Source organism: Trichocoleus sp. DQ-A1 (assembly GCF_039961955.1).
Classification (GTDB): Bacteria; Cyanobacteriota; Cyanobacteriia; order Cyanobacteriales; family FACHB-T130; genus FACHB-T130.
The window spans coordinates 115,343-170,996 of record NZ_JAMPKE010000012.1; the positions used below are offsets into that span (position 1 = coordinate 115,343).

The window sequence follows — 55,654 nt, forward strand, 5'->3', positions numbered from 1 at the left end:
TCTAGGACAAATGCTAAGGCTTGGTTGCTATTCCCTGCCGCGACAATAGAGTCGGGGATGCGCCACATTTGGACAAATTTTTGATTGAAACTGGCTATTTTTCCGGTTTTGTCAACTACGAGAATCCCATCAGCTGTTGATTCGAGCGTCGCCTTGAGCAGGGACAGGGATTTTTCCAGTTCCTCTTCTGCCCACTTGCGCTCGGCAATCTCGCCCTCCAATTGCGCGATCGCATTGTTTAATTCTGCTGTACGCTCAAGGACTCGTTTTTCTAAGTCTGCGTTGAGCTGTTTGAGAGCGTTTTCTGCTTGCTTGCGATCGCTAATATCGCGGGAGATGGTAGAAAGAAAGTCAACGCTTCCATCCAGCTTCTTGTGGGCAATAATCAGCTGCAAAACTGGAATCTCCCGTTTGTCGCGGGTCAAAAGTGCAGTTTCGCCACACCAGACGCCATCGCGAATCGCACTAGGAATTCCCTCCTCCAAGATGATTTGACCCGCCCATTTCGGGTGGCAACTGGCAACGCTGAGGTTTGAGATATCCTCTTCGAGAGGAATTCCGACCAAGCGACGACCTGCCTGGTTAATGAAAAATGCGCGTCCTCGATTGTCCGCACTGCCTACGAAATCACTCGTTGCTTCCAAAATCCCGGCAAGGCGTGTTACTGCTTCCTCTGCTTGCTTGCGTTCTTGAGTAAGAGAGATGGCGGCTGCCGCTGCACGCAGCAGGTTGATTTCCAAAGGTTCCCAAGCACGCGCTTCTATGCAGTTGTCAAAGCCGATAAACCCGAAGAATTCGCCCTTAACCATGATGGGCAAAATTAGGATGGAAAGAATTCCCTGAGGTTCTAAGATAAAACGCTCTGATTCGGGTAATTCAGCGACAATTCCGGCAACAATGTCACCTTTTTCTAGCAAATATGCCCAGCGGGGGAAGAAGTCGTCATAAGAAAGGTTTTGCAGCGCCGGATTGTCGATTTCTGGGCGAACGCCCTCGGCACACCACTCCGCACGCTGACTCATCAGCAAGTTGCCTATTTGCGAACGATGGTTCTCGAATACATAAACGCGACTTGCGCCTGCTGCTTGTCCGAGTTGTACCAATATTTCCGTGTAGCAATTCGTGCCGCCATCAAAAGTCAGCAACCGGCGCTCAACTTCAACTAATGCTGATAAGTAGCGTTCGCGCTGCGCGAGTCTTTCCTCTGCTTGCTTGCGCTTGGTGATATCGCTGAAGGTGCAGATTACTTGTTCAAGGCCACCATCCGCTGCCAACTGAGGTTCGGCATTAACTAATAGCCAGATGCGATCGCCCACACTGGAACGATAAACGCCCATCACGACATTCCGCACGGCTTGACGAGTTGCGATCGCTTGCGACACCGGATGGGTTTCTCCGGGGAACGGTGTACCATCTTCATGAATGACATTCCAATTCAGATCGAAGGAAGTTTTCCCCAGCAGTTGGCTGTCAGTGATACCGAGAAGGTCGATAGCCGCTTGATTACTCAGCAGGATTTCTGCGTTGGCTCCTTGCAGTAAAACGCCGACGTGAAGCTCCTGTATCAGCGTCCGAAACCGCTCCTCGCTTTCGCGCAGTGCTTCCTCTACCCGCTGACGCTCGACAATCTCGCCCTGAAATTGCCCAATTGCACGCTTTAACTCAGTTGTGCGCTCCTCAACTCTAATTTCTAGTTCTTCTTTCGCTTGTTTGATCGCCAACTCCGCTCGCTGCCGTTCCGTGATATCTTGGGCTACACAAACGATTCCCTGAATTCTATCCGATACGCTTGCGATCGCTGCACAGGAAAACAGCACCGAGATTCTTCTCCCGTCTTTGGACAGGTAAATTTTTTCCGCATCTCGGACAACCCTTTTTTGAGTTAAATCATCCAACTCCGACGCTGTGAAAGGAAATTTTTCATCGGCGAAAATAACTCCTATCGGTTGCCCAATTAACTCCTCTTTGTGATACCCCAAAAGTTCGCAGGTTGCTTTATTAACTGACTGAATCATGGTATCGGGCGTTACCACGATCAGAGATTCCACCATGCTTTCACAAACATTGATTACATCCGCTGTTTTCTGCCGCAAATCCTCAGCCATTTTATTGAAAGCATCAGCTAAGGCGCTCAGCTCATCTTTGGTGGAAGCGTCTATTTTTGTCTCTAGCTTGCCCTTGCCTATCTCTACCGCAGCCGCTTTGAGTTTGTTTAGCCGACTCAATATAGACCGCGAGATAGAAAGACCAAGAAATATAGCGATTAAGAGGGTAGATAAACCGACGCCAAATATCATTCTGTCGGTCAAGAGCAGAGTTTCATGAATCTTCTTTCTTTCCGTTTCCAACTCTTGCGATTGAGCCTGAATTTTTTGGTTAATAGTTCCTATAAATTGTTTGCTGGTTTTTTCCAGTTCGTTTTCTTTTGCCAGTAACTCTGGAGTTACCCTTCCCTGCTTTTTTAAGCCGATTACCTCATTGGATAATTTTAAAAGTCTCTCACCTGAAGTTTGGATTTCTTCTGACAATACTTGCTCAGATGTGAAAAAATAGTTCACTAATTCTTTATAAGCATTCAGAGCCTTGCGATAATTTTCCTGGCTAGTCTCCAAATTTTGATATTTTTGCGTCGATACAATATCTTTTGCAGATGGATTTTTTTCTACTTTTTGGAATTCTAATTGTTTAGTAGACAAAACTACTGTATCCGAAGCATATTGCAACCGCTCTAACTCATAGTGAAAAGGAATTGTTCTATTAATAACTTCGTTGTACTTTTTTTCAAGATTATTCGTTCCTTTAATTCCGACATATCCAACCACTTCAACAAGTAGAGCAACGGCTAAGTAACCTGTCATCAATTTGTGGCTGATTTTCATGTAAATGGGTTCCTGATGCTAAACCGTCTTGCTACTTGAAATAGTGTTTCAATAATAAATGCTTAGTAACAATTACCTATTCGTGAATGCTGGAATAGGCAAGGTAATGCCAGTTTAGAGAAGTCATCTCTCTGGCATAGAACTGGAAAACCTTAAAAAGACTTCCAAAAATATATGATTTTTTTATAAAAGATTAATAAAAAAGATACTAAAGTTAAATTTTAGACATAAAACTTTTATGGAAAGCCAGAAACCTAGAGGAGCATTCATCGTTTGTAGAGACGCGGGATATGGAGTCTCTACAAAACCAACGTCAAGAAGGAGATAGAGAAACTTAATATCCAATCGCTGCGGCGTCGCCTAGAGGAAGGCCAAAAGCAAAAAGCGATCGGCCCCTTAAGCTTCGCTAATACATCCCTTCAACAATAAGAGGACAACGCTTAAGAAATTGCCATAGGTTTTGACCGATTTGACCTCTCTGGAACAGTTGCAGTAGAGCCTCTCTGGCTTTGACGCATCGGGATTTCAATCCAAAACTCTGCTCCCTGTCCCGCTTCGGAAATGCAGCGAAGCATTCCTGAATGCTTCTCTACTACAATTTGATAGCTAATTGATAGCCCCAGCCCCGTTCCTTGCCCAACTGGCTTGGTCGTAAAAAACGGATCGAATAGCCGTTTTCTTACCTCTTCCGTCATGCCTAGTCCATTATCAACAATTCGAACAGCAACACGGTCGGGGTGCAAAACTTGAGTGCTAATCCGAATCGTTGGGGATGGTTCAAGATCACTTGTCGATTGTTCATTGTTATGAGCAATAAACGATAAGCCATCAAAGGCTTCTAGGGCATCAATAGCATTGCTAATAATATTCATAAATACCTGATTCATCTGACCCGCATAACACTCAACTAAAGGCAAATTTCCGTATTCTTTAACCACCTCAATAGCGGGATGCTCCGGCTTAGCTTTTAATCGATTTTGCAAGATTAAAAGAGTGCTATCTAATCCCTCGTGAATATCAACTGGCTTCATGTCTGCCTCGTCAAGGCGAGAGAAATTCCGCAAAGAAAGAACAATTTGACGGATACGTTCAGTGCCAATTTTCATCGAAGATAGAATTTTGTCTAAATCTGCAATAATAAAGTCAAGTTCGACAGTTTCTGCCTGCTCTTCGATCTCGGTAATTGGGTTAGGATAGTGTTTTTGGTAAAGCTGCACCAGTCTCAACAAATCTTGTGTATATTCACCCACATACACAAGGTTGCCGTGGATAAAATTAACGGGGTTATTAATTTCATGAGCTACCCCAGCAACCATTTGACCAAGGCTAGACATCTTTTCGGTTTGAATGAGCTGAGCTTGGGTTTGTTGCAAGTTTTGCAAAACTTGCTGAAGTTCTGTTTCTGCCTGCTTGCGTTCGGAAATTTCAATTTCTAAGTTTTGGTTTAACTCAATCAATTCGGCAGTCCGTTCAATTATTTTTTGCTCTAAAAAATAGTAAGATTCTGCAAGTTTTTTTGCCATTTGGTTGAACTCGCAAGACAATTTTTCAATTTCATCTCCAGTTTGAATATTTAGGCGATAATCTAAATTACCTGCACCAATTTTTGTCGCTCCTAACTGGAGTTTTTTTATAGATAAAATGACTGGGATTAATATTAATATCATCTGCCCAGTGAGAATTATAAGAATTAAACCTGTAGTGGCATATCTAATAATATGGGTGGTCTCTTTAAATTTATTTGATTCTTGCCTTGCTAGAGCATACTGTTGCTGAATATTACTAACTAGCGAGTTTAAAGAGAAATCAATATCTTCTTTGAAAGAATTGATGGTTCTGAAATCCTGCTGAGTCTGTTTAAGAGTAGAAGGTGTATCGCGAAGCTCTGTTGCTAAGCGGACGAGAAAACTATGGCGACGGCGAACAACTGTCAGTTCTGAATTTTCTGGCATCAGACTTTCTAAGTCATCCAAGGTAAGGATAAAGTCAGACATCGCCTTGTGATATTTTGCCATATCTGAGGGATCGCGGTTGAGGATGAGATAGTTCCTCAGTGCTGCGATCTGGTCTCTTAAAGAAACTTTTAGATTTAAGACTATGCGGTCAGCTTGAGCGGCTCTTTCTCGGCTCGTTTCGGTAGATTTTTCTACTTGCTTAAGCCAGTCTTCACTGCCAACTGTAAGGCATAAAATTAGCCCTACTACGGCAATAGAAGAGCCAATAAACTTAGTTAATATTTTCATTGCATTCGGCTTTATTTCAACTTAAGGCGCTCTTGGAGCTTTCTAATCGGTGTATAGTCTCGATCTTCTACCAGAGTATATCCAGCCGACTCAGAACCACTGGGATCTAGCAGTCCCTCTGGAGAGTTGACAAATGCTTTCTTGAGGTCGATTACCAGTTGAGATGGAAGCTTACTAGAGACGACAATGGGCGAAAGAGGAATTGGGTCAGATTCCCAAATAATTTTGTATTTTAAAGGGTCGATATTTCCCTCTTTCTGTTGCTGAAGATACGAGCGTTTATCATCCGCGATCGCATCCACCTTTCCTGCTAGTAAATCCGCTTTCACCTTGTCGTGACTACCCGCATACTTGACTGTAGCAAAGTCGCGTTCGGGGTTAATACCAATGTCTTGAAAGTGAGCTAAAGGCACTAAGTAACCCGAAGCTGAGGATTTACTGACGAAGGCAAATCTCTTACCTTTTAAATCTTTAATAGTTTTGATACCGCTGGCATTATTAACAACGATCGCGCTTGTATACCAAGGTCGTCCAGTTGTTCTTTCAATGGGCGCAACAATTGGCTTAAGTTGGGGATCTCGAAGATGTGCCTTCACATACGACAGGGGGCCTAGAAAAGCCATTTCTACTTTTCCTGTTACCAGTAAATCTATCGATGTGTCGTAGTCTTTTGTAATCTGAAATTTAACAGGTTTTCCTAATGTCTTGCTTAGATAGTCCGCTAGTGGCTGAAGTTGCTTTTCCTGTTCTGCTGAAACCTGCCACGGAATCACCGCCATATTTATGGTTTTTAGTTCGTCTCCTGTATTCCTAGAACTATCGCTCAGTGGCTGAGAGCTGGGGCTTATTGGCGTTGTGGTATTTTCACTTGGCTGAGTACAGGCTACACAACTGTACGTAACGGACAAGGCTAGGATGAAGCAAGTCACTGCTCGTTTGTAAGAGCGATTTCGTGTCCAAGATAGATGTTTTTGCATTCTGTTTAAGGCTATGTTTACCTTTTAACTTTTTACCGTATCTGGAGAATAATACCGCTTTCCAAAATTATGAAAATAACACTTCAAGAAATGTTATTTTTTCACATCTTAAGTTAAGTGGTAATATGAGAGATTACCACTTAAATTTTGAGTCTGCTAATTTAGATTCATGCTTTCACTCAATCCTCATTCTCAGGAGGATTGGAGAAAATAAACACTGTGTTTTTACGGGTTTTTAAGATTTTCTTTCTCAAACCCAAAATCTAGTTTTAAGCGATCGCTCATCTATCCACCCACAGATGCTCCTTAAGGGGGGATTAACTTAGTAACAGGGAAAATTACTCCAAAGTCTGGCGATCCAAGGGATTGAGAGGTTCTCCCAGGATTACAGCATTAACCAAAAAGGATTGCCTTAGAAAATCCTTCTGTCGTTTGAAATCGCGGAAAATGTGTCAATTCCCTTGCCTTGGACTTTGTGTGACTGGAATCTCTACAACGAACTCGGTTCCCTCTCCCACTACTGATACACAACTGATCGACCCTCCATGTTTTTCTGTGACAATCTGATAGCTGATTGCTAATCCTAGCCCGGTGCCCTGACCGATTGGCTTGGTCGTGAAAAATGGGTCAAAAAGTCGCGCCTTGACATTCTCACGGATGCCGGGGCCGTTATCTGCAATTCGCACAACAATTTTGTTCGCGTTCAAAACCTCAGTGCAAATCTGGATGGTCGGTAATTGAGAATTAGGAATGGGGAACTCGCTATTAGAACTTGTTTCTCCAGAATCCATGAGCTTTTGACGATTAGAGGGCAACCCTTCTAAAGCATCTATGGCATTGCTCAAGATATTCATAAATACTTGATTCAGTTGTCCTGCATAACACTCTACTTCTGGCAGCGTGCCATATTTCTTAATAACTGTAATTCCTGGAGAATCTGGTTTAGCTTTCAGCCGATTCTGCAAGATTAAGAGGGTGCTATCAATACCCTCGTGAATATCAACCGGCTTCATTTCTGCTTCATCCAGGCGGGAGAAGGTTCGCAAAGAGAGGACAATCTGGCGGATGCGGTCAGCGCCTAACTTCATTGAAGCGACCATTTTGGGCAGGTCTTCAAGAACAAACTCAATGTCTAAAGCCTCAACTTCTTCTTGAATCTCTGGCGCGGGATTGGGATAGTACCGTTGGTAGACTTTCATTAGATTGAGCAAGTCTTGTGTATATTGCTCGGTGTGGATGAGATTGCCGTAGATAAAGTTAACGGGATTATTAATTTCATGCGCCACTCCAGCGACCAGTTGACCCAAACTGGACATTTTTTCAGTCTGAATCAGTTGAGATTGGGTCTTTTTGAGTTCGTGCAAAGTTTGTTGCAACTGCTGGGCTTTTTCTCGTTCCTTCGCTTCCGACTGGCGCAAGGCATCAAGAGCTTGCTTGCGATCGCTAATATCATTGTTAATTTCTAGTCTGGCGGACACCTGACCAAATTCATCTAATTGCAGCGTCCATCGGCTGGCTACCGTGATTTGAGTGCCATCACGCTTAGTGTGAATTAATTCGCCTTCCCAATTCCCTTCACGCAGGGATATCTCTAGAACTTCCTCTTTTGGTAGAGGAAAGACAGTTTGCAAGAAGGTGTGGATGTACTGACCGAGTGTTTCTGCTTTTGTCCAACCATATAGTCGTTCAGCGCCCTGATTCCAATAGCTAATCTTGTCATTCAAATCCCGAATGATAATCGCGTCACTGGCTAAGTCAAGCATCTCCATGTTCTGCCGCAAGGCTTTCTCCGCCTGCTTGCGTTCGGTAACGTCTTCTATGGTGCTGAGGATACCGATTACTTTGCCCATCGCATCGTGAATGGGAACTTTGTTGATGTCTACCCAGAGTTCTTCATTGTTTGGCTGAATCAAGCGTTCGATAATATGCAGTTCCGGGGTATCCGTTGCCATCACGCGACGGTCGTCTTTGCGGTATTTTTCTGCTATTTCTTGCGACCACAAGTCATAATCCGTCTTGCCAATAATGTTTTCTGGATTGCTAATCCCAGTGATTTGACATGAAACCTTATTACAGCCTAAATAGACAGAGTTTCTATCCTTCCAGAAGATATATTGGGGAATATTATCTAAAATCAGTTGCAGCAGTTCTGCGCCTTTGCGAATGTCCTCAGCCGCTTTGCGATCGGTGATATCATTGCCAAATTGAATCACATCAACCAATTTGCCTCGCTCGTCAAACCGCTTCAGAACATTCCAATTGATAATCCGTTTTTCTCGATTCTGGATGGTCAAAACTGTTTCATAGTCGCGGACACCTCCATGCTTCAGGGTGGATAACAACTGCTCGATGCCTCTGTATTCGTCGTCAGCATAAAAGATTTCCCACCAGTTGCGTCCAATTAATTCTTCTGCGCAGTAGCCTGTTACCTGCTCAACAGCAGGATTGACAAATGTAATCACCCCATCAAGCTTTAGCCCAACGACCAGTGCTGGTGTAGTCTGAACAATAAATGATGTATAGTCGCGTTCTTTCTGAAGTTCATTTTCTGTCCGATAGCGATCGCTCATCTCCCCATAAATAAGCCTGTAAACCCATAAAGCAATAATAAAATTTAGGAATACACCGCTTAAAAATGTAATTAGAGAGTCACGAGCCTGGTCTTTCGCTTGTTGGTACCGCTCCTTCAACAAATGCTTTTGGTCATTTTCCAAATCATTGACAAGCAGGCGGATGTTATCCATCACTACCTTGCCTTCATTCGTCTTAACTAATTGTTGCGCGGCTTCAAATCCCTTGTTTTTTCGTAATTCGATTGACCGTTTCAATTCAGAAAATTTACTTGCAGTCAGAGATTCCAGAGTGCCGAGCTTCTGCTGTTGATTGAGGTTATTTCCCGCTAATCCCTTGAGAAACTCAACTTGTTGATTAACCTTAGCTGTTGCTGTGTAGTAGGGTTGTAAATAAGCCTCGTCTCCAGTGATTATGTAGCCACGCTGCCCAGTTTCTGCGTCCTTGATTCCGGAAAATACATCATCAAGCTGATTAATGAAGGTAAAGGTATCGTCTACTGAGTTATTCGCTTGCACAAGTTGCGTGATACTCCGGTACGAAATCCCACCAATGCTAACCAGTAGGACAGTTGCCACTCCCAGACCTCCCGCAACCTTGTAGAAGAATTTCCGATGCAAGTGCTTCGTTGAGCTGCCCTCAGTGGGTGCATACACTAGATCAGCTTCATTTTTAGGCAGAATCGCTTTCATCATGGCGTGTTTCAGTGAACTAAGGTTGAGGGTGAACGATAACCAGTAGCAGCTTCCAGACTTAGAAAGCGAAGCTTGATTGCATTTTTCGGATAGCGATGAAAAGCCTATAGTGTTCTCTTGATGAGGATTTTACTTGGGCAAGGGCATCGAGAAAAGATTTTGTAAATCTGATTCCATCCTTGTCTTAAAGGTATATTTGCCTAATAAAGTTCATTCTTTAGACAGATGTTTTCTCTTGATTTTATTTGTAAACGCAAGTTGAACAATATCGGCAGAATGAGGCAAATGTTAAGCCTTTTTGCGAGATAGAGTCCAAAAAACTTTTAGAGCCGCGTCATCAAACTCGGCTGCAACCTAATTTCGACTCAAAAAACGTCTAGATGGAAATCTCCGTTTCAGGGTTTTACACATCTTAAACGGGTCTAGAGCGCGATCGCCTTCTTGGTAGGCGGCGATGCAGCGACTCGCACCTGTTTTCTTTGCAAGCGATCGCACTTTACCAAGCCGATGGTGCCCTCCTGACTCAATTAACTAGCTTAGGAATTTACTAAAATTCTTAATGATTTGGAGAATTTAACTAAATGTAAATTCCTAACAGCAAAACTGCCAAAAATCGAAAAGATACTTCATATCGTTTCTAAAAACAATTCGATAAGCTGAAAGAAGACAGAAAGTTGAGGAAATTATATGACCGCTTTTTCTAGCGCTGGATTAAAGCAACCAGCATGGCAAACAACCGTCACCTTTACGTTGGCTTTCTGGCTTAGCGGAAGCTTGCTTTTGGACTGGGTAATTATGCCCAGTTTGTTTGCAACCGGGATGATGACTCAACCTGGATTTGCAACAGCAGGTTATTCAATTTTCTGGATTTTTAATCGGATTGAATTATTATGTGCAGCCTTAGTGTTAACGGGGCTGTTGGTTCTTCACCGCACTCAGGCTGCTTCTAAGCTGGGAGGGCGCAAAGTAATTTTCTTATCCCTGTTCTTGCTGACAATTGCCATTATTGATACATATTTTTTAACCCCACAAATGAGCGCGCTGGGGCTACAGCTCAATCTTTTTGAACCCGTTGCTGAGATTCCTGCCGGGATGAATCAAATGCACGGGGGCTACTGGACATTAGAAGCGTTGAAGTTGATTGCTAGCGGTACGCTGTTAGGTTTGTGCTATCGCGATCGCGCTTAAACGCCAGTATTTCAATTAAAGCCCATCTCATCCGTCAGACTGAAGTCTGCGGCTAGACAAAAAATTAGCCCTGCCTGCGCGGGCTAATTTTTTAGCGTTGAACTGGCAAATCGAGACGGGGTTTAAAGGTTTCGATTTGCCGCAGCTTTTCGTAGAGTTCCCGTTCTTGGGAAGTGACCGTTTTGGGAACCACAACCTGAATTTCAACTAACTGATCGCCGCGATCTCCTCTACCTGTCGGGTAGCCTTTTCCGGCAAGGCGCAGGCGCTTCCCGTGCCCGACACCGCTAGGAAGCGTCATTTTCACCAAACCATCCAGGGTAGGGACTTCCACGGCTCCCCCCAAGACTGCCTCGCTGGGAGTGACTGGCAATTGGCAGAAAATATCCGAGCCTTCTACTTGAAAGAAGGCGTGGGGCGATACGGTAATTTTGAGGTACAAGTCGCCACCTTCAATGCCCTGACCCTTCAGCCGGATGCGTTGCTCGTTGACCATTCCGGGTGGCATATCCACTTCCAGCGATCGCCCATCTTCCAGCCGAATCCGCTCTCGTCCTCCCTGATAAGCTTTTTCGAGGGGCATCGTCAGTCTGGCTTCAACATCGCGCCGACTAGGGCGCGAATTCACGGTGTAGGATGTTTTCGTGTTACCAGGACGGAAGGTATCGGCTGAGGCAACTCGGTTGTTGGAACTGGGTGCCTGAGTAGCTACACGGGTTTCCCGACGTCCTAGCAGAGTATCGACAAAGCTGTTAAAGTCCGGGTAATCGTCATATTTTAATTCTTGCGTGCCGTTGCGACCGTTGGAGCGAGTCCCCCAGGCTTTAGTCCCCTTCGTCCCTTTAGCGCCCTTGAAACCGCTCCGGTTCCAGAAACGGCTGAACTGATCGTATTGCGATCGCTTTCCTGGATCAGAAAGAACTTCGTAAGCCTCACCGATATCCTTGAACTTTTCTTCTGCTGTCTTGTCGCCAGGATTTAGGTCGGGGTGATACTGCCGAGCTAGCCGCCGATAAACTTTCTTTATTTCGTCGCCGGAGGCATCACGAGCAACGCCCAGCATCTGGTAGTAGTCCCGAAAATTTTGCATAGTTAATTAACAATTAGCTGTTACCGATTAGCTGTTACCGATTAGCTGATTGAGCGTTGGATATTCACAGTTTTAGCAGACAAATCCTCTACTATTTGTGCCAGACCGCTTCAATAGCTAACAGCTAATCGCTAACAGCTATAGCTAATTTACAGCCAATCATCATCATCATCCCAATCATCCTCAGGTTGAACAATTCTCGAAGTCCGGCGGGGAGCCGCGTCACTATCCCGACTATACCGCTGACCGCCTGTAGAGCCGCTATTGCGACGGTCATCGTCATAGCGATCGCGCGAACGGCTACTCTCCGAGCGATCTTGATAGCGGCTACCCTCCGAGCGATCTTGATAGCGGTTACTTTCATAACGATCTTGATAGCGGCTACTCTCATAGCGGTCTTGTGTCGAGTTGCCAAACAAGGAATCGCCTTCGCCGGAAAACGTGCGACGGATCGATCCGAAAAAGTCGTCCTCGTCCTCCATTGATTCCATCCGCACCTCTCGGTTCAGCTCGTAGAGAGCATCCTGGAGATCGCTTTGTGCCCGATCCACAGACCGATCGTCATCGCGGGCAATGCTCTGGCGCAGTTCCTGCACCATGTTCTCAATGCGACGCCGCTGACCGGCAGCAAACTGCATTCCATAGGTCAGCGCCACTTCTTTCAGTTGCCGTTCCGCACTGAAAGCCAGTGCTTCGGCGCGGTTGCGCTTCTCCACCCGTTCGCGCCGTTCCCGATCTGTTGAGGCATATTGCTCGGCTTCCTGAATCATCCGGTTAACTTCCGATTCGCTTAAAGTGGAAGCCCCTTGAACGGTGATGCTCTGCTCTCGCCCTGTCGTCCGGTCTAACGCCGTCACCTGTAAAATGCCGTTGGCATCAATATCAAAAGATACCTGAACTTGGGGCACTCCTCGCGGTGCTGGGGGAATGCCAGTGAGCTTAAACCGCCCTAGCGACTTGTTATCAGCCGCCATTTCCCGTTCCCCTTGAAGGACGTGAACTTCCACCAAGGTTTGGTTATTTTCAGCGGTCGAGAAGATATCCGAACGCCGCACGGGTATCGTCGTGTTTCGGGGGATGAGTTTCTTCATCACGCCGCCTATCGTTTCCAATCCTAGGGACAAAGGCGTGACATCCAGTAGTAGCACGTCTTTGACTTCACCGGCGAGGATTCCTGCTTGAATTGCGGCACCCACTGCCACGACTTCATCTGGGTTAACGTTCTCGTTTGGTTCCTTGTCAATTAAGCTACGAACCAGCTGTTTCACCAAGGGAATGCGAGTAGAACCGCCCACTAACACCACTTCATCAATCTTGGAGGGGTTCAGACCAGAATCCACTAAAGCGCGTTTGACGGGTGCCTTCAATCGGCTCACCAGATCCCCACACAATCCTTCAAATTGCGCCCTCGTCAACCTGGTTTCTAAGTGTACGGGACCTTCTTCCGTGGCAGTGAGAAAAGGTAAGTTAATATCGGTGACTGTAACGCCAGACAGCTCAATTTTGGCTTTTTCGGCGGCTTCCGTGAGGCGTTGTAAGGCTTGGCGATCGCGTCTGAGATCTACCCCTTCTTTTTCCAGAAACTGCTCTGCCAGCCAATCCACAATTTTTCGGTCAAAATCGTTCCCGCCCAATTGGGTGTCGCCACTGGTGGCTTTTACCTCAAACACTCCATCCCCCACTTCCAGGATGGAAACGTCAAATGTACCGCCGCCCAAGTCAAACACCAGAATCGTCTGAGTATCCTTGCGATCCAAACCATAAGCCAAAGATGCAGCCGTTGGCTCGTTAAGAATCCGCAATACATCCAACCCGGCGATTCGCCCAGCATCTCGCGTCGCTTGCCGTTGGGAATCATTGAAATAAGCCGGAACTGTAATCACCGCGCCCGTCACCGGTTGTCCCAGATAACGACTCGCCTCATCTGCCAACTTTTGCAGCACCATTGCCGAGATTTCTTCTGGAGCAAATTCCCGCTTCAGTCTGGGGCATTTGACTTTAATATTGCCCTCGTCATCCCGCCGAATCGTGTAGGGAACTTGCTTCGAGGTGGGGCTGAGTTCCGCATACTTGCGTCCGATGTACCGTTTTACCGCATAAAACGTATTCTGCGGGTTTAGAACGGCTTGCCGCCGTGCCATTTGTCCAACTAGGCGTTCCCCGTCTTTGCTGAAGCCTACCACGGAGGGAGTAGTCCTCATGCCTTCCGCATTGGCAATGACAACGGGCTTGCCGCCTTCCATGACAGCTACGACTGAGTTGGTTGTTCCGAGGTCAATGCCGACTACCTTGCCCATGCGATTCGTGTTCTCCTTACCTAACTTAATATACTGAGAACAATTTGCTGGATTTATTCTATCTTGCTGTCAGGAATGAGCAGTATCAGGCAAGAGAGAAACTCAATGATATATCGACTCTTTATTATTTTTGCTGCGAATCATCGCTTCTTGTCCCGCTTTACTGCCGTCGTGGCAGGATGTTTGCTGGCGATTGGCTGTTCGACAACGCTAGTACCCCAAATTACCCATAGGAACCTGCTGGTTCAGCCCTTAGCTGCCACAACAGCAGCGACTAAGAGCGATTCCTTGTCGGAGGCAATTAACTACGCTAACAGGGCTGCTACCCTGGCTCAAACGGCTAGATCGGCGGCGGACTGGGATGAAGTTGCCCAAACATGGCTAAGCGCGATCGCATCCCTGCAAGCCATACCACCCGACAGTCCCCAACGAGTCTATGCCCAGAAGAAAATTATCGAGTATATGGCTTTTTTGCAGGTAGCCCAACAAAGAGCCGCTGCAACCAGCTTTCAGTTAAAATACCCCACCTTTAACAACCAATTGCTTGATAATCAGCTAGTTCTTTATCTGTCCTACATCGCTGCCCTTGGCCCACCCGATATTTTAATTGTAGGCAGTTCCCGCTCTTTGCAGGGAGTCGATCCCAAACAGATGCAGCAAGCTTTAGCGGGTAAAGGTTTTGGGGGATTGAAAATCTTTAACTTCGGGGTGAATGGCGCGACTGTCCAAGTGATTGATTTGTTGTTGCGGAAAATTTTAACCGAAGAGCAGTTGCCGAAACTCATTGTGTGGGCGGATGGAGTGAGAGCCTTTAACAGTGGGCGTGTAGATCGGACTTATAACTTGATTTTGGCTTCTCCAGGCTACAAGCGCTTATTAACGGGCAATCGCCCCTTAAGTGGTATTACACCCTCTAACCGCCCGGATACACTCTTAACAGCGACCCCACCTCCAAACCTCAACTCAGTTGCTGATACCAACCTAGACGAAATTCCCCAGAATGAAAGCCAGTTTAATATCACCCTTTTGAATTCTCAGCCGTCCAGCGAGACAATACTGGCTCAAAATACTCTAGGAGGATTGACTCCCGACTACTCGGCAGCGGCAATCGACGCCAATGGATTCCTTCCCGTAAGTATCCGATTTAATCCTGCTATTTACTATCGACAAAAGCCGCGAGTTGCAGGCGCTTATGACAGTGATTACAGTGCCTTCCAACTCGGAGGTAAGCAGGAGGTGGCGTTGAATAATTTAATGGTATTTGCCAAGCAGCGTCGGATTCCAGTATTCTTCATCAACCTGCCTTTAAGTAGGGATTATTTAGACCGAACTCGTCTTAGAGCTGAGCAACAATTTAGACCTTATATGGTTCGCCAATCTAGTGCTAAAGGATTCATCTTTCTCGACTTATCCAGACAGTGGACAAACCAAAATGGCTATTTTGCCGATCCCAGCCATCTAAATCGCTATGGTGCGGCTGTCATCGGTCGCCAAATTGCTGCTGATACTAGAATTCCCTGGCCTCGCTAGATAAAATATTGTCCGCACCATTGAATGCTAGAGCTAAACAAAGCTCGCAATGCGGACAATTAGCATCTATTTTTTCCTTATTGTCATTGCGACGATTTGGTACGATTGCACCCTTGGGGTTTAAGTTTTCTCTCCCTAATCTCCTAAAACTCCTCGTTCTCATCTAAATCTAAATAAGGATCAGGATTGAAATCTTGTTGTATTGTCACTTCATGCTCATAAAAAGCTTGAGGATTTGGAGGATAACAGAGAATAAATCTAGTCTGTTTAATTTCAACAGCATCTTCAAGCCGAGTTTGGATGGAAATTACTTTTTTTAATAGCCGTTGATAAATGACCAAGCTAGGGCAGATGACAACTAATTCTGTCATTCCAGTGTCGTGATGAGTGATTCTCCACTCACAATGGCTAAACAACGCTTTTAGGGAACCATTTAGCTTTTCATACAGGCGTTGTCTTTGAGCGCGTACTGCTGCAAGCTCCTTTGCCAGTGCCCTATCTCGTTCGCTGAGTGGTTGAGGTGCATCGGGATTGTCTTGACTCATCGGTCTTTCCTGCGGGTTCAGCTCGGACGATAATTTCTCATTATTGCCCCGATGCGATCGCAGCTAATATTCATCGATCGGGAGAGGGTGACAACTTTACAGAGATTTGCAGTGGGGTAGCGCTATCTTCTGTAACGAAATGCAACGTATAATGAGAGCGACCAAACACGCAAGCAGCTATAAGGGTAGACCATCAGATGCGAGTTGCGATCGCTGGGGCGGGTTTAGCAGGGCTTTCCTGCGCCAAATATTTGACAGATGCCGGTCACACTCCCATCGTTCTAGAACGTCAGGACGTTCTAGGCGGTAAGGTGGCAGCATGGAAAGACGAAGACGGCGACTGGTACGAAACCGGACTGCACATCTTTTTTGGGGCTTATCCCAATATGTTGCAGCTATTTAAGGAACTCGGTATTGAAGATCGATTGCAGTGGAAAGAACACACAATGATCTTCAACCAGCCCGATGCCCCCGGTACTTATTCTCGCTTTGACTTTCCGGACATTCCGGCACCATTTAATGGCGTCACAGCGATTTTGGGCAACAACGATATGTTGACTTGGCCTGAAAAAATTCGCTTCGGGATTGGTTTAATTCCGGCGATGGTTCAGGGGCAAAAATACGTTGAGGAGATGGATAAATACTCGTGGTCGGAATGGATGAAAAAGCAAAACATCCCCCCACGGGTAGAAAAAGAAGTTTTCATTGCCATGTCCAAAGCACTGAACTTCATTAACCCAGATGAAATTTCTGCCACGATATTGCTGACCGCTCTCAATCGCTTCCTTCAGGAAAAAAATGGCTCAAAAATGGCATTTTTGGATGGTTCCCCGACCGAGCGGTTGTGTCAGCCAATGGTAGATTACATCACCGAGCGCGGTGGGGAAGTGCGGTTGAATATGCCGATCAAGGAATTTTTGCTCAATGCCGATGGCACGGTGCGGGGATTCTTGATTCGCGGGTTGAATGGTGCTGCGGATGAAATTATTACGGCGGATGCTTATGTATCTGCAATGCCGGTTGACCCCCTGAAGGTGATGTTGCCTCAACCTTGGCGTCAGATGGAGTATTTCCAAAAGCTAGACGGCTTAGAGGGTGTCCCGGTCATCAACGTGCATCTGTGGTTTGACCGAAAATTAACTCAAATTGACCATCTGCTGTTTTCGCGATCGCCCTTGCTTAGTGTCTACGCGGACATGAGCAACACCTGTCGCGAATATGCGAACCCCGACCGCTCAATGTTGGAATTGGTGCTGGCACCAGCAAAAGATTGGATTAGCAAATCGGATGGGGAAATTGTAGACGCCACCGTTGCAGAATTGGAAAAACTTTTTCCCGATCATTTTGGGGGTGAGAACCCAGCCAAGTTGCTGAAATATCACGTTGTCAAAACCCCTCGTTCAGTCTACAAGGCAACTCCAGGGCGTCAGCAATATCGTCCTTCCCAAGAAACACCGATTGCGAATTTCTATTTGACGGGTGATTACACCATGCAGCGTTACCTAGCGAGTATGGAAGGTGCCGTACTTTCTGGTAAGCTGACAGCGCAGGCAATTGTGAGCAGTCAGTCGTCAGTAGTCACCGATCAATCGTCAACGGTCACCGATCAGGCGTTAGTCGTTAGTGGGTAATGGTTAGGGGGAAAGAGTCTACTCCCGAATATCTGACTATCTATTACCTGCTACCAAAGAACAACAGACTCAGGACAATTGACAATTGACAACGGAAAACTGACAATCTCTGGTGCCTGTACTGAATGCTGCAACTGTCTAATTTCCCGCGCATGAGAACGCTGGCTTCAATAGAGGACGCTTACCAACTCTGTCGCCAGATTACGGCTAAGTACGCAAAGACGTTTTATCTGGGTACGCTGCTGATGCCAGCAGCCAAGCGCCGTGCCATCTGGGCAATTTATGCTTGGTGTCGTCGCACCGATGAACTGGTAGACGGTGCCTCAGCTGCGATTACGACTCCTGAAACTTTGGATCGATGGGAAAAACAGCTAGAATCTGTTTTTGCCGGCGAACCCCTAGACGACCCGGATGTGGCTTTGGTAGATACGCTGAAACGCTTCCCGATGGATATTGAACCATTTCGGGATATGATTGCGGGTCAGCGAATGGATCTCTACCGCAGCCGATACAAGACCTTTGAGGAACTCAATCTTTACTGCTATCGGGTTGCCGGGACGGTGGGGTTGATGTCTACCGCGGTGATGGGTGTCGATACGGAACCGTATACAGCACCCTGGAAACGCAATCAAGAGATTTATATTCCGACCTCGGAAGCGATCGCACTTGGCATTGCTAACCAACTCACTAACATCCTGCGAGATGTCGGAGAAGACGCCCGTCGGGGTCGCATTTACCTGCCCCTCGAAGAATTGGCGTTATTTAACTACACCGAACAGGATCTGATGAATGGGGTAGTCGATGAGCGATGGCGCGAATTGATGCGTTTCCAAATTCAACGGGCACGCAAATTCTACGTTGAAGCCGAACAGGGAATTGGTGCCCTTAGCCCCGATGCTCGTTGGCCCGTTGCGGCGGCTTTAATGCTCTATAGCCAAATTCTCGATCGGATTGAACGCAATCAATACGATGTATTTAGCACCAGAGCTTACGTCCCGACTTCCCGGAAGCTGCTGAGTTTGCCAGCGGCTTGGTTGAGGGCGCAGGTGCTATAACTCTGTGGCGCTGGCGGCTTGTGGCGCTGGCGACAACCAGAGGAAAATCAACTCACGTCTGTAAACTTTATGTTTTTTGGGATTAGCCATTCCCGATTTCAAGTCCGTTTATTGAGCAATCGATAAGCGGACTTGCTCCTATTCAATCCTTTGATAGCCCCAAATCAACCAGAAATGCGGCTCAGGTTGCCTCTAATGGGCAACGAATGCGGCTAGATGAGGATGCTCGCTCTCGTTCTTCAAGCCTTATTAGCACTCCCAGCAATCTCTGGCGGCAATTCAAAGCAGCCATCTTCCCCCGGAGAAAAATCCAGCACTTGCACCACAGCATTGATATTTAAAGGTCCATAGATATGAGGAAACCGTTCTCCTTCGTCGAATCCCTCGTATCGGATTTCTGCCTCAACTGCCTCCGAATCAAGGCACAGGAGGACTAAGCCACTTTGGGAATGAAAAAAGCTATTCGCTACATTAATAACTTGCTCTGGCGTTGAGCAGTGGATAAAACCCTCCGATTCCAGCGTATCGCCACAATATTTTTTAGTTGATTTTGCTTCTTCCCACTGTTCGCGCTGCGTGATGTGCAAAATAATACTCATAAAATTTCGCAAAAATTGTTAATTTTACAGTTCAATTGGTAAGAGATAGGGTCTTCTTTACTTGCAAAAATAGAGGCAAAATCCGGTCGGCTTAAGACTAAAAACCTTCCCTGTGTAGCTCGCCTTGATGCCTGAAACCACGCAGGCAAAGGCATTTGATGGGTTTGGCTAACCCGAACCCAATCTATAATTATGCTTGACCAAACCGGATTGAGTCAAAGCAAATCTTACCAATTAGACGAATTCCCCTTTGGCAACTAAAATTACTTTACCACCCACCAATACTTCAATGAAATCAGCCTTTTTATGAGCCTTTAACAACAACAAAGAAGGTCTGCCAATTTCATACCCTTGCTCAACTCTGACATCAACTGTCTCTGCTCCAAAATAGGAATGCTGAACCAAATAACCAGCTAAACAACCATTCGCACTTCCTGTAGCAGGATCTTCGGGAATTCCTGCATACTCGGCAAACACTCGCACGCTCAAGTTATTCTCTGGATGATAAGTTTCAGGACAGAAAACCAATATACATTTGCCTTGAGTATGACTAACTAAATCAAAATATTTATCCTTATTTACCTTGATTCGCTTTAAGGATTGGTGCGTTTTCAAGGGAACGATAATAAAGGGAACTCCCGTAGAAACTTCTTGAATCGGGAATCGAGGATCTATCTCGCTGGGTTCTAAATTCAAAACTTGGGCGAGTGCCTCTCCCTCGAAGGTTTGGGTAAAAATAGGTGGTTTTTGCTGCATCCACAACCATTCTACTGCTTGCTCTCCGTAATGCAGCGATACAGGAATCTGTCCGACTTTTAGATTTAAAATTAAGTTTTCAACCGGCTGATTAATAATTTCTTGTTGCAAAATATAAGCAGTCCCTAAGGTAGGATGCCCTGCAAACGGTAACTCTTGCTCAGGCGTAAAAATCCGCACATCATAACCTCCATCTCGAACCTCTGGAGAAGTTATAAAAGTGGTTTCCGAGTAGTTCGTTTCTTTAGCAATTCTTTGCATTTGAACATCAGAAAGCTCACCGGCATCCGTAAAGACTGCTAGTTGATTACCCGTGTATTTTTCTACGGCAAATACATCAACAATGTAAAAGTGAAGTCGCTTCATACTTGTCAAAATCGCTGCTATATGGTTTATTAGCAAGAGGCTGGGATCGCGTCTAAATGCACAACTCAGCCAGAGGGCAGATATACCAAATAAGGAGGTTGGTATACTAGAGAACGTTTGCAAATCCAGAGTGCATTGTAACTAAAGATTTTTTTTGCCAATGCCATTTTTCGGACTTGTTTGGGTAACTTCTTGGGTCAGCTGTTTTTTCTCTAACCAGGCGTTGTCGAGTATACCTGATTACCTCTCGATAACACTTCCAGCCAAGGTTTTTTCATCTGTCAATAATCCCCTGGATAGCGATAAACCTCTGTTTGTTTACGCTGTAGGAACGGGGAAACCCTACTCTTATTTGAGCGGTTTACATTCTCAAAAATTCAGTGCGTTCTTGCCTTCCTGGGATTTCCAGATAGGAGGAAATCAGAGCCAATCTTCATCAAACAAAGCCAAAACGCCTGAACAATCTAGGCGGAAGCTAGCGACGGTGGATAATGTGCTTTGCCGCCCCGGCTCGGCACCCATGAAGGAAGCGCCAGTAGCGCCAACTATCCTATCTCAGTCGGCTTCATGGGTTGAAGTTCCTGTCAGTCGAGCGTCAAAGCCGAGTATTCCAGACAGAATCATGCAGGTGATGCAGAATTTATTGAAATTGCCTGCTTGGGCTGAATCTCGCGATACAAAGCCTTCGCAGGTTGCAGTCGTTCAGATTCGCGACCAAGGCGCATTGGGCGATCGCTTAATCAATGAAAAAATTGGAAAACGGCAAGGTCTGTGGATGTCCTTGGCTGGGCGCAAAAGCAAGAGCGTCGCTACATCCGGCGGAGAACCGGAGCAGTTTCAAGTCTGGGTGAAGGGACATTTGGTGGCTCAAATCCCCGAAAAACCCCAAGCTGAGCGATTTGCCAAGCGAATCGCGCAACTCCTGCAAAACTCCAATGCAGACACTTCGCAACTGAAACCAACGCTGGTGGATGGGAAGCCGGGGGGTAAGCTAGGCAACAACCAGTTGTTTGTAATTGACGACGCGATCGCTACCAACTTCAATCGCGATCGCCAACTCTTGGCAATCGAATGGGTAAATAATCTCCGCCTCGCCTTGGGTGAAAAGTCCTTAACCTTGGTGGAAGCTCAAGCCCAAATGCACGGCTTAATCCAGACAGATACCAAACTAGAGGGTTTAGCCTCTTGGTATGGCGGTTATTTTCACGGACGCCAAACGGCAAACGGCGAAATCTATAACCAGGATGCACTCACGGCGGCTCATCCTTCTCTGCCTTTTAATACCTTTCTGAAAGTGACCAACTTGAAAAATGGGGATGCTGTCATCGTGCGGGTGACTGACCGTGGTCCCTACATTGCGCCGAGAACGCTGGATTTGTCGCGGGGAGCCGCTCGCTGCGTTAAGAGCGAAGAGTTAGGTGTAATTCCTTATGAAGCGGTCGTAATGAAACCGCTCTAAGGAACGTGGATTAAATCGCTTACACTCACGTTCTATCGGGGTATGGCACTGCCATGCCCCGACGCAAAGAAATGAGGGTTTATAAATCCACATTCCTAACCCTTGTTTCTAGTTCCCCAGACGGCTTAGCCTCTATTCAAGACAGCGGATAGCCTCTAGCAATCCTTTAGCTTTGTTGAGGGTTTCTTGGTACTCAGTTTCGGGGCGAGAATCGGCAACCAAACCTGCCCCCGCTTGGACTGACACCTGATGTTTCCCACTGGCTTGAGAACGAACGACCATCGTGCGAATCGCAATCGCTGTATTTAATTGCCCCTCAAAGTCATACCAGCCATAAGCCCCTGAATAGGGGCCGCGACGGCAGGGTTCGAGTTCGTGAATAATCTCCATCGCCCGAATCTTCGGGGCACCACTGACGGTTCCGGCGGGGAAGCAGGCTTTGAGTAAATCCCAGGCGGTTTTATCGGGCGCGAGTTCTCCCAGTACGTTGCTGACGATGTGCATCACATGAGAGTAACGCTCGATGAGCATCAATTCATCGACTCTCACCGTGCCGCTGGTGCAGACGCGCCCCAAATCATTGCGACCTAAGTCAACTAGCATGACGTGTTCAGCAATTTCCTTTGGGTCTTGAAGTAAGTCCTCGGCAAAGGCGTCATCTTCTTTAGGCGTCTTCCCTCGCGGGCGCGTCCCTGCAATCGGGCGCACGGTCGCGCTCATCCCCTCCTCTGTTAGCGCCGCATCGCCTCCGTAAGAACTCAGCACCGCCTTCACCATCACTTCCGGGCTAGAACCAATAATCTGCCAATCGCCGAAGTTGAAATAAGCCATATAAGGCGAGGGATTAATGAGACGCAAAGAGCGATATAAAGCAAAGGGATCGCCGCTATATTCGGCACAGAGTTGTTGAGACAGGACGACCTGGAATATATCTCCGGCACGAATATAATCTTTTGCCTTTTCCACATTGGTGCAGAATTGTTCGCGTCCGGTGTTACTGGTGTAGGTGAGTTGCTTCTCCCGATTTTCAGGGGGCGTCCATTGCAACAAAGTATCTTTTCCCGACAGAGGTAGCTGGAGTTTGCTGACCAGCTGAGTAACGCGATCGCAAGCTTGTTGATATGCCTGAGCCAAATCCACATCCGGATCGCGCAAATCTGCATACGCGATCGCCCAAATCTTCCGCTTCACCTGATCGAAAATAATCAGGTTATCGACCTGCATCCACAATCCATCCGGCAAATCGTCCTCTGAGGCGGGATAAATCGGCACGCGCGGCTCTATCCAGTTAATCAGTTCATAACCCCAGAAGCCAAATAATCCGCCGATTCCGGGCGGCAATTGGGGCAACGTAACCGGATGAAACGGCTTTAGACAATAAGCTAATGCCTGAAATGGATCGCCTTCAAACGCGATCGCCCTCCCGTCACGGTGGGTTTGCGTCGTTTTATTTCCTCTCGCCTCCAACACCCACAAAGGATCGCAGCCGACAAAACTGTAGCGACCTACTTTTTCCCCACCTTCCACGGATTCCAGTAAAAAGCTATAAGGCTGTCCAGCACAGACTTTGTACCAAGCAGACACGGGTGTATCTAGGTCTGCCACCCATTCCTGATACACCGGCACAAAATTACCCTGTTTAGCCAGATCGGAAAATTGGGAAAAATCAGGAAAAATCATAATTTTCTTGCGTTCTGGATCGAGGCGATTCGCCCTAGCGCCGCCATTATTCATCCAGGTTAAAACAGAAATGGGCGCAAATGGGAAAAGGGAAGAAACAGACGCTTTAGTTCATCCTTCATCTTTCTCCTTTAGACTCTCGTATTTTTGTTTTATCTAATTTCCCCAATTTATCGGGGAGTCTTGGAGGATAAGTCGTGGGGAGCAAATATAGCAGTTCTCAGTTGGGTGGAATATCTTGCGGTTCCAATGTTTGATAGGCGCTTTTGGATTGTCATGCTCCTACAGATGTATCGCACCCAAATGAGAATTGCGATATCTGAATTCAAACTGCTAACCCAACAGAATTGCCCTTGCTTCGCCCATTTATCGCATCATCTTTAACGAAAAAGTAGGGTGGATGCCCACCCTACTAATGCTAAATAATTAAAAAGGTGCTAAACGTCGTAAGTCGCACGACCGCTAAACTTAATCGTTGGCGGTTCCGGGTTGCTGCCAATGTTCCGTTCTACCTTATTCACATAAGGACGACCTTGATTGACTTTCTCTGGGAAGACGCCATCCTTCGGATGCAGATACTCCATTTCACCGTTCGGGAAGACACGGTAAATCTTGTAGTTGTTGATTTTGAACTTGGCTCGGAGTACCTGACCGCCTAACATGATGCAGTATTCTTTACGTGCTAGGTATAGCAAGTTATCACCTTGGTTCATGATGGCAGAGCCACCAGTGGGCAATTCAAATACTTGCTGTTTCGGGCTTGTCCAAGTGATGGCGTACTTTTCTTCTAGTTCAGCTTTGGTGAGCAAACCGCCGGTACCGCCGCCAAATATGGGGGTTTGTCCAGTAAGAGTTTCTGGCATAGATTTTTCTCCCAACGTTTTAGGGCATCCTATCACCGAGGCAAGGCCTGTCTTGCGAGTCTGTCAAGAACTGTAACAGTTTGTCATTAGCCATTTAGTCATGAGTCATTTAGTCATTAGTCATGGGTCATTAGTCAAGCACTGCTGACTACTAATTGCTGACTAATTTCATCAAAGACTACTGACTGCTGAGTGCCTTGCCGCGATAGGGACGGTAAAGTGAAACTGACTACCTTGGTCTTTACCGGCGGATTCAGCCCAAATTTCACCGCCCCAACCCGTGACAACTTGGCGACAAATCGCAAGTCCCAGACCAGTACCGCCAGTAGTTCGCCGCAGAGCGCCTTCTTCCTGATAGAACCGATCGAAGACAGCCTCCAGCCGGTTGGGTTCAATGCCACGACCTGTATCGGCAACCGTAACTTCAAGCATTGAGCTGTCGTTACACTCAGCGAGTATCGTAATTTTTCCTTGAGGCGTTGTAAATTTGCAAGCGTTGTCCAGCAGTTTGGCAAGCACCTCGACCAGCCACTCCCCATCCGCTCGTACTAAAGGCAGCGAATCAGACACTTTAGTAATAATCTTTGGTAGCTGACCATCGGAATTGCGGGCGCGGATACTGCTGAGGGCAAGATCGATGCACTCTGGCAGCGCTAGGGGTTCTGGATGCCATTGCACCCGACCACTTTCTAGGCGAGAAAGGGTGAGGAAATCTTGAACCAGTTTACGCATCCGCTCGGCGTCGGTGAGAGCGGTACTGAGCATAACTTGCCGCATCTCCGGGGGCATATCAGGTTCGCTCGCCAGACTCTCCAGGCAAACTTGAATCGTGGAGAGGGGGGTGCGGAGTTCGTGACCCGTAATCGCGACTAAGTTGCTGCGAGTGCGATCGAGAGCTTCTAGCTGTTGGTTGAGGTCTTCCAGGTTCGCGTAGGCTTCGGCTTGAATCAACGCCCCGGCGATTTGAATAGAAATGGCTTCTACAAGTTCTAGTTCGTCGTCCTGCCACTCGTAGGGGGTAGCACCGCAATGATGCAGCTCTACTATCCCCAGTAGTCGATCCTGATATAGCACTGGCATCATCAGCCAAGACTGAATAGCAAAGCGGCTCGCCAGAGTTTGAAGTGGGCGATTGGAAGGAAGTTCCGACACTCCTACCGATATTCCTGCCGACACTTCTACAATGCGAGGGTCGATATGAGTATCGGCAACATAAACTCGCTCTCGGTTCTGCACAACTTCCTGAAATAGAGGATTTTCCTGTAAAGGCCAATCCTGACCGAGTGCAGAGGCAAGTCGAGAATTCCCGTTATCTGTCACTTTCAAAAATTCATGGTTAATCGTGGCAGAAGTATCGATTTCCCCGGCACGATAAATCAGACACCGGCAAGCAAACAATGCCTGTCCTAATTCCTGTACGGCAATGGATAGAATTTCATCCGGGTGTAACGGCTGTCCCGTATGGCTACCCCGCCGGATGGCAGCCGTAATCGAGTTGACTAGGCGTTCTTTGCGTTCTTGGGCGGAAATTGAGCGATAAGCTTTGAGCAGCTTGTACTGCCCCGCTTGCAAGTAAGTGACTAGGCACTGAACAAAGGGGTCGGGATTGTCGGTTAGAGACTCTGGAGTTTGGGCGGAGGGTTCCTTTGCCGCCTGTGGCTGTACGGAGTTTTGAACTAAAAAATTCTGCCGATTCGCTGCTTCCCGATCGGTTTTTCCAAAGGAAGTTTCTAAAAACTCTCCCCTCGAAGGAATGCCGTAAATATTTCGTGCTTGAGCGAGCTTTTGAGCCAATTCCGGACGGTACTGCGAAATCCGATTGAGTAATAATTCAGCAACGATGCAACTGACTTGCCGATCGAACGTCCAGATTCCCTCAAACCGGCGGGCGGGGTCTATCCCTTCAAACGATGACATCCGCAATCGGGAGGTGGTTCGAGGAAGGTCAGAAGTGCGGCGGCTAGGGGAAAACGCGGGTGCGATTCCTTTTCTAGCTGCGGTCTTTCCTCTTACACCCTGACGCGATCGCCCATCCTCTGTTAGGTTTCGTTCTCGACAAACCAAGCAGGTAGCATAATTCTGCCCGATCACCACTAAGTGCCACTCTTGACTTAAACCATCGGTCGGCTCAAAAGCAACAGTTTCGTAAGCTTCCGAACTGTTGCTAAAGTCGGTTTCTGGGGCTGCCAGCACATATAACTGCTCTGTCCGTTCTGCAATCCGTCGATAACGGTGAGCTTCCTGACGATAGAAGCGCTCTCGCTGGAAACTGGCAATCACCAGATGCTGGTCTAAAGATGCCAGAACCTGGTCTTCCATCGCATGAGATAAGGCGATTAAGGAAGACTTGAAATACATTTGAGGTCGCAGCTGGGGCAGGACTTGCAGCAAATCTGCCAGCACAGAAGTCGGGATGATCATTTAGTAATTTGCCGAGTTTCGTACCCGTTCTATGCCTATCGTACAAAAGAGCGTTCCCTACTAACGGTTTGAATATTTCCTTGTAATCCGGTTTTAACGATTGTAAATTCTCACAAAATTGCTTAACTCCACGTTCAAGAGGAGGAAAATCACGTTTTTGTGAGTTCTAGTATTGGATGGCTGTGAGTTGAGGGAAACTCAATGGTTGCATTAATAAGGGTTTTGGGGAAGCGATCGCGACTCCAAAACCCCTCGCCACAAGAATTTCTTATGTAAATCATTAATCCTCCTTAAGGGGGATGTCATGACTAAATGGCATCCGATCGATGCAAAAACTTCATTTGTATTAACATTTTGTAATTTCTTATACGAATTTCACAGTTGAGTTTGCATAACTTATCATCAACGAGCAATTGACAAACACAAGATTATCCGTTTGCGGGCATTCGAGCGCCACGTAATGAGGACACACCCATGACAAGCACAGCCACGCCCACAGCAAGTCTTAATAAATTTGAAAAATTCAAAGCAGAGAAAGATGGTCTGGCGGTAAAGGCAGAAATTGAACATTTTGCCCAGGTTGGCTGGGAGGCGATGGACGAAACAGACCGCGACCACCGACTCAAGTGGGTAGGGATTTTCTTCAGACCCGTTACGCCCGGAAAATTTATGATGCGGATGCGGATGCCCAGCGGTATCCTCACCAGCGATCAAATGCGAATGCTCGCCGAGATTGTGCAGCGTTACGGCGAAGATGGCAGCGGCGACATCACCACCCGGCAAAATATCCAACTGCGGGGAGTCCGAATCGAGGATGTGCCAGAAATTTTCCGACGGTTAGAGCGAGTCGGGATGACCAGCATTCAGTCGGGGATGGATAACGTCCGCAACATCACGGGTTCGCCAGTTGCGGGGATTGATGCGGATGAATTGTTTGATACGCGAAGTCTGGTGCAGCAAGTCCAGGACATGATTACGAATCATGGGGAAGGCAACAAAGCTTTCAGCAATCTGCCCCGGAAATTCAATATTGCGATCGCGGGTTGTCGCGACAACTCGGTTCACGCTGAAATCAACGACCTTGCTTTCGTCCCCGCCTACAAAGATGGCGTGTTCGGGTTTAATGTCCTCGTCGGTGGTTTGTTCTCTGCCAAACGGTGCGATGCTGCCATTCCCCTGAATGCTTGGGTGCATCCTGACGATGTTGTAGAGGTATGCCGAGCCGTTTTAGAAGTTTTTCGCGATCGCGGTCCCCGATCGAATCGGCACAAAGCACGGCTGATGTGGCTGATCGATGAATTGGGGTTAGGACAATTCCGAGCCTTGGTAGAAGAATATCTGGAGAAGCCCCTCCAACCAGCCGCCGAAAAAGACGAAATTGACTGGGAAAAGCGCGACCACATCGGCGTGTACCCCCAAAAGCAACCCGGCTTAAACTACGTCGGCTTACACGTTCCCGTGGGGCGTCTCTATGCCCAGGATATGCTTGACCTGGCTCGGATGGCTGAAGTCTACGGCAACGGCGAAATGCGGTTCACCGTTGAGCAAAATGTCATCATCCCCAATATTCCCGACTCGCGCTTAGACGCCTGCTTAGCCGAACCCCTACTAGAGCGATTCTCAATCAATCCCGATCCTTTAGCGCGATCGCTAGTCTCCTGCACCGGGTCACAGTTCTGCAACTTCGCCTTAATTGAAACTAAAAACCGTGCCCTGGCAACGATTGAAGAACTGGGAGCAGAATTATCTCTAACTAAACCCGTGCGGATTCACTGGACTGGTTGCCCCAACTCCTGCGGTCAGCCTCAAGTAGCCGACATCGGTTTGATGGGGACAAAAGTTCGCAAAAACGGCAAAACCTTAGAAGGTGTCGATCTTTACATGGGAGGCACAGTTGGTAAAGAAGCCCATTTGGGTACCTGCGTCCAGAAAAGCATTCCCTGCGAAGACCTCAAACCTGTATTGCGGAATTTATTGATCGAACAGTTTGGGGCGACCCCTCGTTTCTAGGGATTGCAAAGAAGCTTTTAGCGACTCCCTACCACCAATTCCCGACTACGTACCACCGAGTTACCACTTCCAAGAGAAATATGAGCAGAGTTTCTAGACGGCAATTTATCATTACAGCAGGCGCAGCCACAGCCGGAAGCTTGCTAGCTCATGGCTGTAGTTCCGGCCCGACCGATAGCGCCAAGTCCGCTTCAAAATCCTCCCCCGTTGCCACCAGCACGGCAGCCAACGCGCCGAAAGTAGAAACAACCACCGCCAAGCTAGGATTTATTGCTCTAACGGATTCCGCGCCCCTAGTTGTAGCCCAGGAAAAAGGGTTGTTTGCCAAATACGGCATGACAGAGGTTGAGGTTGTCAAGCAAGCTTCCTGGCCCGTCACCCGCGATAACTTGGAGCTAGGCACAGCCGGTAACGCCGGTGGGATTGATGGGGCGCATATTTTATCCCCCATGCCTTACTTTATGAGCTTGGGACAAACCAAGAACAAGCAGCCAGTGCCGATGTACATCCTGGCGCGGTTAAATACCAATGGTCAAGCAATTTCTGTTGCCAATACTTACAAAGAATCCAAAGTTGGCTTAGACAGCAAAGGACTCAAAGAAGCCTTTGCCAAAGCTGGGGGCAAAAATGACTTCAAGGCAGCTATTACCTATCCTGGTGGTACCCACGACCTCTGGATGCGCTACTGGTTAGCCGCAGGCGGCATCGATCCAAACAAGGATATTTCTACAGTCCCCGTACCGCCGCCTCAGATGGTGGCGAATATGAAAACGGGCAACATGGAAGCCTTCTGTGTAGGGGAACCGTGGAACGCCCAGTTGGTGAACCAAGGGCAGGGTTACACCGCCTTGGTAACGGGAGAACTGTGGAAAGACCATCCCGAAAAAGCTTTTGCGATGCGGGCTGATTGGGTAGATAAAAATCCCAATTCTGCCAAAGCGCTGCTAATGGCAATCCAAGAAGCCCAGCAGTGGTGCGACAAGGCAGAAAACAAAGAAGAGATGTGCCAAATTGTCTCCCAAGCAAAATGGTTTAAAGTCCCAGCCAAAGATATTATCGAACGCTCCAAAGGCAACATTGACTACGGCGATGGTCGCCCGGTCGTGCAAAATAGTCCGCTACTGATGAAGTTCTGGTCAGATAACGCTTCTTATCCCTACAAGAGTCACGACACCTGGTTCCTAACTGAAAACATCCGTTGGGGGAATATTCCTGCTGACACCAACATTAAAGAACTTGTTGACAAAGTGAACCGGGAAGACCTCTGGAAAGAGGCAGCCAAAGCACTAGGAGTTCCTGCTTCAGAAATTCCGACTAGCAGTTCTCGCGGTGTTGAAACATTCTTTGATGGTGTCAAATTTGACCCCGAAAAGCCAGAGGAATACTTGAAGAGTCTCAAGATTAAGAAGGCATAAATCACGAATAGCGAATAGTTCAAGAGGAATCGGCTATTCGCTGTTCGCTAGCCAATGACGAATCAATATGATTAACAATTAGGAGCGAGAATGACCGCTAGAACTGAGAATCGCCTTTCAAGTAATAATCCCCAGAAATTAATCGGAACCTTCTTTCAGAAGAAACTTAAACATATTGTGCCACCGCTGCTAGCACTTGCAGCTTTTATGATCCTTTGGCAAATCCTCTGCCCTCCGGGTTCTAAAGGTTTGCCAGGGCCAATCCAAGTACTAAGAGAAACTTGGAATCCCTATATTATCAATCCATTTTTTGATAATGGCGGTACGGATAAAGGCTTGGCGTTGCAAATTTTCGCCAGTTTACAACGGGTAGCGATTGGCTTCTCTCTGTCTACCTTAGTTGGGATTGGGTTGGGGATTTTGATTGGTACCAATCAGTTTACTTACCGCGCTTTAGACCCCCTCTTTCAGGTTCTGCGTACCATTCCCCCTCTGGCATGGCTACCGATTTCTCTGGCAGCATTTCAACAAAGTAATCCCTCAGCTATTTTCGTGATTTTTATCACGTCGATATGGCCCATTATTATTAACACCACGGTGGGAGTACAGCAAATTCCTCAAGATTACCGAAACGTTGCCAGAGTGTTGCGGCTTTCTAAGCAGAAGTATTTCTTTAAGATTCTCTTTCCCGCAGCGGTTCCTTATATCTTTACTGGACTGAGAATTGGTATTGGTTTGTCTTGGCTGGCAATTGTTGCGGCTGAAATGCTAGTCGGCGGCGTGGGAATTGGTTTCTTCATCTGGGACGCTTACAACAACTCTTTACTGAGCCAAATTATTCTCGCACTTGTGTATGTCGGTGTTGTTGGTTTGCTGCTAGATAGGATAGTAGGCTTCGTCGCCTCCAAAGTTGTACCAGAGGAACAGAAGTAAGAACTGAAGACTCAGGACTGAGGGCTGAGTAGGAAGTATTAAATAAACTCTTCGCCCTTAACTTCTCAACTCATCCTCAATCCTTATCCCTGACTCCTCTTTTAGTTCCTTCTCTCAGTCCTCAGCCCTCATACCTCAGTCCTCACTTCTCTCAGTCCTCATACCTCAGTCCTATTGCTATGTCTGTCTTTGTAGAAATTGACCATGTTGACCGGGTGTACTCGCTTGCCAATGGCGGTACTTATGTGGCACTCAAGAATATTGACCTGAAAATCAAACAAGGTGAATTTGTTTCTTTAATTGGACATTCTGGATGCGGCAAATCAACCCTACTAAATATGGTGGCTGGTCTAGATAGACCGACGAGTGGGGGAGTGATTTTAGAAGGGCGACAGGTGACTTCACCGGGACCAGACCGAATGGTCGTGTTCCAAAATTATTCGCTGCTTCCCTGGCTCACCGTGCGGGAAAACATCGCTCTGGGGGTAGATGAAGTATTACAGGACCGGCCCAGAGGTGAGCGCAAGGGGATTGTGGAGCATCACATCGATTTGGTGGGATTGCGGCACGCTGCGGATAAACGACCCGGTCAGCTATCGGGGGGAATGAGACAGCGGGTAGCGATCGCGCGTGCCCTCGCCCTTCGTCCTAAGTTGCTGCTACTCGATGAACCGTTCGGCGCGCTAGACGCCTTGACACGGGGCGGCTTGCAAGAAAAGTTGATGCAAATCTGTCAGGAAAGCAAAGTCACCGCAATCATGGTGACGCACGATGTGGACGAAGCGCTGCTACTATCTGACCGAATTGTGATGCTGACTAACGGCCCAGATGCCCATATCGGGCAAATTCTGGAAGTCTCCATCCCTCGCCCACGCAAGCGCATGGAGGTTGTCAATCATCCTAGCTACTACGGTTTGCGGAATGAGATGATTTACTTCCTCAACCAGCAGAAAAAAGCCAAGCAGCGCAAAGCAACGCAACCGGCGGTGGTTGCCCGGAATGGGTTGGAGAAAGTCAATCTGGAAATTGGCTTTATTCCCCTAACTGACTGCGCCCCTTTGGTGGTGGCAAAAGAAAAAGGTTTCTTCGCTAAGCACGGGTTAGAAGATGTGACGCTGAACCGCGAACCCAGTTGGAAAGCGATCGCGCAAGGGGTGGCGACGGGACGCCTAGACGCTGCCCAGATGGTTGCCGGAATGCCGATGGCAATGACCTTGGGAGCCGATGGCCCGCCACTGCCCGTGTGTACGGCGATGACTTTATCGCGCAATGGCAATGCGATTACCTTCAGTAAGGATTTGTACGATCGCGGCGTTCGCACCTTGGCAGATTTCAAGGAAGCGATCGCGCAAACTCCTGACAAGATCCATACACTCGGAGTGGTGCATCCTGCCTCTATGCACAACATGATGCTGCGCTACTGGCTGGCAAGTGGCGGCATCGATCCCGACCGAGATGTCAGTTTGACGGTGATTCCACCCGCCCAGATGGTCGCTAATCTGAAATCTGGAAGTATTGATGGCTACTGTGTCGGCGAACCTTGGAACTCTCGCGCCGTTCATGAAAAACTCGGTTTTGTCATCGCCACCGATATGGAGTTGTGGGCGGGACATCCGGAGAAGGTACTCGGATGCCAGGAAGAATGGGCAAATAAGTACCCGCAAACTCATATCGCATTGATAAAAGCGCTTTTGGAAGCTTGCGAATACTGCGATGACCGACGCAATCGGGAAGAAATTGTCAACTTACTGTGTCAGCCGCAATACATCGGCTCCGCCCCTGAATACACCCGTCCCGGCTTTATCGATCCCTACATTCGCGGGACGGGCGCAGCACCCGAACAGATGTTGCGTTATAACCAGTTCTTTGTCGATAAAGCGAACTTTCCAGAACCGGAGGAAGGACTGTGGGTGATGACTCAGCTAGCACGATGGGGAATTGTTCCGTTCCCCAAAAACTGGCTAGAAATTCAAGAACGAGTGCGGCGCATTGATGTATTTAGGGAAGCGGCGCGGGAACTCGGCTTAATGGATATCGGACGCGATCGCGCACCCATGCAAATGTTTGATGGCACCATTTTCAATCCCGACGATCCCATTAAGTACCTCAATAGCTTGGAAATTAAGCGTCCAATTCGTATCGAAGAGATTAACATCGACCCCTTAGTTGCGAGTCGTTAGTAATCAGTCATTAGCCATTCGCTAATGGAACTATGGCAAGAACAATTCGCGATTAGCGATTAACAACCTTCACCTCCCCATGCACACTTTGAACAACACTGGCGTCGTCACCCAACTAACCCAAGAAACCGTCAACCGCGACCCGTTTTTGGTCATTGAAGACGTTTCCAAGGTTTATCCCACTCCTACCGGACCGTATACCGTTCTAGATGGGGTAAACCTCACCGTCTATGAAGGCGAATTTATCTGCCTGATCGGTCACTCTGGTTGCGGCAAATCCACCCTGTTAAACATGGTGTCAGGTTTCAATAAGCCAACTGACGGTGAAGTACGCCTGGAAACCCTGAAAATCCGCGAACCCGGCCCAGACCGGATGATGGTATTCCAGAATTATTGCTTGCTTCCCTGGCTGACTGCCTTCGAGAACGTTTACCTAGCAGTGGATTCTGTTTATCCTGGCAAACCCCGATCGGAAAAAGTCACCATCGTTCGGGATCACCTCGCAATGGTGGGGCTGACTGAAGCAGCAGATAAAAAACCATCTCAGCTGTCTGGAGGGATGAAACAGCGAGTCGCGATCGCGCGTGCCCTCTCAATTCGCCCTAAAGTATTAATCCTGGATGAGCCATTCGGCGCTTTAGATGCCATCACTAAGGAAGAATTACAAGAGGAACTGCTGACCATCTGGCGCGAACATCAAGTTACTGTCTTGATGATTACCCACGACATCGACGAAGCACTCTTCCTAGCAGATCGGCTGGTGATGATGACCAACGGGCCATCGGCAAACATCGGTGAAGTTTTGAAAATTCCCTTCGCCCGCCCCCGGAATCGCGCCCGGATTATGGAAGACCCGGAATATTACAACCTGCGGAACTACGCCCTCGACTTTCTGTTCAACCGATTTGCTCATGATGATGATTAGTCATCGCTTGTTAGGTATTATCCAATGGGTAATCCCCAACAAGCGATGAAAGTATGGCTAATCGCAATTAGCAATTAGCAATTAGCAACGGACGACTGACGAATGACAACTGACAGTACAAAAACCCTTTGCCCTTACTGCGGCGTCGGCTGTGGATTGGAGGTGACACCTCCAGCGCAAGCCGGTAAGCCAACGCATCGGGATGCTCAAGGGAATCCCATCTGGAAAGTGCAGGGCGATCGCGCGCACCCTTCCAGTCACGGGATGGTGTGTGTCAAAGGTGCTACCGTTGCCGAGTCCCTTTCCAAAGACCGCCTTCTCCATCCGATGCTCCGCGACTCCCTGGATGAACCTTTCCGCCGCGCCACCTGGGAGGAAGCCTTGGATCTCGTCGCGAGCAAGATGCAAAACGTTCTGGCAACTCAAGGATCGGACGCCGTGTGTATGTACGGCTCCGGGCAACTGCAAACTGAAGATTACTACGTTGCTCAGAAACTGCTCAAAGGGTGTCTGGGCACGAATAATTTTGATTCCAACTCGCGCTTGTGTATGTCCTCCGCCGTTGCGGGTTATATGCAAAGCTTTGGTTCAGATGGCCCCCCTTGCTGCTACGAAGATTTAGACTTAACCGACTGTGCTTTTATCATCGGCAGCAACACCGCCGATTGCCACCCGATCGTTTTTAACCGCCTGCGGAAACACCACAAAAAAAATTCCCACGTCAAAATGATTGTGGTCGATCCGCGTCGGACGAACACCGCTGAGGCAGCAGATTTGCACTTAGCGATTCGCTCAGGCACCGATATGGATCTACTCAATGGCATCGCTCACCTGCTGATGCGTTGGGGCGCAATTGATACTTATTTCATTGAAGACTGCACGACGAATTTTCCGGCTTTTGCAGAAGTCATCCAGCACTATCCACCGGAAGTGGTCGCCGAACGATGCGGTATTTCCATCTCTGACCTGGAAACAGCAGCTCGATACTGGGCACAGTCGAAGCGCGTGCTGTCTCTGTGGTCGATGGGCGTGAATCAGTCTTCTGAAGGCACTGCCAAGGTGCGAACGATCGTGAATCTGCACCTGATGACGGCTCAGATTGGCAAACCCGGTGCAGGGCCGTTTTCGCTGACGGGTCAACCGAATGCGATGGGCGGTCGGGAAACCGGCGGTCTTTGCCACATTCTGCCCGGATATCGAGTGGTCAAAAATCCCCAACATCGAGCGGAACTTGAAGCGTTTTGGCAACTCCCCGCCGGACAAATTTCGCCCTATCCGGGTCGCACGGCGTGGGACATTATCACGGGTTTGGAAACCGGAGATGTGGGCGTTCTCTGGATTGCCGCTACGAACCCGGCTGTCAGTTTACCTGACTTGGAACGTGCGAAAGCTGCATTGCAGCGATCGCCTTTTACGGTCTATCAAGACGCCTACTACCCCACTGAAACTGCCGCCTTTGCTCACGTTTTGCTCCCGGCGGCGCAGTGGAGCGAGAAAACTGGCACGATGACTAACTCCGAGCGAGTGGTCACGCTGTGTCAGGCATTTCGCACTCCCCCAGGAGAAGCCAAACCCGATTGGCAAATATTTACAGAAGTCGCACGGCGCTTAGGTTTTGCAGACAAATTTCCCTACGAGACGCCAGCCTCCATCTATGCCGAATATGTGAAGTTGACACGCGATCGCGTTTGCGATATGAGCGGTCTCAGTCACGAACGACTGGCGCAAGAAGGTCCGCTTCAGTGGCCCTGTCCCGAGCGTAGTTTTGATACCCCAAATTTGAGTTCTCCGTTAAACTCTTCAACTCAAAACTCAAAATGTGCTACGCACCGCTACGCTAACAAAACTCAAAACTCAAAACGGCTTTACACAGATTTTCGCTTTCCGACGCCGGATGGTCGGGCGCGGTTTGGTGCCTATCATTCGCGGGGACTAGCAGAACCGCCCGATCCTAATTATCCTTTCGTTCTGACGACGGGCAGACTTTACGGACACTGGCACACCCAAACCCGTACCGGACGAATTGATAAAATTCGGCAGATGCACCCGCAGCCATTCATTGAAATTCATCCCCGCGATGCGGCTTCTCTGAAGATTCAGGAGAATGATTGGGTGGAAGTGCGAACCCGTCGAGGCACGGCGCGATTCCCTGCCAGAGTCACCAAGGCGATCGCTCCCGGTGTTACCTTTGTCCCCATGCACTGGGGCGCTCTTTGGGCGGATGGTGCCGAAGCGAACGCCCTCACCCATGCCGAATCTTGTCCCGAATCACTGCAACCGGAACTGAAAGCTTGTGCGGTGCAACTGGTGCCCTTGACTGCTGAAAAAGTTGACTCTGAGTATCTCCTCCACCCCACTCAGTCCAAAGCTTTTTCCTCTGCTTTGTCTGTTTAAAATAACCGCTCAGTTGAGGTTATTTGTTCTCAGTTCTGGTATTTGAAATTCAATTTTTTTAGGTTTAAAAAAGGGTACGGCATTACCGTATCCCTTTTTTTATCAATCACGTCGGTCTGCTCTCCAGTGAGAAGATTGGGGCGAGGTGCTGTCGGATTTCTTCTTTTGTCAATCATTAGATCGCCTGGTGATACCAATTCTCTATGAAGTGACGCGGAAAAAAGCGGAGATAATATCATCCCATATACAAATAGAAGCGATCGCAGACTTGCTTTATTCACTCACTACTGGAGTATCTTCCAACGCAGCTCGCTCCCAATCTCCCAAATTCGCCCCTGCCTCATAAGTGCTTTGTAGGAATTGCAGCACGGCTGTATCTGGATCGTCTGCTTGTCGCACCGCCTCATAGGGCAGGACAAATTCTTGTAGCTCCGGGCTATAGAATGCAGACTGTGGTTGAATTGGATAATCCTTAAATCCTCTTGGTGTTGGGTAGGCGTAGGCATAAAATAAGGCTTCTGTTGAACCACCCCCAAACCAAAAACCACAACTGCTGACTTCATGGGAATAAGCCTCTCGCGTTACCCAATCTGCCATGTTGGGTACACCTCCTGGATGTTCGGGTGCCCTTCGTCCCGAAAAGCGAGTCACAGCCAGATCGAAACTGCCCCAAAAGAAATGGACAGGACTGCACTTTCCGATATAGTGGGAGCGAAATACGGTCATGATGCGATTGGCTTGTACCAGAATTTGCCAGAAGCGTTGAGCAGATTCCGGATTGTAAGCATGATGTTGATGGTCTTGCTCAAATGGGATCGCATCGGCAATTTCTTGGGGCATTGTCCAGATTTGCACTTCGATACCGAGATCCTTCAGGGTGTTCATCACTTCCTGATAAAAATCAGCTACCGAGCGAGGAGCAAGTGCCAGACTTTTGGTTGTACCTTCGCTTGTCTCGATTTTGAGTTGGTGAGCGAGAAAATCAAAGGTAATTTGAAAGCTGCGTGTTCCGTTAGGAATTGGGCCAGAGGTAAGTCCAGGGGTGGTGACATACAGTGTCGAGTGCCACCAATGGTTGATTTTCGGGGCTAATGCTAACCGAATTTTACCAATAATTTGTGTCCACAAATGCAGCGTTTGATAGGTATCTTGCCAAGCTGAGAGTGACAAAGGGAGCCAAACAGCGTTCGATGAGCGGTGAGCGTAAGTCGTCATCAGATGAATCTCCATGCTCAGGATTGGCGGTAGATACTATAAACAGTATCAGGCTTTGAAAAAGATTTGATTAGCCAATTATTTAGAGAGGAGATTATGCAAGGATCGGTAATTTATCAAAATATCCGCCAAAAGTGACAGCAATGAGAAAGGGTAGCATTGATTATGCATCAGCTTACCCGTCGGTTTGGCGCGATCGCTCCCGAACTACAAACTAAAATTCAGCAATTATCCATTCCCCAGTAAGAATATTTGGGCGAGGCGCTGTTGGATTTCTCCTCTGTAAATGATTTGAGCGCTTGGTTAGAAACTTAGGAGCAATAGACAATTGGATTTAAAAGAAAACTTGCGATCTCATCTCACCCAGATAGTACGCGATCGCGACCCTTATCTCGCCAGTTCGGGGCATTTCTACGTCCAGCATTACATCCGCGAACAACTGCAACAATGGGGAACTGTAGAAACCCACGAGTTCAGCATTCGCGGTCAAAACCATCAGAATCTCATTCTGAATCTACCAGCGGCGACAAATAATCAGAAGCCACCGATTCTTATTGGCGCACATTATGACGCTGCACCCGGAACCCCAGGCGCAGATGATAATGCAACGGGTGCCGCCGCGCTATTGGAATTGGCGAGAATTTTCGCAGCAGAACCCGCAAAATACCCGGTGCGATTGGTTGCCTTTGATATGGAAGAATACGGGATGCTAGGGAGTCAGCAATATGCATCTGATTTAAAGCAACAAGGACAATCACTTCGTTTGATGCTTTCCTTAGAAATGCTGGGATATTGCAATTCCGCCCCTGGTTCCCAACGCTATCCCGCTGGATTAGAACGTTTTTACCCAAATCGGGGTGATTACATTGCTTTGATTGGCAATTTACCGAGCATTCCCGATCTAATTCACCTGAGTCGCAACATTCGTAAAGTTGGAGTTCCAAGCGAATGGTTGCCGGTGCCGAATAAAGGTTTAATCGTCAGCTCAACGCGACTGAGCGATCATTCGCCCTTCTGGGATTTAGGCTATAAAGCAATGATGGTGACAGATACAGCATTTATGCGAAATCCCCATTACCATCAACCGAGCGACACAATAGAAACCCTGGATTTAGACTTTCTGACCGGCGTCTGTCGCGGTTTGGCTTCCGGCATTAGCCATCTGTGAAAGATGACTTGCATACTGCAAAACTAATTAGATAAGCTTCTAATTAGATGTGCATCTAATTAGAAGTAAAACGATGGAAAAAGCGGAATTTCAAACCCTGCTACGCTTCTTTAAGGTTCTCGCTGACGAAAGCCGATTAAAGATTTTGGGGATTCTGGCGAATCGGGAATGCAGCGTCGAGGAATTAGCCGCGATTGTGAAACTGAAGGAGCCGACTGTCTCCCATCATTTAAGTAAACTGAAAGAACTCAATTTGGTGAATATGCGACCTGACGGCAATACTCACTTATATCGACTCAATAGCGAGGCGCTGCAAAACTTTAGCAAAGAGATTTTCACTCCAGATAACATGGCTTCTCTCGTCGAAGATGTAGAAGGGGAAGCATGGGAGAGCAAGGTATTGAAGAACTTTTTTGAAGGCAATCGCTTGAAAGAAATTCCTGCCAGTCGCAAAAAACGCCAAGTGATTCTCAAGTGGTTGGCAAACCAATTTGAAATCGGGATTAATTACCCAGAACTTCAGGTGAATGAAATCATCAAGCGCCACCATCCTGACTGCGCCACTCTGCGACGAGAGTTGATAGCCTCTAAACTGATGCGGCGGGAAAATGGTGTGTATTGGCGTTTAGAAACCAGTATTAAGAGACCAGTATTGAGTGAGTAGAGACACGGCAGTGCCGTGCCCCTATCTCTGAGGGTAAATAGGTTTAAACCAGCTCGTAAACCTTAGCTTCCCAGGGGAAGATACCTTCTCTGCCAACCCATTCAGCAGGAACCATTCGATCTTGCGCGATCTCTTTCCACTGTTTACCAGGCGGAGTTGCAGGCCAATTGGGTACTTTATACTCAGAACCGGGAGGAGTCCCATACTCAGAGAAATTTGCTACCACAACTACTAACTGATCGTCTTTACCTCGCTGCCAGACTAGAACCCGCTTGCCTTCATTGAAGTCTGCATGGAGAAAATGAGTGTCGTTGACTGCTAAGGCATTAGAAGTAGTACGAAACTTTACTAGTCGGGCAACATAATTAAAAATACGCTGTCGCCAATCATCAGTTAGACGGCTGTAGTTGACCGGATCGACCTGTTTTTTATGGTCATCTGAAGTTGGCAAGTCATTTTGATCGGCGAATTCATCTCCTGCCAAAATCATCGGAATCCCGACAGCAGTGAGCAAACAAACAAATGCTAGCTTGATGCGCTTTTCTGTATCAAAAACTTGATTATTATTTAGGTAGCTGTAGAAGCGTTCGTTGCCAAAGCCTCCTACATCATGGGAAGTCAGATAATTAACTGCTTGAGAACCATCTGCAAACCCTAAATTACGACAGTCAATGAGTTTGCGGACGCTCCATTCAAAGCTAGGCTCATCAGACGAATTTTGTCCTAGAATGACGCTACGGATAATATGCTTAAACTTTTCGTTCCACAATCCATCGAGACGATTCTGTGAAATTAAAGCGAGAGGTACGCTTAATTCTTCACCGACTACGAGAAATTTATCACCGCTTTTGCTTTGTTCTTGCCAAAGCGATCGCGCATAATCTTTGAATTCCTGCAAAAAGTCATAATTGCCGATATTGTTGACGCTATCGAGGCGCAAACCATCTACCCGATAGTAATCCATCCAGTGGGCGATGTAGGCTTTCATATATTCGCGGGCAGGAACAAAACGCGATCGCGTACCTGCAAGCGGATGATACCCTTCTACCCAATAGTTGTACTTAAACAAATCACCGCCAAATCCGTCCCGATTTCCTTGTTCTGGATCGCCACTATTAAACTTGATATAAAATTCTACATAATTAACGTTGCGGTAAGGATTGTTGTAAGAAAAAGCCATTACCGCATCAACAAAAAAGCGCACGCCGTGTTGATGGCAAACTTTGATGAGATTGATTGAATCGGTGGAAGCCGTGGGCGCTTCTTGGCTGTCCGGGCGACCTAAGTCATAATCGGCTGCAAAATAATTAGCCGTACCGTAGCCCCAATTATCTGTTTGATCGCTATCAGATGGCGGTAAAAGTTCCAAAGCATTGACACCTAATTCCACCAGATGAGCGCGGTTTTGTAAGGCGCGGACTGAGGAAAAAGTAGGTGCGATCGCTTCTTCCACAAATAGAGAAACTACGTCTCGAAAAGTCCCGTTTCCTTCTTGAATTCCTCCAGTTGAACGAATTCGAGTCCAGCGAGTGGGCAACTCGTAAATCACTAGCCGATTATTCGGTTGTAGGTTTTCTATCGTATCTCCTTCCCAGTCCGCTGTTTGCCCCTTCGGATCGCACGGAACCAGCATTTTATCTCGGTAGAGGATGACGCTAGCTGGATCTAGGTCGGACATTCCCTCTTCTGAAAGGATTTTCGGTGCAGAGAAACGCCGATCCACCGTGTAAGCGGTAGGATCGGTGCAGTAGAGAATTCGATGGGTGTTGGTGTAGGCGTCAGTGTCGCGGACTTTAAACCAGTAAAAATAAACCTCTCCGTCTGTTAAATTGCAGTTTTCCGCTGGTATTTCCCAAAGTTCTGGAAAATCTGTTGATTGGATTAAGTCTAATTCTTGAAAATTTTCAAATGAGCTTGGATTATCTCCAGCGAAGTCGCCGATGTAAAGCGTTGGAGGGGGTTGAATATCTCCTGGACGCCACAAAACGAAATGTGTCTGTTTGCGATGCAATAAATCAGGAAGCATTACAGAAACCCCTTGAATACGAAGGTTAGCTACGAGCTTTTACACACGAGAACAGACTGCTATTCCAGATAAAAGGTGAATCCCAAGACTGGAAGAAAGAGATAGTTACTTGAATTAACAGAATATTCCTTAAAATGGAATCCCATCATCCTCTTCATCTTCCTGCTCTTTGGGATTCAACCGCCAGATAGTAGTTTTCTCTTCTTCCACGGGAAGTTCCGCGACCAATTCTCCTAAGTCCTTCTGAAGATTTTGGGTTAGCGTTACCGGAAACTCTAAATCAATTCCATGAATTTCCGCTATTCTTGCCAACTGGTTAAACGGAATCTTTTTTGTAGTTCGCTCATAACTGGATAATTGGAAATATTTCGTCTCTGATAGTTCCTGTGCCTGCATTGCGGCTTTGAGCCTATTTTGGATGTGGTCAATTTCGGTATCTAGCAACTTCCATTCCTGCTCAATTTCTCGATAGCGTTGGGCTAGAGCTGTTACATCTTCCTGTTCTGGATCTGGACTACTCAATTGAGTTAATTCCAACAGCCGCTGATGCACGTGAGCCAGATAAATCGGGTCCATTTTTGCATACTGTAGCTGACTTTCTGTCAGCGGTCGCTGTCCCCAGTCGCTGCTTTGTTCGGTTTTGTCTATATTGGGAAAATAGCACAGCTTTTCTGCCAGAGTTCTCAATTGTAAATTTGGTACTGGCAATAAATAGTAAGGAATTGATTTGGCAATTTCTAAGGTGCAACTTACATTTTTAGCTTTGGTTTTACCTAATAACTTCAGATCGTAGCTAGAATTGTGGAAGACCTTTTCAATTGCAGGATTAACCATGATTTCTTTAATAAAGATTTCTGCAATTTCAGGATTATCTAAAACATCTAAAATGCAAACGCTATCTCCGCTTACATCGGTAAAGTCATCTAATATTTGAATTAAAGAGAGTTTAGGCTTGCGAGTATTATAATCGGCAACTTCCGTATCTAAGTACAAAAGCTGGCGTTTTGAATATTCATCAATTAGAACTTTAGCTTTCTCTGTTTCTGTGAAGTAAAGCATTCTCTAAAACATCCTTTTTGTAAATAAAAGTTAAATAAAAGGTTAGATTATTCATTTTACTTTTAGAAGTTACAGCAATTAATATTGACAAATTTTCCTGCTACAAAAGCTATTTTTATATCAAAAAATATGTTTATTAAAATAGGTTGGATGTTTTTAAACTAAAACCGGACAAACTAGCAACGGTATTTATAATAAGAATTAATTAGAAAGATTTTATCATCAACATCGCGCAATTATTTTTTATTATGCATTCCAATCTACCTTCCGACGTAAATAACCGCTGGCAATTCTGGATCGATCGGGGTGGTACGTTTACTGATATTGTGGCGCGGCGTCCGGATGGACAACTGGTGATTCATAAGCTGCTGTCGGAGAATCCCGAACGGTATACTGACGCGCCGATACAGGGAATTCGGGACATTTTGGGAATTGCGGCAGATGCACCTATTCCATCGGAACAGATTGCAGTTGTCAAGATGGGAACCACTGTGGCGACGAATGCGCTACTGGAACGCAAGGGCGATCGCACTCTTCTGGTCATTACTCAGGGATTTCGAGATGCCCTTCGCATCGGCTACCAAAATCGCCCCGATATCTTCGCCCGTCACATTGTATTGCCAGAGATGCTCTACGAGCGAGTGATTGAGGTCGAGGAACGCTACAGCGCCCAAGGCGAAGAATTAATCCCCGTAGAAACAGGATATATCGCATCTCTACAAGAAGCGTACAACGACGGGATTCGCTCCTGTGCCATTGTCTTCATGCACGGCTATCGCTATCCCGAACACGAGAAACAAATAGCAGATGCAGCGCGGAAAATTGGATTTACCCAAGTCTCGGTATCGCACGAAGTTAGCCCGTTGATGAAGTTGGTGAGTCGCGGTGATACTACCGTTGTTGATGCTTATTTATCGCCTATTTTACGGCGTTATGTAGATCGAGTTGCCAGTCAGCTAGCCAGTTTGGAATCGGAATTTTCAACTCAAAACTCTCCCCAGTTGATGTTCATGCAATCCAACGGTGGACTTGCCGATGCCCAACAGTTTCAAGGGAAAGACAGTATTTTATCTGGCCCTGCTGGGGGCATCGTCGGCGCGGTACAGACAAGCTTGATGGCGGGATTCGACAAAATTATCAGCTTTGATATGGGCGGAACTTCTACGGATGTCGCCCACTATAACGGCGAATACGAACGCACCTTTGAAACGGAAGTTGCCGGAGTGCGGCTGCGGACGCCGATGATGGCAATTCATACGGTTGCTGCTGGTGGCGGTTCGATTCTCTTTTTTGATGGGGCGAGGTATCGCGTGGGACCCGAATCAGCGGGGGCAAATCCGGGTCCCGCTGCCTATGGAAAAGGCGGTTCGCTGACGGTGACGGATTGCAATGTGATGGTGGGCAAGTTGCAACCGAAGTTTTTCCCGAAATTGTTTGGATCGAACGGAGATTTGCCGCTAGATGCAGAAGTAGTGCGGCAAAAGTTTAATGAACTGGCGGCAGAAATTGGGGACAATCGGACGCCGGAACAAGTGGCGGCTGGATTTCTCGCGATCGCAGTTGAAACAATGGCAAGTGCAATTAAAAAAATCTCTCTCCAGCGCGGTTATGACGTTTCGGAATATACTTTGTGCTGCTTTGGGGGCGCGGGGGGACAACACGCTTGTCTGATTGCCGATGCGTTGGGGATGAAGCAGGTGTTTCTTCATCCCTACGCTGGTGTGTTATCGGCTTATGGTATGGGTTTGGCAGATATGCGGGTGCTGCGAGAACGGGCGGTGGAGGCGCATCTGAGTGAGGAGTTAGTGCTGAGTTTGGAGGGGATGTTAAGCCAGTTGGCAAGGGAGGGGGAGGAGGAAACGAACCGCCACGACGCCAAGGACGCAGAGGAAAGACAGGAAGAAGAGAGAAGGGAGGATGTTGAGATTGAGGTTTTTCGGAAGGTGCATTTACGGTATGAGGGGACTGATTCGGCGCTGATTGTAGATTTTGGGGATACGGCGGCGATGAGGGGGTGGTTTGAGGAGTTGCACCGGCAGCGTTACGGCTTTGTTGTGGAAGATAAAAGGCTGATTGTAGAGGCAGTTTCAGTTGAGGTGGTGGCGAAGACGGAGAGAGTAGAGGAAGCAGTCATTCAGCGTCGCAGTGATGAACTTCCCTCGCCGGTGGCAACTGTACAGATGTATGCGGCGGATCGGTGGCACGAGACGCCAGTGTATAAGCGAGAGGATTTGCAACCCGGAGACTGGATTTCTAGCCCTGCTATCATTGCCGATGCGACGGGTACGAATGTCATTGAACCCGGTTGGCAAGCACAGCTAAGCGATCGCAATCATCTGATTTTGCAGCGTTCGGCAGATTTACAATTCTCAATCCAAAATCCAGAATCCAGCATCTTAAATCGTCCCGATCCGGTGATGCTGGAGATTTTCAATAATTTGTTTCGCGCGATCGCCGAACAAATGGGTATCACTCTGCAAAATACCAGTTCCTCAGTCAACATCAAAGAACGCTTAGATTTCTCCTGTGCAATTTTTGACCAACACGGGCAGTTAGTCGCCAACGCCCCCCATATTCCCGTACATTTGGGTTCCATGAGTGAAAGCGTCAAAAGTTTAATTGACGCCTGTGGCGACACGATTCAACCCGGAGATGTCTTTGCCTCAAATAATCCCTACAACGGCGGTACGCACCTACCCGATATCACTGTAATTACCCCTGTATTTGCTTCCTCTCCAGACGCAATAAATCGCGTTACAATCTCCCCTCCTACGCTTCCCCTCTTCTACGTTGCCTCGCGGGGACATCATGCAGATATTGGGGGGATTACCCCAGGTTCCATGCCTCCAAACAGCACCACAGTAGAACAAGAAGGAGTGCTACTTGATAATTTCCAACTAGGAGAGGGAGGACATTTTCGAGAAAAAGAATTGCTGGAACTGCTGGCATCCAGCGCTTATCCAGCCCGAAATCCCAGTAAAAATATTGCAGATTTGCAAGCACAAATTGCGGCGAACGAACGCGGCGTGCAGGAACTCCACAAGATGATGGAGCATTATGGTTTAGAGACTGTGCAAGCGTATATGGGCTTTGTACAGGACAATGCGGAAGAGTCGGTACGTCGGGTTATCGAAGTTCTCAAAGATGGCAGTTTCACCTGTCCTCTGGATAATGGCAGCGCGATCGCAGTTACCATCACCATCAACAAATCGACTCGCAGCGCCAAAATAGATTTTACCGGCACTTCTCCTCAGCAACCGAGTAATTTAAACGCACCAGCAGCCGTGTGCAAGGCAGCAGTATTGTATGTCTTCCGCACTTTAGTGAATGACAATATTCCCCTCAATGCGGGTTGTCTCAAACCTTTGGAAATTATTATTCCCGAAGGCTGTATGTTAAATCCGCGTTATCCTGCTGCTGTGGTGGCGGGAAATGTAGAGACTTCGCAAAACATTACCGATGCTTTGTATGGGGCGCTGGGGGTGATGGCAGCTTCCCAAGGAACGATGAATAATTTCACCTTTGGAAGCGATCGCTATCAATATTACGAAACCATCTGTGGCGGTTCCGGCGCTGGCGCTGACTTCGACGGCACCGACGCCGTACAAACTCACATGACAAACTCCCGTCTTACCGACCCAGAAGTATTGGAATGGCGATTTCCTGTCCTTTTAGAAAGTTTTGCGATTCGTCCCAATAGCGGCGGGAATGGACATCATCATGGAGGGAATGGTGTTATCCGTCGCCTGCGTTTTCTTGAACCCATGACTGCTGGAATTTTATCAAGTCGTCGTGTCATTTCTCCCTTTGGTTTGCATGGTGGTGAAGCGGGTGCAGTCGGGAAAAATTATGTGCAGCGTACTGATGAAACTATAGAGGAATTAGGCGGTACAGGGGTTGTAGAAATGCAGCGTGACGATGTATTTGTTATCGAAACACCAGGAGGTGGAGGTTATGGAATTGCCAAGAATCTGTAACCTAATAATTGATACATGATAAAAGCGCGATCGCAACCCTTGACCTTTGATAGATGATTATATTCGACCCAAACAGCAAGTAGGAAAAGTAGGAAAAGTAGGGAATTATACTTAGTAATTTATTTGCTTGAGTTGGAAAAACTGCTGAAATCCTTTGTTTGCGCGGCTTGTAAACGAATCGCTTAAAGCAATAAGGTTAGCGCCTATCTGTAAGTGATTCTTAATAAGGCATATTTAATTAAAGAATGCTAGTTTAGGTAGTTGACAGAACTTTATACTGCCTCCATCCGACGCTTTAGTTGAAGTAGTATCTTATGAAATCAAAAAAATCAAGTACAAACTTACGGATTTTAAAGCAAATTCTCAAAAAAATTTAATTGTCCGATTCGGGCAATGTTTACTGATTCGTCTAAACACAGAGGAAGTTCTTTCTTTAGGCAGGCTAATTCGATACGATGTACACAGAGGTTCCCCTAAATCTCATTTTCCAAGGGGAACTTTGACTATATTTCCCCTCCTTTTTCTACCGTTTTGTAGCAGCGCGAATGCGATAGGCTATGCCTGCCATTATGCGGGGGTTGGTAGGAATCGAAACGGGACTTGTAAGTTCAAAAAAACTCGTGGGGCGAGATTAAGGAAGCCATTCACAAATGCATTCCTTTCGCTGAAAAACTTTTTTATATCGATTGATTTTTAGAAATCCGCGACATTGAAAAAGATATGCATAGCGCAATGGCTGGCACTTATAACCTAGGTTTGGTAATCCTTTCTTTTGCGATCGCGGTAATAGCTTCTTACACAGCCCTAGACTTAGCCGGACGAGTGCGGTCTGCTGTGGAACGGGGACGATGGCGCTGGCTTCTGGGTGGAGCAGGGGCAATGGGAACCGGAATTTGGTCAATGCACTTCATTGCCATGCTGGCTTTCCAATTGCCACAGGCTGTCAATTACGATGTGTGGATTACCCTGTTCTCCCTGATGTGCGCGATTCTTGCCTCAAGCATTGCTTTGTGGCTGCTGAGTCGCGCTGTTTCAATCCCGCTGGTCATCGGCGGCGGGGTTTGTATGGGAATTGCCATTGCATGGATGCACTACACAGGGATGGCAGCCATGCAAGTCCAGGCGACGATTGAGTATGACTGGAGATTGGTGAGCCTATCGGTAGCGATCGCTATCATTGCTTCTTTTGCCGCGCTTTGGCTGGCATTTCGGCTACAAGAGCAATCCTTAAAAGGTCTGCTGTGGCAGAAATTCGGCAGCGCTCTCCTGATGGGAATTGCCATCAGTGGGATGCACTACACGGGAATGTGGGCGACTCACTTTACTCCTCACAAAGTCTTTCCACTAGAGCCGTCTCCCCCCATCACTCAGTCTTGGTTGGCGATCGCTATCGGGATTGCTACCTTGTTCATTTTGAGCCTAGCCCTATTAACCTCTCTATTCGATCGGCGTTTAACAGCGCAGTTAGTTCGACAGCAAGCGTTACAGGAAAGTGAGAACCGCTTTCGGATGCTGATCCGAGAAATGCAGGTAGGAGTATTACTGCTCAATGCTAATGCCGAAATTCTCACCTACAATCAAGCTGCGATTAATCTGCTCAATCTCAACTCAGAGGATTTATCGCATCAGGTATTTGGTGCAAATTGGCTGTTGCAGCAAGAAGATGGTACACCCTTCCCAACGCCAGAGCTACCCGTGCAGTCCAGCATTGCCCAGCGCCAACCGATTCATAATATTGTCGTGAGAATCGACCATCCTGAGAGCCATAATCAACGATGGCTGCTAGTAAATGCCGACCCGCAACTAGCAGAGGATGGGAGTGTAGAACGAATTGTTTGTACCCTCAGCAATATTACGAACCAAAAGCAAGCGGAAGCCGCACTCCGCCAAAGTGAAGAACGATTTGCTTTAGCGGTAGAAGGAGTTAATGGCGGGATTTGGGATTGGAATATTCCAGCAAATTATGTATATCTGTCGCCTCGCTGGAAAAGTATGTTGGGCTATGAAGACTTAGAAATTCCGAATAGCATCGATACTTTCAACCAAATTCTGCACCCAGAAGACTCAGAGCGAGTGTTAGCGGTGATGCTTGCCTATTTAACTAAGAAAATCCCCAACTACGAGGTAGAGTTTCGGGCATCCCATAAAGATGGCAGCTGGCGCTGGATTCTGACCCGTGGCGTGGCATTGTGGGATGAAACCGGCACAGCCTATCGCATAGCAGGTTCCCATACTGATATTACCGATCGCAAGCAGAGGGAAGAGGCACTGCACTTAATGGTTGAGGGAACAGCTTCTGCAACTGGCAATGAGTTCTTTCGCTCTTGTGTCCGCTATCTCGCCCAAGTTTTGGGAGTCCGCTACGCTGTAGTCGGTCAATTTGCAGATGATACTGAAACTAGAGTGCGAACTTTGGCATTCTGGACGGGTGAGGGCTTTGGCGAAAATTTCGAGTACGACTTGGCGGGTAGTCCTTGCGAAAACGTCTTGAAGGGAACGAGCGGTTTTTATCCATCCGAGGTACAAGAACTTTTTCCTGACTTCCAAGCGTTAGAGAAGTTAGGCGCACAAAGCTACTGGGGAATTCCGTTAAGAGACTCGGCTGGCAATACAATTGGCAATTTGGCGGTGTTGGATGTGCAGCCAATGGCTCACGATCCTGGCAAAGAAATGATTATGAAAATTTTTGTTGCCAGAGCGGGAGCCGAGCTGGAGCGGAACTTAGCGGAGGAATTGCTGACAAAACGAGCAGCGATGGACAGTTGCTTGAGCCGGATTTCTGGGATGCTGATTGACGAAAACTTAGATACTGCGATCGCTTTCACGCTGCAAGCCGTTGGCGAGTTTTTGGGGTGCGATCGCACTTACCTGTTTGATTACTCCGATCGCCAAAACGGCTGGAATATGACCCACGAGTGGTGCAGCTTTGGCATTCAGCCAGCGATCGACCGCTTTCAAGGTTTACCTGTTGAAAATCATCACTGGGTTCACAACCAACTTTTGAGTGGCAAAACGGTTCAATTTCCTGCCGAACGCCCACCCTTAGCCGCCGAACCAACTTTAACAAAACTCCAGTGCATCCAGTCCCGGCTTGCCGTTCCGACGCTTTACGCTGGTACGGTTGTCGGTTTTATGGGTTTGGATGCCATAAGCTCCTCCAAAGTCTGGAGTCAAGAAGAAATTAATTGGCTTAAATTAGTCAACGAATTCATTGCAGTGACTCAGGCACGTCAAGCAGCACAAGCCGCATTACGGGAGAGTGCAGAACGGGAAAAAGCGATCGCTTTCGTGATTCAGCGAATGCGCCAAACCTTAGAAATTGACAAAATTTTTAGCGCTACGACTGAAGAATTACGCCATGCGATTAATTGCGATCGCGTTGGTCTCTATCGTTTCCATCCCGACTGGAGTGGGGATTTTGTATCGGAGTCGGTAGCAGAAGGTTGGAATTTGCTAGTTCCCGAACAAATTCATCAATCTCAGCTGCCCAAGATTGCCGTTAACCAGGTGGGTTGTGCTGGCAAAACTTTGGGAAGTGCAGAGGAGCCAATCCAAGATACTTATTTGCAAGCAAATCAAGGCGGGACTTATCGCCAAGGAACCAGTTATCGTTGTGTCCCAGACATCTACCAGGCTGGATTTGACGCTTGTTACCTAGAACTGTTGGAGCGCTTTCAAGCACGAGCTTATATCATTGTTCCGATTTTCCATAGCAATCAACTGTGGGGCTTGCTAGCAACATACCAAAATTCCGGTTCTCGCCAATGGCAAGAGGCAGAAATCAAGATGGTTGTTCAAATTGGGGCACAGTTAGGCGTTGCGATCCAACAGGCAGAATTGCTAGCGCGAACTCAACAGCAGTCAATTGAATTGATGATCGCCAAGGAAGCCGCTGATGCTGCCAACAGTGCTAAAAGCGAATTTCTTGCCAATATGAGCCACGAACTAAGGACACCCCTCAATGCCATCCTTGGTTTTACCCAATTGATGAGCCTTGATACCTCCCTATCTGCCGAACATCAGAAATACCTGGAGATCATCAGTCGCAGTGGCGATCATCTGCTGGCATTGATTAACGATGTTTTAGAGATGGCTAAAATCGAGGCAGGGCGAGTCACGCTACATGAAAATGACTTTGATCTGTATTGTCTGCTCAATAGTCTCGAACAGATGCTACAACTCAAAGCCACAAGCAAGGGACTCTTGCTTAACTTTGAATGCACGGCTGCTGTCCCCCAGTACGTCAGAACCGACGAAAGTAAGCTGCGTCAGGTCTTGATTAACCTTCTCGGTAATGCCATCAAATTTACTGACAAAGGCAGCGTAACCCTGCGCGTTACAGGGGAGGAAGGAGAGGCGGAAAGCAGGAGTGTCGGGGAACAAGCAGACTCCTCACCTGTGCCTTTTATCCGCCTGCTCTTTGAAGTGGAAGATACTGGCCCCGGTATTGACCCAAATGAATTCGATCGGTTATTTGAAGCTTTTGGACAAACCTCAGTTGGGCTGAAGTCCTGTCAAGGCACGGGTTTGGGTTTACCGATCAGTCAAAAGTTTGTCCAACTGATGGGGGGAGGAGCGATCGCAGTCAGTAGTTATCCAGGTCAGGGAGCCAAATTTACCTTTGAGATTCAGGCAGGTTTGGTTGAGCAGATGGAGATTGAAACATCCCAATCTATCTATAAAAAAGTTATTGGTTTAGCTCCTGACCAACCCATCTATCGTGTTCTAGTTGTAGAGGATAAGCCCACAAATCGTCTCCTCCTAGTTAAGCTTCTTACTTACTTGGGCTTTGAGGTGCAAGAAGCTGAAAATGGTCAAGAAGCTGTGGCAATTTGGGAGAGTTGGGAACCCCATCTAATCTGGATGGATATGCGGATGCCTGTGATGAACGGCTATGAAGCTACCAAAAAAATTAGAGCTTCCTTAAAAGGTGAGGCAACCATAATTATTGCCCTAACTGCCAGCGTTTTTGAAGAAGACAGACAAATTATCTTGTCAGCGGGATGCGATGACTTCGTGCGTAAACCTTTTCGAGAAGAGGAACTACTCTTTAAAATGAATAAATATCTAGGGGTGCAATATCTCTATGAGGAGGAAGCATTACCCACCGAAAGCAGGAAGGAAAATTTACCAGAGACTTCCGATTCTGACATCCCCCTTCAGATTTCCACTATGCCCTCTGAATGGATACAACAGCTACACTATGCAGCTTCCCAAGGCAGCGATTTCTTGCTCCTTCAGCTCCTTCAGGAAATTCCCCCAGAAAATTCGTTTGTTATAAATGCTTTGACCAATTTGGTTGAAAATTTTCAGTTTGAGCAAATTATGGAATTAATTCAATCAACTCAAACACAGCTTACTGGTAAAAACTCACAGCAAACCTCCCTCAATTTTTCGCCTCTTCTATCACATTCCCAACAGGAGTAGGATATTGAAAAATTTTGTTGCAGGATGGCAAATAGGTTTTTTCCCATTGCCTTCCTCTACTCTCACACCTGTGGAAGATGATTGCAGAATGTCTAAGATAAGTGGTTAAATAATATTTAACGCTGCAATCAATTAGTTCAAAACTTTTTAAACCTTTATCATTAACTGCAAACAGGAAATAGAATAAAAATGACTTTTAAATAATATTCTAAACTAACGAATTTTCCAAAATCGATGATGAAAGAATTGAAATAAATAATTTCTCCCTCGTTATGGCAAAAGAAGATATTCTCATCGTTGATGACACCCCAGAAAACTTGCGTTTTCTGTCTGGTCTGCTAATGAAGCAAGGCTATACCATTCGCAAGGCATTAAGCGGGCAAATGGCACTGACAGCGATACAAACTGTTATCCCCGATCTAATTTTGCTTGATATTATGATGCCTGGTATGGATGGTTATGAAGTTTGTGAAAAACTGAAATCCGATCCAAAAACTGCTGCAATTCCTGTAATTTTCTTAAGCGCTCTCAGCGAGGCTTTTGATAAAGTAAAAGCTTTTTCGGTTGGCGGAGCAGATTATGTTGCCAAACCTTTTCAATTTGAAGAAGTTTTAGCTCGTGTTCAAAATCAACTAGAGTTAAGAGCCGCAAAAATCCAAAACCAACAACTGAATGCTCAACTTGAAGAACGAGTGAAAGAGCGGACTTTTCAGCTAGAAGTAGCGAATCAAGAACTGAGGCGAGAAATCAACGAGCGAAAGCTCCTTCAAGAAAAACTCATAAAAATGGCACTTTATGACAATCTCACAGGGTTGCCTAATCGAGTTTTATTTATGGAGCGTCTAGAACAAGCTCTTACACGCACCAAGGAACATTCAGGAGAGGCGTTTGCCGTGTTGTTTCTTGATTGCGATCGCTTTAAAGTAGTCAATGATTCTCTCGGTCATCTTGCCGGTAACGAACTGTTAATTAATTTAGCTCGCCGCTTAGAAAAATTACTCAGTCAACATCATACTTTGGCTCGGTTGGGCGGTGATGAATTTGCGATTATCTTGACAGACGTTGGAAATATCAGCAGTGTACTCCTTATCGCCGATCAAATCCTTCAATCTTTTGCTTCTCCGTTTCAACTAAATAAACAGGAAATTTTCATCAACGCTAGTGTTGGAATTGCTATGAGCAATCCTAATTACGAGCGAGCAGAACATATATTGCGAGATGCAGACATCGCAATGTATCGTGCCAAAACCTTAGGAAAAGGTCAATACCAAATTTTTGACCCAAAGATGCACGATGCTGTGATTCAAGTTTTACAGCTTGAAAATGACTTGCGTAGAGCCATCGAACGACAAGAATTCATTGTCCACTATCAGCCAATTATTGCCCTTGATACCAGCAAAATTGTTGGGTTTGAAGCATTAGTTCGCTGGGATCATTCCCAACGAGGAATGGTATCGCCTGGATTGTTTATTCCTGTAGCAGAAGAAACAGGTTTGATTAACCAACTTGGCAATTGGGTTTTGCGGGAAGCTTGCCATCAGCTTCAGCAATGGTATCAGGAAAAATTGCTCGATCATTCCCTATTTATGAGTGTCAATCTTTCAGCGCGGCAATTTGCTCAGCCAGATTTAATTGAGCAAATTGACCAAATCCTCGCGGAGACCCAACTGAATCCTCAAAATTTAAAGTTAGAAATCACAGAAAGTGTTCTGATGAATAATACTCAATCTGTAAAAGCGATTATGCAGCAACTTCGAGAACGTAAAATTCAGTTATGTATTGATGACTTTGGTACCGGGTATTCTTCCCTGAGTTATTTATATAATTTCCCTGTTGATACTCTCAAAATCGACCGTTCTTTTATTAGTTATTTAGATGAAAAAATAGATAGTTTAGGACTAATTCCGGCGATCATGAAGATTGCTCAAACTCTAAATATGAGTGTAATTGCGGAAGGAATTGAAACGGGCGAACAGCTATCTCAGCTAAGAAACTTAAATTGTGAATTTGGACAGGGATATCTATTTTCCAAACCCGTAGAGGGAAAAAAAGCAACAAACTTAATCGTATCGGATACACAGCAATAATATTTAAGCTAAACGTGTAGTCTATGTTACTAGATATAAGTTTAAATTAAATAAAGATAGTTAATAAAATTGAAATAGCACCTATTTTTTTTCCAAAGATTAACTATTTGGGATGCAGCGATAATCAGCAGGTTGACAATTTTGATACCCTTTTAATTCAAAGCCCAATGGATTCCAAATTAGCAAATACCTTCAAAGCCGATATTCTGATAGTTGATGATACACCAGACAATATTCGATTTTTATCTTCCCTGCTGTTAGATAAAGGATATAACGTTCGTAAATCGATTAATGGTCAAATGGCTTTAACCGCAGTTAAGACACTTCAGCCGGATCTAATATTGTTAGATATTAATATGTCGGGCATGAATGGTTATGAAGTTTGCGAAAGGTTAAAGGAAGATACTGAAACTTCCTCTGTACCTGTAATTTTTTTAAGTGCTTTGGATGATGTTTTAGATAAAGTGAAAGCTTTTCAAGTTGGGGGCGTAGACTATATTACTAAGCCTTTTCAAATTGAGGAGGTTTTGGCGAGGATTCAAAATCAACTAACAATTCAAAGCCTTCAAACTCAGTTGAAAAATCAGAACTCACAACTTCAACAAGCCTTAGGCGATCTCAAGAAGGCTCAAGCACAACTGGTTCAAAAAGAAAAAATGCTTGGGTTGGGTCAATTAGCCGCAGGAATGGCTCACGAAATCAATAATTCTATTGGCTTTATTTCTGGCAATCTCGATCCAGCACGCAAATATATTCAAGACTTGCTAAATCTGGTTCGTATCTATCAACAAGAGTACCCAAAGCCTACTCTTTCCATCCAAAAAGCAATTCAAGAAATCGATCTAGATTTTCTGAATTCAGATATTCAAAACCTTGTAGGCTCAATGCAAACGGGTGTAGAGCGAATCTGCACAATGCTCCTGGCTTTACGCATTTTCTCCCGCCTTAATGAATCAGATATTAAAGCTGTAGACATCCATGAAGGGTTGAATAGCACTTTATTATTGTTGCAGCATCGACTTAGAGGAGAAGGGAAACGCCCGGAGATTCAGGTGATCAAAAAATATGAAGATTTACCCTTAGTTAATTGTTATGCTAGCCAGCTTAACCAGGCCTTTCTTAATATTTTAAATAATGCTATTGATGCTCTAGAATTGAGGATTGGGCAAGAGTTTTCTGAATCTTCCAGTCCAACAATTTGGATTAGTACAGAGTTGGTAGTGCTAAACACGTAATGATGCGTTGTAGTAGTGGATAAAGTACCAGATTGCCCCAATGTGATTCTCCAACGATTTGGAGAAAGACAAGGTTTTTCGCACCAACCGAGAC

At 46.8% G+C, this 55,654-nt stretch carries 32 protein-coding genes and 2 pseudogenes (1 of these 34 only partly in view); 18 read left to right on the forward strand and 16 right to left on the reverse strand.

Annotation, left to right across the window (positions count from 1 at the left end; all coding sequences use genetic code 11):
• The 4 genes from NDI33_RS14120 to NDI33_RS14135 form a co-directional block, all read right to left on the reverse strand.
• A protein-coding gene (locus NDI33_RS14120) for an EAL domain-containing protein (protein ID WP_190678932.1) crosses the window boundary here: on the reverse strand, positions 1–2,879 show its 5' portion. It extends 1,579 nt beyond the left edge of the window; the window shows 2,879 of its 4,458 coding nt (coding positions 1–2,879); the start codon lies at positions 2,877–2,879; its stop codon lies beyond the left edge, outside the window.
• A 440-nt stretch (positions 2,880–3,319) separates the two neighbouring features.
• On the reverse strand, positions 3,320–5,122 hold the full coding sequence (locus NDI33_RS14125) for an ATP-binding protein (protein ID WP_190678934.1): 1,803 nt from the start codon (positions 5,120–5,122) through the stop codon (positions 3,320–3,322).
• Positions 5,123–5,133: 11 nt separating this feature from the next.
• Entirely contained in the window at positions 5,134–6,099 is a 966-nt protein-coding gene (locus NDI33_RS14130; RefSeq protein WP_190678936.1) for a phosphate/phosphite/phosphonate ABC transporter substrate-binding protein, read from the reverse strand.
• 452 nt (positions 6,100–6,551) lie between these two features.
• Positions 6,552–9,365 (reverse strand): PAS domain S-box protein, encoded by a 2,814-nt coding sequence (locus NDI33_RS14135; protein WP_190678938.1) that lies wholly within the window; start codon positions 9,363–9,365, stop codon positions 6,552–6,554.
• Positions 9,366–10,052: 687 nt separating this feature from the next.
• Here NDI33_RS14135 and NDI33_RS14140 point away from each other — a divergent pair.
• On the forward strand, positions 10,053–10,553 hold the full coding sequence (locus NDI33_RS14140; RefSeq protein WP_190415077.1) for a hypothetical protein: 501 nt from the start codon (positions 10,053–10,055) through the stop codon (positions 10,551–10,553).
• A 91-nt stretch (positions 10,554–10,644) separates the two neighbouring features.
• Here NDI33_RS14140 and NDI33_RS14145 read toward each other — a convergent pair whose 3' ends face one another.
• The gene (locus tag NDI33_RS14145; RefSeq protein ID WP_190415078.1) at positions 10,645–11,643 is read right to left on the reverse strand and encodes a J domain-containing protein; all 999 of its coding nucleotides are present in this window, start codon (positions 11,641–11,643) and stop codon (positions 10,645–10,647) included.
• 149 nt (positions 11,644–11,792) lie between these two features.
• Positions 11,793–13,940 (reverse strand): molecular chaperone DnaK, encoded by a 2,148-nt coding sequence (dnaK, locus tag NDI33_RS14150; protein ID WP_190415079.1) that lies wholly within the window; start codon positions 13,938–13,940, stop codon positions 11,793–11,795.
• 105 nt (positions 13,941–14,045) lie between these two features.
• Here dnaK and NDI33_RS14155 point away from each other — a divergent pair, with 105 nt between their 5' ends.
• On the forward strand, positions 14,046–15,470 hold the full coding sequence (locus tag NDI33_RS14155) for a hypothetical protein (RefSeq protein WP_190678940.1): 1,425 nt from the start codon (positions 14,046–14,048) through the stop codon (positions 15,468–15,470).
• A gap of 143 nt (positions 15,471–15,613) precedes the next feature.
• On the opposite strand, the gene NDI33_RS14160 is transcribed toward NDI33_RS14155, so the two are convergent.
• Positions 15,614–16,015: a hypothetical protein gene (locus NDI33_RS14160; protein ID WP_190678942.1), complete on the reverse strand. Its 402-nt coding sequence runs from the start codon at positions 16,013–16,015 to the stop codon at positions 15,614–15,616.
• A gap of 197 nt (positions 16,016–16,212) precedes the next feature.
• Between NDI33_RS14160 and pds the strand changes: the two genes are divergently transcribed.
• Complete coding sequence (gene pds / locus NDI33_RS14165) at positions 16,213–17,646, forward strand: 15-cis-phytoene desaturase (protein WP_190678943.1); 1,434 nt, start codon at positions 16,213–16,215, stop codon at positions 17,644–17,646.
• Positions 17,647–17,771: 125 nt separating this feature from the next.
• Complete coding sequence (gene crtB / locus NDI33_RS14170) at positions 17,772–18,701, forward strand: 15-cis-phytoene synthase CrtB (RefSeq protein WP_190410266.1); 930 nt, start codon at positions 17,772–17,774, stop codon at positions 18,699–18,701.
• A gap of 239 nt (positions 18,702–18,940) precedes the next feature.
• Here the strand turns inward: crtB and NDI33_RS14175 are convergent, their stop codons facing one another.
• Both NDI33_RS14175 and NDI33_RS14180 read right to left on the reverse strand, forming a co-directional pair.
• A complete protein-coding gene (locus tag NDI33_RS14175) occupies positions 18,941–19,300 on the reverse strand; it encodes a DUF952 domain-containing protein (protein WP_190440118.1) in 360 nt (119 codons plus the stop codon).
• A gap of 234 nt (positions 19,301–19,534) precedes the next feature.
• The gene (locus NDI33_RS14180; protein WP_190678945.1) at positions 19,535–20,422 is read right to left on the reverse strand and encodes a PhzF family phenazine biosynthesis protein; all 888 of its coding nucleotides are present in this window, start codon (positions 20,420–20,422) and stop codon (positions 19,535–19,537) included.
• Between the two features lie 160 nt (positions 20,423–20,582).
• Between NDI33_RS14180 and NDI33_RS14185 the strand changes: the two genes are divergently transcribed.
• Positions 20,583–21,881, forward strand: a complete 1,299-nt coding sequence (locus NDI33_RS14185) for a septal ring lytic transglycosylase RlpA family protein (protein WP_242033286.1) — start codon at positions 20,583–20,585, stop codon at positions 21,879–21,881.
• 132 nt (positions 21,882–22,013) lie between these two features.
• On the opposite strand, the gene NDI33_RS14190 is transcribed toward NDI33_RS14185, so the two are convergent.
• The 3 genes from NDI33_RS14190 to NDI33_RS14200 all read right to left on the reverse strand — a co-directional run bounded on the left by NDI33_RS14190 (position 22,014) and on the right by NDI33_RS14200 (position 26,845).
• A complete protein-coding gene (locus tag NDI33_RS14190; RefSeq protein WP_190410272.1) occupies positions 22,014–23,561 on the reverse strand; it encodes an anthranilate synthase component I family protein in 1,548 nt (515 codons plus the stop codon).
• Between the two features lie 437 nt (positions 23,562–23,998).
• The gene (locus NDI33_RS14195) at positions 23,999–24,424 is read right to left on the reverse strand and encodes a photosystem I reaction center subunit II PsaD (protein WP_190410263.1); all 426 of its coding nucleotides are present in this window, start codon (positions 24,422–24,424) and stop codon (positions 23,999–24,001) included.
• A gap of 171 nt (positions 24,425–24,595) precedes the next feature.
• Positions 24,596–26,845, reverse strand: a complete 2,250-nt coding sequence (locus NDI33_RS14200) for a DICT sensory domain-containing protein (protein ID WP_190678953.1) — start codon at positions 26,843–26,845, stop codon at positions 24,596–24,598.
• Positions 26,846–27,319: 474 nt separating this feature from the next.
• Here NDI33_RS14200 and NDI33_RS14205 point away from each other — a divergent pair, with 474 nt between their 5' ends.
• The 6 genes from NDI33_RS14205 (at position 27,320) to NDI33_RS14230 (ending at position 36,702) form a co-directional block, all read left to right on the forward strand.
• Positions 27,320–28,855: a ferredoxin--nitrite reductase gene (locus NDI33_RS14205; protein ID WP_190678955.1), complete on the forward strand. Its 1,536-nt coding sequence runs from the start codon at positions 27,320–27,322 to the stop codon at positions 28,853–28,855.
• A gap of 80 nt (positions 28,856–28,935) precedes the next feature.
• Entirely contained in the window at positions 28,936–30,270 is a 1,335-nt protein-coding gene (locus tag NDI33_RS14210; protein ID WP_190410260.1) for a CmpA/NrtA family ABC transporter substrate-binding protein, read from the forward strand.
• Positions 30,271–30,360: 90 nt separating this feature from the next.
• The gene (ntrB, locus tag NDI33_RS14215) at positions 30,361–31,203 is read left to right on the forward strand and encodes a nitrate ABC transporter permease (RefSeq protein WP_190678957.1); all 843 of its coding nucleotides are present in this window, start codon (positions 30,361–30,363) and stop codon (positions 31,201–31,203) included.
• Positions 31,204–31,382: 179 nt separating this feature from the next.
• Positions 31,383–33,383, forward strand: a complete 2,001-nt coding sequence (locus NDI33_RS14220; protein ID WP_190440143.1) for a nitrate ABC transporter ATP-binding protein — start codon at positions 31,383–31,385, stop codon at positions 33,381–33,383.
• A 79-nt stretch (positions 33,384–33,462) separates the two neighbouring features.
• Positions 33,463–34,308 (forward strand): nitrate ABC transporter ATP-binding protein, encoded by an 846-nt coding sequence (locus NDI33_RS14225; protein ID WP_190430024.1) that lies wholly within the window; start codon positions 33,463–33,465, stop codon positions 34,306–34,308.
• Positions 34,309–34,410: 102 nt separating this feature from the next.
• A complete protein-coding gene (locus NDI33_RS14230; RefSeq protein WP_190678959.1) occupies positions 34,411–36,702 on the forward strand; it encodes a nitrate reductase in 2,292 nt (763 codons plus the stop codon).
• A gap of 273 nt (positions 36,703–36,975) precedes the next feature.
• Here NDI33_RS14230 and NDI33_RS14235 read toward each other — a convergent pair whose 3' ends face one another.
• A complete protein-coding gene (locus NDI33_RS14235) occupies positions 36,976–37,917 on the reverse strand; it encodes a DUF5996 family protein (RefSeq protein ID WP_190678961.1) in 942 nt (313 codons plus the stop codon).
• A gap of 159 nt (positions 37,918–38,076) precedes the next feature.
• On the opposite strand from NDI33_RS14235, the pseudogene NDI33_RS14240 reads away from it, so the two are divergent.
• From NDI33_RS14240 to NDI33_RS14250, 3 genes and pseudogenes are all read left to right on the forward strand, one after another.
• Positions 38,077–38,232, forward strand: a pseudogene (locus NDI33_RS14240) (DUF4351 domain-containing protein).
• A gap of 13 nt (positions 38,233–38,245) precedes the next feature.
• The gene (locus NDI33_RS14245) at positions 38,246–39,085 is read left to right on the forward strand and encodes a M28 family peptidase (protein ID WP_190678963.1); all 840 of its coding nucleotides are present in this window, start codon (positions 38,246–38,248) and stop codon (positions 39,083–39,085) included.
• A 73-nt stretch (positions 39,086–39,158) separates the two neighbouring features.
• The gene (locus NDI33_RS14250) at positions 39,159–39,749 is read left to right on the forward strand and encodes a metalloregulator ArsR/SmtB family transcription factor (protein WP_190678965.1); all 591 of its coding nucleotides are present in this window, start codon (positions 39,159–39,161) and stop codon (positions 39,747–39,749) included.
• A gap of 43 nt (positions 39,750–39,792) precedes the next feature.
• On the opposite strand, the gene NDI33_RS14255 is transcribed toward NDI33_RS14250, so the two are convergent.
• Together NDI33_RS14255 and NDI33_RS14260 are read right to left on the reverse strand one after the other, a co-directional pair.
• Complete coding sequence (locus NDI33_RS14255; RefSeq protein ID WP_190678967.1) at positions 39,793–41,775, reverse strand: alpha-amylase family glycosyl hydrolase; 1,983 nt, start codon at positions 41,773–41,775, stop codon at positions 39,793–39,795.
• Positions 41,776–41,904: 129 nt separating this feature from the next.
• The gene (locus NDI33_RS14260) at positions 41,905–42,834 is read right to left on the reverse strand and encodes a ribonuclease D (protein WP_190678969.1); all 930 of its coding nucleotides are present in this window, start codon (positions 42,832–42,834) and stop codon (positions 41,905–41,907) included.
• A gap of 248 nt (positions 42,835–43,082) precedes the next feature.
• On the opposite strand from NDI33_RS14260, the gene NDI33_RS14265 reads away from it, so the two are divergent.
• From NDI33_RS14265 to NDI33_RS14280, 4 genes are all read left to right on the forward strand, one after another.
• Positions 43,083–46,811 carry a hydantoinase B/oxoprolinase family protein gene (locus tag NDI33_RS14265; protein WP_190678971.1) on the forward strand — a complete coding sequence of 1,243 codons (3,729 nt, stop codon included), beginning with the start codon at positions 43,083–43,085 and terminating at the stop codon, positions 46,809–46,811.
• A 720-nt stretch (positions 46,812–47,531) separates the two neighbouring features.
• A complete protein-coding gene (locus NDI33_RS14270; protein WP_190678979.1) occupies positions 47,532–52,238 on the forward strand; it encodes an MHYT domain-containing protein in 4,707 nt (1,568 codons plus the stop codon).
• A 272-nt stretch (positions 52,239–52,510) separates the two neighbouring features.
• Entirely contained in the window at positions 52,511–54,325 is a 1,815-nt protein-coding gene (locus tag NDI33_RS14275) for a GGDEF domain-containing response regulator (protein ID WP_190678981.1), read from the forward strand.
• A 167-nt stretch (positions 54,326–54,492) separates the two neighbouring features.
• Positions 54,493–55,560: a response regulator gene (locus NDI33_RS14280; RefSeq protein ID WP_190678983.1), complete on the forward strand. Its 1,068-nt coding sequence runs from the start codon at positions 54,493–54,495 to the stop codon at positions 55,558–55,560.
• Here NDI33_RS14280 and NDI33_RS14285 read toward each other — a convergent pair.
• A pseudogene (locus NDI33_RS14285) lies at positions 55,549–55,654 on the reverse strand (IS1 family transposase); the annotation flags it as partial. The gene NDI33_RS14280 and the pseudogene NDI33_RS14285 sit on opposite strands and share 12 nt — an antisense overlap.

What these genes read in the sequence shown, in the direction of transcription:
- NDI33_RS14250 (WP_190678965.1), top strand. Translation starts at nt 39,159, where the DNA reads ATGGAAAAAGCGGAATTTCAAACCCTGCTACGCTTCTTTAAGGTTCTC.
- NDI33_RS14260 (WP_190678969.1), bottom strand. Translation starts at nt 42,834, where the DNA reads ATGCTTTACTTCACAGAAACAGAGAAAGCTAAAGTTCTAATTGATGAA.
- NDI33_RS14175 (WP_190440118.1), bottom strand. Translation starts at nt 19,300, where the DNA reads ATGAGTATTATTTTGCACATCACGCAGCGCGAACAGTGGGAAGAAGCA.
- NDI33_RS14145 (WP_190415078.1), bottom strand. Translation starts at nt 11,643, where the DNA reads ATGCAAAATTTTCGGGACTACTACCAGATGCTGGGCGTTGCTCGTGAT.
- NDI33_RS14130 (WP_190678936.1), bottom strand. Translation starts at nt 6,099, where the DNA reads ATGCAAAAACATCTATCTTGGACACGAAATCGCTCTTACAAACGAGCA.
- NDI33_RS14180 (WP_190678945.1), bottom strand. Translation starts at nt 20,422, where the DNA reads ATGAAGCGACTTCACTTTTACATTGTTGATGTATTTGCCGTAGAAAAA.
- NDI33_RS14205 (WP_190678955.1), top strand. Translation starts at nt 27,320, where the DNA reads ATGACAAGCACAGCCACGCCCACAGCAAGTCTTAATAAATTTGAAAAA.
- NDI33_RS14160 (WP_190678942.1), bottom strand. Translation starts at nt 16,015, where the DNA reads ATGAGTCAAGACAATCCCGATGCACCTCAACCACTCAGCGAACGAGAT.
- NDI33_RS14155 (WP_190678940.1), top strand. Translation starts at nt 14,046, where the DNA reads ATGATATATCGACTCTTTATTATTTTTGCTGCGAATCATCGCTTCTTG.
- NDI33_RS14185 (WP_242033286.1), top strand. Translation starts at nt 20,583, where the DNA reads ATGCCATTTTTCGGACTTGTTTGGGTAACTTCTTGGGTCAGCTGTTTT.
- pds (WP_190678943.1), top strand. Translation starts at nt 16,213, where the DNA reads ATGCGAGTTGCGATCGCTGGGGCGGGTTTAGCAGGGCTTTCCTGCGCC.
- NDI33_RS14200 (WP_190678953.1), bottom strand. Translation starts at nt 26,845, where the DNA reads ATGATCATCCCGACTTCTGTGCTGGCAGATTTGCTGCAAGTCCTGCCC.
- NDI33_RS14220 (WP_190440143.1), top strand. Translation starts at nt 31,383, where the DNA reads ATGTCTGTCTTTGTAGAAATTGACCATGTTGACCGGGTGTACTCGCTT.
- NDI33_RS14195 (WP_190410263.1), bottom strand. Translation starts at nt 24,424, where the DNA reads ATGCCAGAAACTCTTACTGGACAAACCCCCATATTTGGCGGCGGTACC.
- ntrB (WP_190678957.1), top strand. Translation starts at nt 30,361, where the DNA reads ATGACCGCTAGAACTGAGAATCGCCTTTCAAGTAATAATCCCCAGAAA.
- NDI33_RS14210 (WP_190410260.1), top strand. Translation starts at nt 28,936, where the DNA reads ATGAGCAGAGTTTCTAGACGGCAATTTATCATTACAGCAGGCGCAGCC.
- NDI33_RS14280 (WP_190678983.1), top strand. Translation starts at nt 54,493, where the DNA reads ATGGATTCCAAATTAGCAAATACCTTCAAAGCCGATATTCTGATAGTT.
- NDI33_RS14125 (WP_190678934.1), bottom strand. Translation starts at nt 5,122, where the DNA reads ATGAAAATATTAACTAAGTTTATTGGCTCTTCTATTGCCGTAGTAGGG.
- crtB (WP_190410266.1), top strand. Translation starts at nt 17,772, where the DNA reads ATGCTGCAACTGTCTAATTTCCCGCGCATGAGAACGCTGGCTTCAATA.
- NDI33_RS14265 (WP_190678971.1), top strand. Translation starts at nt 43,083, where the DNA reads ATGCATTCCAATCTACCTTCCGACGTAAATAACCGCTGGCAATTCTGG.
- NDI33_RS14230 (WP_190678959.1), top strand. Translation starts at nt 34,411, where the DNA reads ATGACAACTGACAGTACAAAAACCCTTTGCCCTTACTGCGGCGTCGGC.
- NDI33_RS14275 (WP_190678981.1), top strand. Translation starts at nt 52,511, where the DNA reads ATGGCAAAAGAAGATATTCTCATCGTTGATGACACCCCAGAAAACTTG.
- NDI33_RS14140 (WP_190415077.1), top strand. Translation starts at nt 10,053, where the DNA reads ATGACCGCTTTTTCTAGCGCTGGATTAAAGCAACCAGCATGGCAAACA.
- NDI33_RS14190 (WP_190410272.1), bottom strand. Translation starts at nt 23,561, where the DNA reads ATGATTTTTCCTGATTTTTCCCAATTTTCCGATCTGGCTAAACAGGGT.
- NDI33_RS14135 (WP_190678938.1), bottom strand. Translation starts at nt 9,365, where the DNA reads ATGATGAAAGCGATTCTGCCTAAAAATGAAGCTGATCTAGTGTATGCA.
- dnaK (WP_190415079.1), bottom strand. Translation starts at nt 13,940, where the DNA reads ATGGGCAAGGTAGTCGGCATTGACCTCGGAACAACCAACTCAGTCGTA.
- NDI33_RS14235 (WP_190678961.1), bottom strand. Translation starts at nt 37,917, where the DNA reads ATGACGACTTACGCTCACCGCTCATCGAACGCTGTTTGGCTCCCTTTG.
- NDI33_RS14225 (WP_190430024.1), top strand. Translation starts at nt 33,463, where the DNA reads ATGCACACTTTGAACAACACTGGCGTCGTCACCCAACTAACCCAAGAA.
- NDI33_RS14270 (WP_190678979.1), top strand. Translation starts at nt 47,532, where the DNA reads ATGCATAGCGCAATGGCTGGCACTTATAACCTAGGTTTGGTAATCCTT.
- NDI33_RS14255 (WP_190678967.1), bottom strand. Translation starts at nt 41,775, where the DNA reads ATGCTTCCTGATTTATTGCATCGCAAACAGACACATTTCGTTTTGTGG.